The sequence below is a fragment of the Marinobacter sp. genome, assembly GCF_040904845.1.
In the GTDB taxonomy this organism is placed as follows: Bacteria; Pseudomonadota; Gammaproteobacteria; order Pseudomonadales; family Oleiphilaceae; genus Marinobacter.
Genome location: NZ_JBBDSR010000081.1, coordinates 1 through 57,671, shown reverse-complemented (window position 1 = coordinate 57,671; position 57,671 = coordinate 1). Strand labels below are relative to the sequence as shown.

Below are 57,671 nucleotides of genomic sequence, written 5' to 3'. Positions count from 1 at the left end.
CAGAAGAACGGTGGTCTCGTCGGACTCACTGACAGCTTCAGTCATATAAACAGGGCCGGTTGAAAAGTTACCCGTATCATGCCGGCCGAATCATCGGGCGTCGATAAGGTCCTTTACTGACAAGACCATACGGACCAGATGCGCCAGGGAATGAGTCCCCATTTTGTGCATCACCCGCGACCGGTGAATTTCCACCGTGCGTTGACTGATCTCAAGCTCTATGGCGATGACCTTATTGGCCTGACCCGCAATCATGCGATCCATGATTTCATGTTCACGCGGGGTCAGACTCTTGATGCGCTTGATGATCTCCTGCTTTTCATCAAGGGATTTGCGCTGTTCGCGATCCTGTTCGAGTGCGGCCTCGATTTTTTCCAGTAACGCCTCTTCCCGGTAGGGTTTCTGGATGAAGTCGACAGCCCCTTCTTTCATGGCGTCAACCGCCATCGGTACATCGCCATGGCCGGTCACGAAAATAATCGGCAGGATGGAGTGCTTGTCATTCAGCTTTTTTTGCAACTCCATGCCGTCCATTCCTGGCATGCGGATATCCAGCACGATACAACCGGCCATTTTTTCTGAGTAATCCCGCAGAAACGCGGTCGCGTTTTCATAAGGTTTTACCGATTTGCCATCGGATTTCAGCAGCAGTTCCAGCGAATCACGAACCGCTTCATCATCCTCTACTACGTATACCGTTTGCTGGATATCAGTCATGTGATCTTACTCTCCTATCCCTTATTATCGTTGCCCGTCAGTGAATCGACGGGTCTTTATGGTCATCCCGGGCGTGCTCCTGGCGTTCATGCTCTCGCATAGCCTCCAGCCGTCGCTGAATAATGCCGAAAACGCTCTGTTTCGGGTACCGGCCCTTGTCATCGGCCTTGCCAGCGGGCTTGCCCAGCAACAGTGCAATGGCTTCCTCGGCACGGCTGACGGAATACACCGCGAACTTGCCTTTGCGCACCGCTTGCACCACATCGCTGTCGAGCATCAGGTTCTGCACATTGGTCTCGGGCACAACCGCCCCCTGGGTGCCAGTCAGGCCGCCTTTAAGCTGACAGGTATTGAAAAAACCCTCAACTTTCTCATTCGCGCCACCGATCGGCTGCACCTCGCCGAACTGGTTCACCGAGCCGGTAATGGCCAGATCCTGTCTGACCGGCAACTCCGACAGCGCCGACACCAACGCGCACAGCTCGGCCAGCGAGGCACTGTCGCCGTCCACCTCACCGTAATTCTGCTCAAAGGTGAGGCTGGCTGACAGGTGCATGGGGTCATTCACGGCAAAATGGGCCGCCAGCCAGGAGCTGAGAATCATCACGCCCTTGGAGTGAATGTTGCCCCCGAGTTTGACGTCACGCTCGATATCCATGACCGCACCGTCTCCATAATAGCAGGTCGCGGTAATGCGACTGGACAAACCGAACTCGAACCCCCCGGTGGAAAGCACCGACAGCGCATTCACCTGCCCAACGCACGTGCCGCTGGTGGACACCAGTGTGGAGCCATCGCGGATGGAGTCGTAAAACTGGTCGCGGATACGGCTGCTTCGGTATTTGGCGCTTTCCAGCGCACGCTCCACGTGCAGGTCCTGGATGAGTTTTGCGCCGGTCTGGCGAGCCCAGAAATCCGACTCCCGCAGCAGGTTCGCAATATCTGCGGCGTGCAGCGACAGCCTATCCTGGTGTTCTGCAATACGCGCGCTGTACTCGATGATCCTGGCAACGGCCTTGCTGGAGCAGTGCAGTAATTTCTTCTCGCTGACCAGGCTGGCAATAAATTTCGCGTACAGAACCTGGCTCTCATCGGAGCGGTACATTTCGTTTTCGAAATCGGCCGTCACCCGGAACAGCTCGTTGAATTCGGGGTCATAGTCCTGCAGCAGCAACCAGGTCTCCCGGTCACCGAACAGCACGAGTTTGACATCCAGCGGCACCGCTTCCGGCTCAATGGAAATGGTGCCGGACAACGTCAGCTCACGCTCCAGGGAGTTGATCTCAATCGACTTCGAGCGCAACGCCCGCTTGAGGGCGTCCCAGACAAACGGGTGCTCAAGCACCTTGATGGCGTCCATCAACAGGTAGCCGCCATTGGCGCGGTGAATGCTGCCGGGGCGTATCAGCGAGAAATCGGTGAACACCGTGCCCTTGTAGGTCACGCTCTCCACATACCCAAACAGGTTGTGGTACGTCGGATTGTCCTCGACCACAACCGGCACTTCGTTGTTTTTCTGATGCACCAGGAGGTTCACCAGGTAGCGCCGAGGCATTTTCTTGTCCAGGGACGCATAGGCGATGGCGGCTTGCTCGTCGTTGTCTTCAAGGAAGATATCCAGGCTTTCGGCCATGTCCTTGCGCACCGCCTCAATGTGCTCAACCACCTCGGGCAGGTCTTTATATTTTTCCACCAGCTCGTCAAGCTGATGACCGGAAATACCTTCCAGCGTTTCCTGATTGAGCGCCTGCTGCTTATCGGCGTATTCCTGTTCCCAGTCCGCCAGCTTACGCAGGGCCTGACGCAGTTTTTTCTCGAGACGGTTGATATCGTCCTCAAACTTGTCCCGCTGCTGCTCCGTCAGATCCCGGAACGACTCGGCGGTGTGAGGTTCAGTGCCGTTCATGGCGACCAGGCGATAACCACCCGGCGTTGACACGTTCAGGCTTACCTTTTTGCGTTTAGCCTGAGCAGCCACCCGCTCAAGCTCATCTTCCTGCTTTTTGCCGTATTCGTTTTTGAGCTGTTCAGACCGCTCCAGGAAGCTGTCGCTGTCGAACGTCTGGGGGATGATCTTCATCAGCCGCCCCATCAACCGTTCCATATCCTGCTTGAGCTGGGTGCCTTTGCCGGCAGGCAGCCTTAGAATCCGGGGCACCCGGGGCTCCTCGAAATCCGCCACGTAGCACCAGTCATGACTGCTGTGCTCGGTATCCACGTGATGCTCCAGATAGCGCAACATCATCGTGCGTTTACCCAGCCCGTTGCGGCCCACCGCATAAACGTTGTAACCGCTGTGCGGCATGGCCAGCGCAAAGCGAACCGCTTCCTGAGCACGGCTCTGCCCAACAATCTCCGCCAGCGGCTGTAATTGCCGGGTTGTTCTGAACGGCAAATCTTTTAAAACACACGCTTTGTACAACTGGTGCAGGGACAGTGACTTCAAGGTTCGGTCCTGTAACGGTCTGAATGCTATGGCAGTTACGCCCAGGGGCGCGGCACTACCATCTGATTTAGCTTATGGCCGATCATTGTAGAATCTGCCGCCCGCCATGTCGCGTTCCTGCCAAAGATTTATCGGCACACGTCGGACAATCCGTTTTTTGTTATTCAGTTCACAGTTTCAGGCCTGGTCATTTTTCAGACAACTGTTCCAGAACTACACTTCCTCTTCCGGTGGACATCCGGGCTAAAACAATCATAAGTCACGCAGGGGATGCCTACACACGATGAGCGATTCCGCAGACCGCAGAATCAAAGCGCGATATCCCGCTATGTGCCTGAAGGTCAGGCTGCGCGAGCGCGGCTTTTTTGGGCGTGGCAAAAACCCGACCAGGGTCACCTGCCTTGACCTGAACCGTTACGGCATGGGGGTTCTGTGCCCACGACCTGTGGAGGCGGGTGCCAGGTTGTATCTCGCTTTCGATGAAAAATACATCTCGGAATCCCGCGTGGCCGCACAGGTGGTTGACTGCCAGCCGTTTCAAACCGGCTATCGCGTCAGTCTTCGTTTCAGTTATTGCTCTGATCAAAGGGGATATTCCCGAACCGTGGACAATGCACTGTCCCGGATTGAAGGTCTATATAACCGCTTTGCCAGCTGAGCCTGTCGTGTTTACAACAGCCCGGCATCCAGGCTGGCTGCCACGTACATCCCCAGCTCCCGGCACTGGTCTTCAAAGTCATTCCTGTACTCCCCCCGGCAAAGCAGGGGCTCCTGAATCAGTTTCCAGCGCAGGCCGGTGGTAATACTTTCTATCGCGCGATTGGTGCCGGTGCCGTCATGGCCGGCGCGGATGTAGTAGGCAAATGGAAGGCCCTGGGTCAATTCCAGGCAGGGGTAGTAACTGCGGTCAAAGAAATCCTTGAGAGCTCCGCTCATGTAACCGAGGTTTTCGGTGGTGCCGAGGATGATGGCATCGCAGGCAAGAACATCGTCAGGCCCGGCATCGAGCGGGGCCAACACGGTTACTTCAACGTTTTCGATATCTTCATGGCGGGCACCCTGCTCTGCGGCTTCGCGCAGCTTCAGAGTGTTGGGAGACGGCGCATGGGCAACGATCAACAGCTTCTTTTTGTTGCCCATACCCCCTCCCCGGCATTACTTAAAGCAGTTCACCACTGGTTTCGGCCTGTTCAGCAGCAGCCGCCTCGTCTTTCTTGGACACCGGCTTGGGCATCAGCTTGTCGCGAACCTTGGCTTCGATTTCGTGAGCAATTTCCAGGTTTTCTTCCAGGTACTTACAGGCATTCGCTTTGCCCTGGCCGATTTTGTTGCCGTTGTAAGCGTACCAGGCACCGGATTTGTCGACGAAACCTTCCTTCACGCCCATGTCGACCACTTCGGCCATGTGGTAGATGCCCTTACCGTACATGATCTGGAATTCGGCCTGCTTGAACGGCGGCGAAACCTTGTTCTTCACCACTTTGACACGGGTTTCGTTACCGATCACTTCGTCGCCGTCTTTGACGGCACCGATGCGGCGGATGTCGAGGCGCACAGAGGAGTAGAATTTGAGGGCGTTACCACCCGTGGTGGTTTCCGGGGAACCGAACATAACACCGATTTTCATGCGGATCTGGTTGATAAAGATCAGCAGGCAGTTGGCGTGCTTGATATTGCCGGTCAGTTTCCGCAGAGCCTGGGACATCAGGCGGGCCTGCAGGCCAACGTGGCTGTCGCCCATTTCACCTTCAATTTCGGCTTTCGGCGTCAGCGCCGCGACGGAGTCGACAATGATGATGTCTACCGCATTGGAGCGAACCAGCATATCGGCGATTTCCAGCGCCTGCTCACCGGTATCCGGCTGAGACACCAGCAGTTCGTCCACGTTCACGCCCAGCTTTTCGGCGTAAATAGGATCAAGCGCGTGTTCTGCGTCGATAAAGGCACAGGTTTTGCCATCTTTCTGGGCTTCGGCAATCACCTGGAGGGTCAGCGTTGTTTTACCAGAACTCTCCGGACCGTAGATTTCACACACCCGACCGTAAGGCAGGCCACCAATCCCCAGGGCGACGTCCAGGCCAAGAGAACCGGTGGAAACCGCAGGAATGGCCTCCCGGGGCTGGTCGCCCATCTTCATGACAGCGCCCTTGCCGAACTGACGTTCAATCTGGCTCAGTGCTGCGTTCAACGCTTTGTTGCGGTTGTCTTCCATCGGTACAAAACCTCATGCCTGTATATTTGAACAGTATTAAAACACAACCGGTTGGCAAGACCAACCCCCTGTTTTCAGGATTGCTTCACATACTCGCTAACGCCTTGCAATGCATACAGAACTGCTTGTCGGCGTACCGCATCCCGGTCGCCCTCGAAGCGTTCCAGCCGTGCTTCCATAGTCTTGAGGCTACTGCCCCAGGCAAACCAGACGGTGCCCACCGGCTTGTCCTCGCTACCGCCGCCGGGGCCGGCGACACCACTGATCGCCACGGCGACGTCAACGCCGGTCACCGCCAGCGTGCCGCCCACCATCTGCCTTACCACCGGTTCGCTGACCGCGCCACACTCCCCCAGGGCCTCTTCGGATACACCGAGCATTTCGTGCTTGGCCTCGTTGCTGTAGGTCACCAACCCACCATGCACATAGGCAGACGACCCCGCCCGGTCGGTCAATATTTTTGCCACCCAACCACCGGTGCAGCTTTCTGCGGTGGCGATCGTCCAACCTGCGCCGGTCAGCAGATCGCCAAGGTGGTTCCCCGCCAGCTCAAGATCCTGGTCCGTGATCAACATAATGATCTCCTTCGTTTCATCCTTGGCGTTATTTTCTTACAATCCGGGGCTCCGCATAAAGCCAATGGATTCGGACGCCTTCATGTCAGCAGCTCAGACCGACCTATCGCAGCACACGCCCATGATGAGGCAATACCTCAAGATCAAGGGCAAACACCCCAATGAGCTGGTGTTCTACCGCATGGGGGACTTCTACGAGCTGTTTTACGACGACGCCAAAAAAGCCGCCGAGCTGATGGACATCACGCTGACGGCCCGCGGCCAGTCTGGCGGCAACCCCATTCCCATGGCCGGCATTCCCTATCACTCCGCTGAAGGTTACATTGCACGGCTGGTACGGGCAGGTCAATCCATCGCCATTTGCGAGCAGGTCGGCGACCCGGCCACCAGCAAAGGCCCGGTGGACCGGCAGGTGGTGCGGATCGTCACTCCCGGCACCTTGAGCGACGACGCCTTCCTTGAAGACCGCCGCGACAACCTGCTGGTGTCCATTTTCAGCCAGCGGGAACGGTTCGGCTTCGCCTCGCTGGACATCTCCAGTGGCCGCTTTGCGGTGGCCGAGCTCGACGATCTGGAAGCCCTGCAGGGCGAGCTCCAGCGCCTGCAACCAGCGGAAACTCTGATCAGTGAGGACTTTCCCTACCAGGAGGTATTGGAAGGGTTCACCGGCATTCGCCGCCAGGGCCCCTGGCTGTTCGAGTCCGACACCGCCCGCCGGGTGATCACCCAGCAGCTGCAGGTACGGGACCTGACCGGCTTTGGCTGCGAAGAACTGACTTTGGCGATTTGTGCCGCCGGTTGCCTGCTTCAATACGCCAAAGAAACCCAGCGCACCGCCCTGCCCCACATTCGCAAACTCACCCGGGAGCGCCGTGAGGAAGCGGTGATTCTGGACGCCACCAGCCGCCGCAATCTGGAAATCGACATCAACCTGATGGGCGGCCACCAGCACACCCTCGCCTGGGTGATGGATCGTACCGCTACCGCCATGGGCGGACGCGAGCTGCGGCGCTGGCTGAACCGTCCGCTGCGGGACGTGGACACGGTGCAGCTGCGCCAACAGGCCGTGTCGGCATTGCTGGACGGGTTCCACTACGAACCGATCCACGATCTGCTGAAAGCCGTGGGCGATATCGAGCGGGTTCTGGCCCGGGTGGCACTGCGCTCCGCGCGTCCGCGGGATCTGGCGCGGCTGCGGGATGCCTTCGCGGCCTTGCCGGACCTCCAGAAAACCCTGCAGCCGGTGAGCTCCCACCACATAGTGAAACTGGCCACCGTCATCGGTGAATACCCCGAACTGGCGGATCTGCTCGAGCGCGCCATCATGGATAACCCGCCCGTGGTGATTCGCGACGGCGGCGTGATCCGCGAAGGCTTCGACGAAGAACTGGACGAACTGCGAAACATCAGCGAAAACGCCGGACAGTACCTGCTGGATGTGGAGACCCGGGAAAAAGAGCGCACCGGCATCAGCACCCTGAAAGTGGGTTACAACCGGGTTCACGGTTATTACATCGAGATCAGCCGTGCCCAGTCCGATCAGGCACCGGTGGACTACATTCGCCGCCAGACCCTGAAAAACGCCGAGCGCTTCATCACGCCGGAACTCAAGGAGTTCGAGGACAAAGCGCTAAGCGCCAGGAGCCGCGCCCTGGCCCGGGAAAAATCCCTGTATGACGACGTACTGGAAACCGTGGCCGAGCAGCTGGCACCGCTGCAGGACGCCGCCCAGGCACTGGCGGAACTGGACGTATTGAGCAACTTCGCTGAACGCGCCACCAGCCTGCGCTTCACCGCGCCGGAATTCAGCGAAACCCCAGGCTTTGACATTGAAGAAGGCCGCCACCCGGTCGTCGAGCAGCTACTCAGCGAACCTTACGTGCCCAACAATCTGCTGATGGATACCCAGCGCCGCATGCTGGTGATTACCGGCCCGAACATGGGCGGTAAGTCCACCTACATGCGTCAGGCCGCGCTGATTGCCCTGCTCGCTTACACTGGCAGTTTTGTGCCCGCCAATCGCGCCTTACTCGGGCCAGTAGACCGCATTTTCACCCGCATGGGCTCCTCCGATGACATCGCCGGTGGCCGCTCCACCTTCATGGTGGAAATGACCGAAACCGCCAACATTCTTCACAACGCCACCGAATACAGCCTGGTATTGATGGACGAAGTGGGTCGCGGCACCAGCACCTTCGATGGCCTGTCTCTGGCGTGGGCCACGGCAGAGCATCTGGCGAAGGAAATCCGCTGCTACACTCTGTTCGCCACCCACTACTTTGAGCTGACGCAACTGGCGGATGAGCTTCACCACGCCGTCAACGTGCACCTGACCGCCACCGAGCACGACGACAGCATCGTGTTCCTGCACAACGTTCACGATGGCCCCGCCAGTCAAAGTTACGGCCTTCAGGTCGCCAAACTGGCCGGTGTACCACAGGATGTGATTCGCCACGCCAAGGCCCAGCTGGCTCATCTTGAAGGTGCCAGCACGCCGGTCAGCCCCATAACCACTGGCGCTGGCCCTACCCACAACGAGGTTCCGCCGGCGAAAACCCTTCGTGAACCACCACCCAGCGAGTCAGCCTGGCAGGGAGACATGTTTGCGAGCGCGGAGCCAAGTGCCGTGGAAAACGCCCTGAAAACGCTCGAGCTGGACGACCTTACCCCGCGGGAGGCGCTCAATCGCCTGTATCACCTGAAGGAACTGATGCAAAAATAGCGGGCAGAAACGGCCAGATTGACCTATGTAATAAGGTTATATCAGGGTGACGCTTGCGGGAGCCGGGGCCGCTCCCTACAATATCGCGCACCAAAATATAATGATGGGGCCCAAACGGCGCTCCTGATGAGATTGAACGACCACTGGACCAGGGATCTGACTATGGCTTTTATCGTTACTGATAACTGCATCAAGTGTAAATACACCGACTGCGTAGAGGTATGTCCGGTTGACTGCTTTTACGAAGGCCCGAACTTTCTGGTGATCGATCCGGACGAGTGTATCGACTGCGCCCTGTGTGAACCGGAATGCCCGGCCGAGGCTATTTTCTCGGAAGATGAGCTGCCCGAGGATCAGGTTCAGTTTGTCGAACTCAACGCCGATCTGGCTGGAAAATGGCCGAACATCACCGAAAAGAAAGACCCGCTACCGGATGCGGAAGAGTGGGACGGCAAGACCGGCAAGATCCAGTATCTGGAAAAATAACCCGGACAAGTCGCAAAAAAGGGAAGCATCAGCTTCCCTTTTTTTATGGCCCGCAGTCCTGTCAGCTGACTGCCAGTTTGCCCCCCATGATCACAAAGAAGCCACCCGTCAGCGTATTCAGGGCACGCCCCAGGCTCCGGCTCACCCCCAGCTCCCGGAAGCTCACCAGCACCCAAGCCAGTCCACATTGCCAGATCATTGCCAGCAGGAAGTGCACGCCGGCCAGGATCAGCGACTGCTGGAAAGCATTACCAGCCGGATCGATAAACTGCGGCAGCAGCGCCATGTAAAACAGCGCCGTTTTAGGGTTAAGCACATTGGAAAGCAGGCCTTCACGGAACGCCGCCCTGGCTGACCCAGGCACCCGTTTCTCAGCCTTCACCGAGGCCCCCTGAGACTTTCCGGGGGCGATTGCCCGCCGCAGCGACCCAATACCCAACCAGATCAGATAACAGGCACCCGCCCATTTGAGCGCGGAGAAAGCCCAGGCGGTTTCCACCAGCAATATGGAAATGCCCAGCGCGGACAGGCTGGCGTGAACAAACAGGCCGCTGCAAATGCCCACGCTGGTTACGCAGCCATCCCCAAGGCCACCACGCGCGGTGTTGCGCATCACCAGAAGGGTATCCACCCCCGGTGTTACCGTCAGCAGTGTAATCGCGACCAGGTAGCCCCAGAACAACTCGAAAACCACACCATGCCCCCAATCAGATTATGGCTGGAGGCACGTTTTCAGGCCCCCTGCTGGAGAACTTTTTTCGCGGCGGCGGATTTATAGAATGACGACAACCGCCGGCGCAACAGCGCCTCAACATATCCCTCTTCCCGCAACACGTCCACAATGGGCAGCGCGAGTGCGTCAATTTCCGCCATAATGACATCGCGGGTCACGCCGACATCCCCCAACAGATCCGCGATCGGACGATCCCCGTATTTCGCGAACAGGTGAGCCACCACCGCCTCGACACACCCTTTGAAATACTCGGTCTTGCGGAAGCGTAACCAGAACTCATAGCCCAGAACGACGAATTCCTGCAGCTGAACATCTCCCAGGCCCTCGTGCAGATCCGCGACAGTACGGTCTTCCACGGACACCCAGGCCGCCATGACGCTGTCCCGCAGCTCATCATCCGACAGTGCCCGGTGCAGGAACTGTTCACTACGGGCGATAAGGCCTGGCAGGCTGTCAGACAGCCAGGCCTTGAGGCGGCGTTCAAAGGTCTCGTCCAGTCCGGGGACCGCCCTGTTGGCCATCTTCTTGCCGAACTTCATCATCGAACCAACGCCGGGCACCGACTTGGTGATCAGGTTGTCTTCGTACAGGTAGTTGACCAGGCCGTGATACACCACATTGGAGACCAGCTCCTGGTACACCGGGTGCGCCATGATTTCGCTGATGACACGCTCACGCTGATGGCGCAACTCCAGGGCTTCTTCCAGAAAACCGGTGGCCTGCTCCCGGGAAATAATATCACCCAGGGTCGTAGTCTCCTGGACCGGAGCATTCAGCACTTCGGTGGCCATCTCGGCAGCAAGTTCCGGAATGCCGGCATCCAGCTCCATGTCCACCACAATGCGCTGGATCACCCCCATAATCTGCGCTTCGGAGACCAACCGGCTCAGGGTGACCGTCTGCGCATGATTCAGCAGCTCACTGACCTCGGTATCCAGGAACTTGCGCAGCTTTGCGCCTTTCAACGAAGCCATTTCATGCTTGACGTGCTGTTCCAGCAGCGCGTTGGCGAGGTCCGTATTGCCTTGAGTCATGGTGTCAGCTGTCCTGTTTGTTGGGATGAAACCTAGGGCCCAAGGCTAACACGAAGACCGTCGTGACCGGTTTGCCAAAAATACAGCAAAGTGGATGCAGGGGGGCCAGTAAGCCGGTGCTTTAAGCCTGAACCGGAACTACTGGAAGTCGCTGAAGCTGTGAGGCTCCGACGCCAGCGCGAGGCAGAGGCTGCCGGGGCCCACATATATGCTGCTGGTAATGCCCATTTGCGACAGCAGCAGTTCCACGTCGTTGCGTTCACAAGCGTCCCGCAGGCGATTCAGCCCGGGCAAATCTTCGATTTCGGTCCAGGTCAGCCCACAGGACAGGCTCACGTAGGGCGTCAGCAGCCCCGCGTCCACTCTTGCGGCGGCGTAATTCATGACCTTTTCCACCGCCATCTCAAAGCTGCGGGTTTTCGCGGCTGGCCGGCCTTCCGCGCCCTGGCCGAAGATGACCGGGGTAATGTTCAGGGCCTTACCCAGAAACGCCACCAGGGCGGATACACTGTTATCACCGCGGCGGCGCGCGCGCTCACGAATGTAGTGCAGATCCCGGGGAATCACGCAGGTGTAAATCTTGTCGGTGAAGGTTTCCACTTCATGGCGCAGAACGTTTTTCGATACTTTCTGACGGATCAGCCGGAGGGTATGAGCCGCCAGCAGGCCCTGGCCCGCAAAAATCTGCTTGCTGTCGATGACCCTCATGGAGAAACGGCCTTCCCGGCCTGCGGCCTTGCGTGCGTCTTCGTAACGGGACATCACGCCGTTCATGGCTTCGGTGGCATTCTGGTAGATCAGACTGCGGCTTCGGGTCACGGTCTCGCAGATGGCCACATCGAACTGAGTGACGATCTTTTCCATGAACAGATCGTGAATCTGCTCGGCGCTGAAGGCCTGGGTTTCCGCCTGATGTCCTTTCTGCAGCAGGCCACTCTGGTAAAACTCCTGGGTGCGCACGGGGTCGTGTTCATCGATATAGGTCTGACCGTCGATCACGGCGGTGACGGGAAGAATAAACAGGTCGTGCTTGCGGCTGAATTCATAGGGCAGATCGCACGCAGAATCCACGATAAGACCAACTCGCATGGGGGTGCCTCCGGCGGTGGGAGGTTTCTCTTGGAAACTCCCTTTTTTGTCGTTGTTTTTAGTAGCGCTTAGTCTTACACAAAGTGATCAGATTTTCAGCACCGGTCGCTCACGAGTTTGGTGCGGCGGTGTCCAGCTCCCGCAGGTTCGCTTTCAGCAAGGCCCGATTGTCCTGCTGCCAGGGGTGGAAGCCATCACGAAAATAGGCCAGAAACTCCGGCAGACACTTGCGCAGTATGCCCGGCTTGCCCCACAGGAAGTTGAGCCCCCCTACCCAGGTCTTCACACTCCAGAGCTTGCCGTCGGTTTTCAGCAAGCTACAGGTGTTGATGAACGTATATTTGAAGAAATTCCAGGTAACGAACAGGAAAACGATCCGGCGAAGACGTTCATTGCCAACACAATGGCGGTATACGTCGAACGCCACGGACTTGTGCTCGGTTTCTTCAATGGCGTGCCAGCGCCACAGGCTTCTCATCGCCGGCGTCGCGCCCTCCATCCACTCCGGGTGCCGCAGGATGGCGTTTGCCAGTACCGCCGTGTAATGCTCAGCCCCGCAGGTGCCGGCCAACTGGCGGCTCGGTGGCAGGTTGCCGACCCATTCCATGTGCTTGCAGAAACGCGCGTCCAGCTTATCGATCTCATAGCCACGGGCCTTGAGCGCCTCGTTGTAACTCTTGTGTTCGCGGCTGTGCAACGCTTCCTGGCCGATGAAACCGCGAATCTCCTGCTGCAGTTTCGGGTCATCAATCCGGTCACGGTACAGACGCACAGCGTTGATGAACTGTTGTTCGCCATCGGGAAACTGCAGGGAGAGCGCGTTGAAAAACGCCGTTCTGAAGGCGTTATTGCCGTGCCACAGGGTTTTGAGGTCTTCGGCCACATCAAAGCGAAGTTGCCGGGGCGTGACGGACACGTCGTCGGGCGTGGAACTGATGGTCATGGCTGCCTCCTGTTTATTATGGTTCTGGAACGGCGAACGAAAAGTAACCAGCCGATTCAGTGTAAACCCGTTAACAGGACAGACGGTAGTAGCGGAGGGTGTTTTTGGACAGAATGTCACAAAATGACAGATCGTCAAAAAAAAGGGGGTATGATCAAACCGATACCCCCAAGGACACACAGTGGTATGGCCACCCCCAGCACAGAAGGCTGAAGGTGACCGGGTTTAGTGCTCGTCTGGGGTTTTAGTACCCGGAGCTTCCGGATCAGCGGTGAAGCCCAACAATTTGGTGCGCTCGATCAGGAAATAAAGAACGGCGCCGGTGGCCAGTCCCCAACCCGCGCCATAGACCGCCAGCACCACACCCATGGTGCCGGCGATGCCGCGCTCGGTGTTGTTCTCCAGTTGTTCCAGACCCACCATCAGGCAGATGTACCCGGTCAGTAGCAGGGTCAGTGACAACGCGATCGGCAGGACCGGCTGGAAGAAGCTCACCAGCGGCAGCATGAACAGCGCGATAAAGCCGGTAATCCAAAAGGTACCACCACCGCTGTAGATGGAGTCCATGGCGTTACGACCGTATTTGTAGCGCTCCGCCATGGTGGCGGTGACCGCGGTCCAGATCGGGCCGGCCAGGCCCGGATAGGGTGCGAAGAAGGCGTGGCCACCGTTACGGATCGCCGTCACCAAGTGGGCACGGTCAATGCTGTTTTCGATGTCTTCGTCCTTGCGCAGATGGTCCACACGGCTCATCAGCGATTGACCCACCACGATGTCACCAAAGGCGATAACGTAGGCGATCACCGCCGTGGGGACCGCGTACATAAACACGCTGGCATCCGGAAAGCCGACACTGAACGGCAGGTAGTTCCACAGCTCATCAAAAGCCGGTTTGGTGATGCCCCACTCGACGTTTGGCACGGCGTACTCACCGGTGGCAAAGCCCACCAGAATAGCCACAATCATGCCCGGCACCATGCCGTAGTTGGCAATCTTGCGAGCAAAACCATTGGTGTCCACGAAGCCTTTGAACGACACCGAAAACATCAGGTACAGGCACACCAGGCCGCCCACAATCAGCGAGATCGGCGTTTCCGCCAAGCGGCCACCGGATTCAATCTCTCCCATCAGCGCGGCAATACCGGCACCGATGATAATGCCGCCTTTCATGGACCGGGGTATGAGCTCCACCAGCTTGCTACCGAGGCGGGTAACCCCCAACACCAGGAAGATGATAAAGACGAGGAACTGCAATGCGAACAGTGCCTGAATAGCTTCGGGGCCGGGTTCGTAGTCGCCCAGAAACAGCAGCACCACAGGGATGCCCGGGGTAATCCAGCCCGGCACCAGCGGTACGCCGAGCAACGCCGGCAGCATGAAGCCGATGCCACAGATCACCACATACGCCAGCGCCACGTCATACGGCACGCCCAGGTAGGTTTCCAGCAGCGGAATCATCGCCAGACTGACCACGAACATGATCAGGGCCTGAACCATCTCCGCGAATTCCCAGCGGTAATGGACAAAAGGCAGTCGAATTTTAAAAGGGCCGGCCGGCCAGTACGGCTGCTCTTCACCGCTTTTTCGATGGAAAATTTGCATAAAAGGGTCTCCTGGCGCACGCCAAAGCGTGCACCTGATGTTGTTTTTGTCAGGGTATTTTGCGAGGCGCTGCGCGCCAGGTCAGTGGAAAGCCCGGTTATTCGAGCTCTTTGGCCTGGTCACGCAACACAAATTTCTGGATCTTGCCGGTGGATGTTTTCGGCAGCTCCGAGAACACCACGGTCTTAGGGACCTTGAAGCGGGCCAGATGCTCGCGGCAGAAGCTGATAATATCTTCCTCGGAAACCTCGCCGGCCTCCGGCTTGAGAGTGACAAAGGCACAGGGCGTTTCGCCCCATTTCTCGTCCGGACGGGCAACAACGGCCGCCTCGAGCACCGCCGGGTGGCGGTATAGCGTGTCTTCCACTTCGATGGTGGAAATGTTCTCACCGCCGGAAATGATGATGTCTTTCAGGCGATCCTTGATTTCCATATAGCCGTCTTCGTGCCATACCGCCAGGTCGCCGGTGCGGAACCAGCCGCCCCGGAAGGCTTCCTCGGTGGCTTTCGGATTCTTCAGATAGCCCTTCATCACGGTGTTGCCACGCAGGAAGATCTCGCCAATGGTCTGGCCGTCTTTCGGCACCGGTTCCATGGTGTGGGAATCGCCCACCATGGTGCCCGCAAGCGTGTGGTAGCGAACGCCCTGGCGGGCTTTTTTCCGGGCGCGATCATGCAGCGGCAGGTCATTCCACTTGGACTTCCAGGCGCACACGGTCACCGGGCCGTAGACTTCGGTCAGGCCATACACATGGGTCACCGCAATGCCCATTTCCTCAATGGCTCCGATAACCTGAGCCGGGGGCGCTGCGCCGGCGGTCATCGACTTCACTTCATGATCGATACCGGCCTTGGCGGACTCAGGCACGTTCAGCAACGCGTTCAGTACAATGGGTGCGCCGCACATGTGGGTCACCTGATGATCGCGGATCAGCTGCAGAATTTTCTCCGGATCAACTCTGCGCAGGCATACGTGGGTGCCCGCCATGGCAGTGACGGTCCAGGGGAAACACCAGCCGTTGCAGTGGAACATCGGCAGGGTCCAGAGGTAGACCGGGTGCATATCCATCGACCACACGGCCTGGTTGCCCAGGGCGTTGAGGTAAGCACCCCGATGGTGGTACACCACACCTTTGGGGTTGCCGGTGGTGCCGGAGGTGTAGTTCAGGGAAATCGCATCCCACTCGTTCTCCGGGAAGCGCCACGCATACTGCGGGTCGCCTTCCTGCAGGAAGGCTTCGTAGTCAAGCTCACTGACCTGGGTGCCCTCGCCGTACTCCGGGTCATCCACGTCGATCACCAGCGGCTTGGTGTCGAGGCGGCTGACGGCCTCGCGGACCACCTCACCGAATTCGCGATCGGCGATCACCACCTTCGCTTCACCGTGTTCCAGCATGAACGCGATGGCTTCGGCATCCAGGCGAACGTTGAGCGTATTGAGCACCGCACCGATCATCGGCACACCAAAGTGGCATTCCACCATGGCGGGAATGTTGGGCAACATGACCGCTACCGTATCGCCACGGCCAATCCCACGCCCGACCAATGCGGACGCCAGGCGGCGGCTGCGGTCGTAGGTTTGCTGCCAGGTGTAGCGCAACGCGCCGTGAATAACCGCCGGGTAATCCGGGTACACACTGGCGGTGCGCTCGATAAAATCAATGGGAGACTGAACAGCGTAATTGGCATCGACGGGTTCAAGACCCTGGTCAAAAATCGAGGTCATGGTTGTGGTCCTCTGTGAGCTGCATTGTTCTTATGGTGTATTCAGGGAGTACGCTATAACAGCTATACTTCAACTTAACTAAAATAGTATTTGATCGGGTAAATACTAGAAATTACACCAACGTATTATAGTAATAATACTATAAAATCGTCATTGCATAGGATTGTCTACCCTGATTCATCTTAGCCCACTTCAGGATCTTGACCCGGAAGCCACCCTGTTACTGGATCATCAGGGTCGGATTCTGGAGCACAACAAGGCCGCCAGAACACTGTGCGACCATTGTGACGACGTCTCGGCGCTGTTGCCGGTGAACAGCCGGGCACTGGTGGCAGCCTGCCTGGATCAGGGCCGCGCCATTGAAGCGGTGGAAAGCCGCATTGCCAACTGCATCCTGCTGTGGACCTTTGTGCCGTTGGAGGAGGCGGGCCGAGTCATCGCCCGGGGCCGGAACGCCACCAACGATATTCGCGCGCTGGACGAAGCAACCCGCGCCAGCCGCCTTTACCGGCTGATCACCGAAAACACCACCGACCTGATCTCGCGCCATGCACCCGATGGCCGTTTTATCGACGCCACGCCGGCGTCCTGGCGGTTGCTGGGCTACTGGCCAGAAGAGCTTCGCGGTAAGCCACTCGAAGACATCTTCCAGGGTGCCGGAGTGAGCCAGCAACTCCAGGACACCCGCCGCATACTGCGAGACGACGGCTACGCCACCATGACCCTGGAAATCACTCATCGGGACGGTACCCTGCGTTGGTTTGAAATTGCCAGCCGCGCCATCCGGGAAACCTACACCGGCGCCGTCATCGAAGTGGTGAGCGTGTCTCGAGACATTACCGCCCGCGTGGAGTCGGAGGAAAATAATCGGCGGCTGGCGGATGAACTCGCCCACACCGCACGGCTGGCCACCCTCGGCGAACTGGCGTCGAGCATCGCCCACGAGATGAACCAGCCACTGGCGACCATCGTGAATTTTGCCAGCGCCAGCCAGCGCTACCTGAAACAGGCACGAGACAACCCGGAGTGCCTGGATCGGGTGGACGAGGGCCTGCAGCGAATTACCCACCATGCCAACCGGGCGTCGGAAGTGATCAAGCGCTTGCGGGCCTTTCTGCACAAAGGCCAGAAGCGCACCGCGCCCATCGCCATCAATGACGTGATCACCAACGTGGTTCGACTGTGCCAGTGGGACGCGGAGAAAAGCGGCACCGTCATCAAAGACGGTCTGGCCGATCCCAGCCCGGTAGTGACCGCCGACCCCATGTTACTCGAGCAGGTGCTGATGAATCTGGTTCGCAACGGCATTGAGGCAACGCAGGAGTCCGGCCGAACCGACCGCGCTTCGCCCGCCCACATTACCATTACAAGCTGCACCAACCACGACCGGGAAACCCTGATCCAGGTAACCGATGAAGGCCCCGGTCTGGACGACGACGGCCTGAGGGACATGTTTACCCCGTTTTATACCAACAAACCCCAGGGCCTTGGCCTTGGTCTGTCCATGAGCCGGTCCATTATCGAAGGGTTTGGCGGGTTCCTGGATGCAACCCGCGCGAGACCTGGCGGCCTGACACTGACCTGCCGCTTTCCGCCCACTGTGACAACACGGAAACAACCCACACACCCACCGGAGAATTCCCGGAATGACTGACACCCCCAGCACGGTTTATGTGGTCGATGATGATGCCGGCATGCTCGAATCTACCCAGTGGCTGCTGGAATCCGTGGGATTACGGGTCGCCGCCTTCCGCGACGGTCGCCAGTTCCTGGATACCCTGGACATGGTTCAGAGCGGCTGCGTCATCCTGGATGTGCGCATGCCGGGCCTGGGCGGGCTGAACGTACAGGAAGAGCTGCAGAAGCGGGGCTCGCGGCTGCCGATCATCTTTGTGTCCGGGCATGCGGACGTGCCGATTGTGGTCCGGGCGTTCAAATCCGGCGCGTTCGATTTCATCGAAAAGCCGTTTAACGAGCAACTGCTGCTCGACAGCGTGCAACAGGCGCTGCAGGACCACCAGCAAACCAGCCAGCAGCAGCGGGGAGATGACGACACCGACGCACTGATCGGCACCCTTACCCGCCGCGAGCGAGACGTTTTCCTGCCGCTGGCTCAGGGGTATACCAGCCGGGAGATAGCGGACCGGCTGGAGGTTGGCATCAAGACCATCGATCTGTACCGATCACGGGTGATGAAACGGCTGGGGGTGGACCGGGTGCCCGACGTAACCGGCATAGCCGTGGCCGCCGGGCTACTCAACCCACTGAATTTGCGGAATTCAACCGATTAAGGATTGCTCTGCCAGCTCCCCGAGCTGGCGTACGGCACCTTCGATGCGCTCAGACCAGGGGTTGGCACTGTTCAGCCGCAGGCAATTGCTGTACTTGTCAGCCGTTGAGAACATCAGCCCCGGGGCCACGTTGATGTTGTGCTCACGGGCCCGCCGATACACCTCAGTCCCGGTATTCTTCCCGGGCAATTGCACCCAGAGCACAAACCCGCCCTGAGGGCGGCTGACCGCTGTACCCTCCGGAAACCAGCGAGCCACAGCGGTGCGCATGCGCTCAGTGGTTTCCCGGTAGTTCTGCCGGGCCGAGCGCAGGTAGCGGTCATACCCACCCTGCTCCAGGAAATGCGCCACCGCCAGTTGCGGAATGCTCGCCGTTGCCAGGTTAATAAAATACTTGTGTTGCCGGGCCTCGGCCATATAACGACCGGGCACCATCCAGCCCAGGCGCAGTCCGGGAGAAATGGTTTTCGAGAACGAGCTGCAGTAAATCACGTTGCCGGTGCGGTCAAAGGCCTTGGCCGGGCGCGGGCGTTCTCCGCTGTGGAACAGGTCACCGTAGATATCGTCTTCAATCAGCGGCACCCGCGCGTCTTCCAGCAGGGTAACCAATTGGCGCTTACGCTCATCCGGCATCCGCGCGCCCAGCGGGTTGCTGTGATTGGTCACCACCACACAGGCCTTCACCGGCCATTGTTCCAGCGCCACCTGCAACCCTTCCAGGCTGAGGCCGTCGGAAGGGTGCGTGGGCACTTCAATCACCCGCAGGCCGACCAGCTCCAGCGCGTGGAGAATACCCGGGAACGAAGGCGACTCCACCACCACAATATCACCGGGCACCGTCACCGCTCGCAAACCCAGAATAATGGCTTCCTGGGCACCGTTGGTGGCGAGGATATCGTCGGCCGTGACAGGCACGCCCAGCGCCGCCATGCGCTGAGCCAGTTGGCGGCGGTAGGATTCTTTACCGGGAAACGCATAATCCTGATATTCCAGCCCACGCCGGGCCGCCCAGAGGATGGACTGCTGGATCTGGCGAACGGGAAGGAAGTCCGGGTGCGGCACCGCAGCGGCCAGAGGCACCATGCGTTTCTGTTCATCAACGCAGAGCTCCAGCGCCATATCCCGGGCACTGACTGGCATCGGCCGTGCCCGGTATCGCTGCATGACCGGCTCCGGCACTTCTCTGGTCGGTAACCGCACGAAATAACCGCTACGCTCCCGAGCCTGCAAATATCCCCTGCCCTCCAGCGTCTGATGAGCCTGAAGCACCGTGGAAATACTCACCCCGAACTGACGGCTCAGCACGCGCACGCCGGGCAGCCGCTCACCTTCGCGATAGACACCGTCGCGAATCAAGGCCTGAAGCTGATCCGCTACCTGATTATAGAGAATACCCATAACGCTATCCTGCCAGAGCCCCGGTTTTCCCGTGCAGTACAGTTTACCCGGATTTACACCGGTACAGATGCTTTATCAGTCAATCTGTACCGGTGCAAAAACAGATTATCTGAATCTGTTATGGCAACCAACCACAGAACACAATGGAACCCTAGTCAATGGAAGAAGGAGTTTCGCCATGAACGCACTGACCAGGCCCCTGCCCCGAACCGTCGAATCACCGGCACCTCGCGCCAGCAGCAAAGACCTGCTGGGACTGGCCGCCAGCTTGAAGCCGTACGCTCTGCTCAGTGGCAGCGAGACCACGATACAATGGCTGACGGATCTCGGGTTCCGAGTCAGCCAGCGGCACCTGAAGCACTGGGTACTGACCCACACCAACCAGCTACCGGAACTGCATCTTTACAGTCATCTGGAACTTAAACGATTTGCCACCGGCAAAGCCCGGGAATACGCTAAGCGAACTCTGAAGGAGACACGCCAATGAGTTATCCGATCTATCAGGTCGACGCGTTTACCAGCCGGTTGTTCGGCGGCAATCCCGCCGCCGTTATGCCTTTGGACACTTGGCTTGATGACAGCACACTGCAAGCACTGGCATTGGAAAACAACCTGTCGGAAACCGCCTTTTTCGTCCCCGCCGACGATCAGGCTGATGCAGACTTCCAGATTCGCTGGTTCACCCCCGGTGCCGAAGTGCCGCTTTGTGGCCACGCTACACTGGCCAGTGCCTGGGTGATTTTCAACAAACTGGGTTGGCAGGGCGAGAGCGTCCGGTTGCGTTCCAAAAGCGGCATTCTGGGCGTTCGCCAAAGCGCCGATGGCTGGCTGACGCTCGATTTCCCCAGACTGGATTGGCGGGAAGAACCCACCCCTGCGCTGCTGCGACAAGCCCTGGATAACGCGCCCGAAACCGCGCTGTTTGTCCCCAACGACACCAATTACCTTCTTACACTGGACTCAGAACAGGCCGTGCGGAACGCGAAACCGGACATGCGGCTGTTGAAACAACTGGGCAACCAGGGCTTGATCGTCACCGCCCGTGGCGAGGAGTGCGATTTCGTCAGCCGTTACTTCGCCCCCGGCGTCGGCATCGACGAGGACCCGGTCACCGGCTCCATTCACAGTGTGCTGGTGCCTTGGTGGGCCACCAGGCTAGGGGGCACCCGCTTTCTGGCGCGGCAGATATCGGCGCGTGGCGGCGAACTGCGATGCGAACTCAAAGGCAATCGTGTAGACATCGCCGGCCAGGCGGCTTTCTATATGGAAGGACGGGTTTACCTGTGACCGGCGGGGTTACAAAACCGACATGGTTCCCGGTGATATTTTCAGCACGGACCGGAGTATAACTGGAGTGATCCCCTCAACTTTTGGACCACAGGAACCTTTGAACCACAGGAACCTATGCCCCCAGGAAAAGGAGCCTGAAGTATGACACCGACAAAAGCATTTGCAGCCCAGTCCCCGTCGTCAGGCGTGGTGCCGCATAGCATCGAGCGCCGGGCTCCCCGCCCGGACGACGTGTCCATCGAAATCGACTACTGCGGCGTGTGCCACACCGACATTCATTTTACCCAGAATGATTGGGGCGTTACCGAGTACCCGGTAGTGCCGGGCCACGAAATTGTCGGCCGGGTCACCGCGGTCGGCCCTGAGGTAAAAGCCTTCAAGGAAGGCGATGTGGTGGGCGTTGGCTGCATGGTTGACTCTTGCCGCACCTGCTCGGCCTGTGAAGCGGGGCTGGAACAGTACTGCAGCGAAGGCATGACCGGCACCTACAACGGCGAAGACCGCCACGACCATTCCATCACCTACGGCGGCTATTCCGAACGGGTCGTGGTCAGCGAGCGGTTTGTGGTGCGGGTGCCGGAAAAACTGGACATCAGGGCCGCCGCTCCGCTGCTGTGCGCCGGCATCACCACCTACTCGCCTTTGCGCCATTACGGTGTCAAGGCGGGTCACAAGGTGGGCGTAATCGGCATGGGTGGTCTCGGCCACATGGGTGTGAAATTTGCTAAAGCTCTGGGCGCGGAAGTTACCATCTTCACCCGTTCCGAGAGCAAGGTAGCGGAAGCGAAGAAACAGGGTGCCGATCACGTGGTCATCTCCAGCGACGATGCCCAGATGAAAGCGGCGGCAGAAACCTTCGATTTCATGCTCGATACCGTGCCAGTGCAGCATGACCTGAACCCCTATCTGAACTGCCTGAACTACGATGGCACCCACATCATTGTGGGTTTGCTGGAACCGGTGGAGCCACCTCTGGAAGCCGGCGCACTGGTGTTCAAGCGGCGAGTGCTGGCCGGCTCACTGATCGGCGGTATGCCGGAGACCCAGGAAGTGCTGGATTTCTGCGCCGAGCACGATATCAGCTGCGATGTGGAAATGCTGGACATCCACAACATCAACGACGCCTACGAGCGCATGAAGAAAGGCGATGTGAAATACCGCTTCGTCATTGATATGAAGACCCTGAAAAACGGATAATACCGTTTTTTAAGGAGTTTTCATGGTCGCACACTACGATGTTATCGTGATCGGGGCGGGTGCCGCCGGCCTGATGTGTGCGGCAACGGCGGGCTACCGGGGCCGCAAGGTCCTGGTGATTGATCACGCCAACAAACCGGGCAAGAAAATCCTGATGTCCGGCGGTGGGCGCTGTAATTTCACCAACCTCAACAGCACCCCGGCAAATTTCTTGTCCGATAACCCCCATTTCTGCATTTCAGCACTGAAACGTTACACCCCCCAGCATTTTCTTGAACTGGTGGAACGGCACGGCATCGAGCACGAAGAAAAGGCGGCGGGCCAGTTGTTCTGCCAGAACAGCGCCAAAGACATCCTCAACCTGTTGCTGACCGAATGCGAGTGGGCTAGTGCCGAGATTCGCATGAACACCCAGGTTCGGGATATCGTCGCAACCGCCGATGGTTACCGGCTGGGCACAGGTTCAGGCACGGTACACTGCGATTCCCTTGTCATTGCCTGCGGCGGCCTGTCCATTCCCACCATGGGAGCCACAGGCCTGGGCTATGACATTGCCCGGCAGTTTGGCCTGTCGGTGCTCCCTACCCGCGCCGGCCTGGTGCCGTTTACCGTGCACCCGGAACTGAAAGAGCAACTGGCTCCGTTGTCCGGCGTCAGTTGTCCGGTGGATGTCAGCTGCAACAACGAGCATTTTCGGGAGCCAATGCTGGTCACCCATCGCGGCCTCAGCGGGCCAGCCATGCTGCAGATTTCCAGCTTCTGGGAGCCCGGTGACAGCCTGGCCATCAACCTGCTCCCCGGCTGTTCGGTCCTGGAGGATCTGGTGGCCCTGCGCAAGCGTAAACCGCAGTCAACGGTGGCTCACTATCTGGCACAACACCTGCCCAGGCGATTTGCGGCAGCGCTCAACGATCTGCATGGCTGGACGGGGCCACTCCAGGGCTACAAGAACAGTGACATTGAGCAGGTGGCCAACACGCTCAGCCATTGGGACATCAAGCCCGCTGGCACCGAGGGCTACCGCACCGCAGAAGTCACCCTTGGCGGTGTCGACACCCGGCAATTGTCGTCGAAGACCATGGCGGTGCTGGAGCAGCCCAACCTGTACTTCATCGGCGAGGTCGTCGACGTCACCGGGCACCTGGGTGGGCATAATTTCCAATGGGCCTGGGCGTCAGGCGTGGCGGCGGGGAATGATGCCTGACCTGCGAGCTAACGTGCACGCCGGAATGTGAGGTTGTAGCGACACTCGCCGGTCAGGGGATGTTGAGCCTCTTTCAGGCGTAGCACTCCATGGTAATACAGTCGCGCGCTCTTCCCCCACACCACCACATCGCCACTGATCAACGGCAGGTTCTCGGGACGGTCACTGCGTTGCGGGCCCCCAAACTGGAAGGTCGCCGGCACACCAAGCGATACCGACACAATCGGCTGGTCGAAATCCACTTCGTTTTTGTCCTGATGCAGGCCCATTTTCGCGCCAGGCCGGTAGCGGTTGACCAGGCACGAATCCGGCTCAAATCCGGGGTAACCCGCCGTTACCGCGGCTTCCCGGGCCAATTCAAGGAACACCCCCGGCATCCCGGGCCAGGAACGGCCCGTTTCAGGGTCTGTTGTCTGATAGCGGTAGCCAGTACGGTCAGTCACCCAGCCCCAGTCACCACAACAGGTCATCGCCACCGACATGGGATAGCCGCCAGGCGTTTGCATCTGCCGAAAGGGTGCCTGTTCGGTAATGGTATCGATCGCCGCCAGCAGAATCCGCTCGCGGGCCAGGGCGAAATGCCGCAGTACGACGGCGTCGCGGCGGATTGTTTCGGTTTTGGGCAAAGGTGGCTGATCGGCAAACAGATCCTGCGTCATTACAGCTCCTCGTCAGGCACGCATGGGACAGGCTATACTCGACCGTTTATAGCTTGTCTTCAAAGGGAAATCCATGCTGTTTGCAATCATCATTGGCGGTCTGATCGGGTACTCACTCGGTAAATTCCCCGGCTTTCTTATCGGCGCAGCCGTGGGCGCCTTCCTAATCAACCGGCTTAAGAGCCGCGTGCTCGGTAAACTGAAAAACATTCAGTCCGGCTTTGTCGATTCCGTATTTGCGGTGATGGGCGCGCTGTGCAAAGCCGACGGCGTGGTCAGCCAGGATGAGATCAAAGTGGCCGAAGCCCTCTTCGTCCGTTTTCGCCTCTCCGAGCAACAAAGAGCGTCCGCCAGGGCCGCGTTCAATCGCGGCAAAGAGCCGGATTTCGACCTTGAGGCGGAACTGGCGCATTTCCTGAGGGTGACCGGTGGCCAGCCATCGTTGCTGCAGATGTTTTTGCAGGTGCAGGTGTCTGCCGTGGCCGCCGACGGCGTGGTGCATCCCTCCGAGCACGACATGCTGGTGCGCATTGCCCGCGGCCTGGGCTTGCCTGAGAGCCAGGTAGACCAGCTTGAAGCCATGCTTCGCGGAGCCCATGCCGGCCAGGCGGGTGCCGGGCAGCCATCCACCGCGCAACAGGTAGACGACGCCTACAAGGCGCTGGGCGTTTCGCCATCTGCCAGTGATGCGGAAATCAAGAAGGTTTACCGCAAACTGATGAGCGAAAATCACCCGGACAAACTCGCCGGACGCGGCTTGCCAGAAAGCATGCGGGAAATGGCGGAAGAGCGTACCGGGGAAATCAGCCACGCCTACGATGTCATCAAAGAAGCCAGAAAAAACGAGGGCTAGAATAAAAACACCAGGTTGAGGAACCTTTTCATGACCATGCGCGAACAACCGGACACCATCCACGCGTTTCAGGACGACGCGCTGGGCAACCATGATGCCACGGCGCTGGCCAACCTTATCCGTCGTGGTGAGCGATCCGTGCCCGAGGTCACAGCCGCCGCCATTCAGCGTGCCCGGCAGGTTGAGCCGTTTATTCAGGGCATTGTGTTCGAGGCATTCGGGCAGGCCACCGAGCCCCGGTCCGCGGAGGGGTTCTTCCACGGCGTTCCGACGTTCATTAAAGACAATATGGATGTCATCGGCATGCCGACCCGCCACGGTTCTGCCGCAATACCACCCCGGCCTGCCGAAACAACCGGGGCGTTTGCCGCCCAGATGCTCGCTCAAGGGTACACTTGCCTGGGCAAAAGCTCGCTGCCAGAGTTTGGCTTTAACGCCAGCACGGAGCATGCCGGCGCACCGCCCTCACGCAACCCATGGAACCTGGCCTACTCGACCGGGGCATCCTCCGGCGGTTCCGCTGCACTGGTCGCGGCGGGCGTGGTACCTGTAGCACACGCCAACGATGGCGGTGGTTCCATCCGCATACCGGCTGCCTGCTGTGGACTAGTAGGCCTGAAGCCCAGCCGGGGTCGCGTGGTGAACAATGAAGCAGCCAGGTCGCTGCCCATCAACATTGTCAGCGATGGCGTTGTCACCCGCAGCGTCAGGGACACCGCACGATTTTACGCCGAAGCGGAAACGCATTTTCGCAACACCCGGCTACCGGAACTGGGAATGGTGGCCGGTGCGGGCTCGCGGCAACTGCGCATCGGGCTGGTGGTTGATTCGATCACCGGCCACCCCACCGACCAGGCCACCCGCACTACCGTCGAACAGACAGCGCGGTTGCTGGAAAGCATGGGCCACGACATCGTCCCGATGGCCGCACCCATTCCGGCGACCTTTCCGGACGATTTTGCCCGTTACTGGGGAATGCTCGCCTTTGGCGTCAAGGCCAACGGCCGCAAACTGATGCACCCTGAGTTTGACAAATCCCGGGTTGGTGGCCTGACTAACGGCCTGGACAGGATGTTCCGTCAGCAGTTCTACAAGCTGCCGACAACCCTGTGGCGGCTTCGCCGCTGCGCTCAGGAGTATGCCAGTGCGATGGCCGGCTTTGATGCGGTTCTGACCCCGGTGCTGGCTCACACCACTCCGCCCATTGGCTACCTCAACCCGGAACAGGACTTTCGCCAGCTGTTTGACCGGCTCACCCGCTACGTCAGCTTTACACCCCTGGCCAACGTGGCCGGTGCGCCGGCCATCTCCCTGCCGATGGGCCAGACGGACAACCATCTGCCAATTGCCGTGCAATTGATGGGGCCACAGGGTGGCGAGCGAACACTGCTGGAGTTGGCCTACGCACTGGAAGAAGCGCAGCCATGGCCAACCCTGGCAAATGTCAGAGTTCAGGCGTCGGCGGTCGCTGTCGAATAACTGGAAGGCCGCCAGGTCACCACCCGGTTGCGGCCCTGGCCCTTGGCTTCGTAGAGCGCCTCGTCGGCGCGACAGAACAGCGCCTTGGTGGCGTCTGCCTGCTCGGGGCAGGCGCTGCAGACACCGATACTGACGGTAAGGTGCAGCATTTTGTCAGACACCCGGAACGCCGTTTTCTCGATCTCCTGACGTATTTTTTCGGCAACCCTCAACGCGCCCTCTTCCGGGGTATCCGGAAGCAGCACCACAAACTCCTCACCGCCATACCGCGCCGCCAGATCCTGAGGCCGGGTCACATACTGGCGAACGCAGTGCGCGACCATTTGCAGGCAATCATCCCCCACCAGGTGGCCGTAGGTGTCGTTAAACTGTTTGAAGTGGTCAATGTCCAGAATCAGCACCGACAGCGGTTGCTCGAAACGGTAAGCCTTAACCACCGCGGACTGGAACACGCGATCAAAATGCCCCCGGTTTTTCAGGCCCGTGAGCGCATCCCGGGCGCTCAGCTCCAGCAGCTGCTCGTTCAAGGTTTCCAGATCCCGGGTACGCTCCTGCACGCGTTGTTCCAGGAAGGTGTTGGCTTCCTGTTGAACCCGCAAGGATTTTTCCTGAGCCACTCGCGCTTTTCGCTCTTCCCTCAAAAGGCTCTGCTGAGCATCGAACGCCCGCCTCTTTTCCCGGTTCAGCCGGTCAGCCAGGGCAATGGAGAGCAGAATCACCCCCAATGCCGACCCCACCTGGGTGGCGTTCTCGGTAAGCAGGTTGCGGGGCAGCACGGTGAATTTGCTGAGGGCCAGCACAATACCGCCGAACAGCATGAATACCCACGCCAACGTGTAATAACGTGCGGCAGGATCTTTTTTTATCCACCGCACCACACTCAGCACCAGCATGGTGGTACAGCCAATGGCACCCAGCAGAATGGTCGGCAGAACCATGTAACGGTATGGTACGATCAACCCTGCAGCGGCGAGCATGCCAGCGGCGATGACAACACCGACCGTCCAGCTATTGAGCCAGCGATGGTTTTCACGGGTCACATTTACAAAGCGAATGCTGAACGTACCGCCAAACAGCACCGCCAAACTCAGGAAGACGATGATCGCCTGATCATTCCACCAGGTGGCGTTCGGCCACAAGTACTGGAACGCGACTCCGTGCAGGCTGGCTATGAACAATGGCATAGCCGCAATGTAGCCCACATAGTGAAGAAAGCTGCGCTCACCGACGGCCATGAACACGAACAGGTTATACAGAAGCATCACCAGAACAATGCCGTAATAGAGTCCCTCGAACATGCTGCGCGACTGCTCGGCGGCGTAGAAAGCGTCCTGATCCCAGAGCGTCAATGGCACCTGCATGGAACTGGTGGTGTCGACCCTCAAATAAATACCGAGCTCTGAACCGGGTTCCAGCTCCAAAGGAACCAGAAAATTCCGGTGATAAATCAGGCGGTCGTAGAAGGGTTGTTTGTCACCCAGTACATGCTGCTGGACCAGATCATCATCCCTCAGCACATACACCTCGATGTGGTCGAGAACCGGATACCCTATTTCCAGAAACGTGAGCGCCTCACGGGCGGTCGGGTTATCAATGGTTAACCTGAACCAGTAAACCGCATTCCCATACCCCAGGCTGACACTGTCGCGGCCATTGGCCGTCCAGCGATCATCGCTTAGCTCCCTGACCGTCTCGAGCGGCACCGGATCCGACGGTTCCTGCCAGACATCGACAAAACGGGACAGTTCAAGGCGGTTGCCGTGGCTGCCCCACTCGGCCGGTTCGGCCGTAGCCACCACAGGCAGTAAGGCAAGCAGGGTAACCAGAGTACGGAAGGCAATTCTCTTCAAAATGAGCCTCGGTCGGTTTCGGTAAACCGTTATTATTAATTGGTCTAATGAAGTATGTCGTAAAAATTCAGAGTTCGCTGTGTTTGCCAAACATTTGCTGCAAATCGACAAAAAAGGCTACAAAAGCCAACAAAAGTCCGATAGTGGCATGGTGCACCGTTTCTTTCCCCGATCATCGCTTCAGTAGCCCTCTTACCCGCTCCCCCGTCCTATCACCCAGCACCAGCAGCGCCGGAGTCAACAGCAGGGTCAGTACCGTGGCGAAGGTCAGCCCGCCGGCGATGGCACTGGAGAGTTGAGTCCACCATTGGGTAGACGGCGCGCCCATGCCCAGCGAGGGCGTCAGTAAGTCCACGTTGATACCCAGCACCATCGGCATCAGCCCAAGCACGGTGGTGACGGCCGTCAACAGTACCGGGCGCAGGCGCAGGCACCCGGTTTCCAGTGCGGCCTCGTAGGCAGCCAGGCCGGTCTTGCGCATCTGGTTGTAGGTATCGATCAGGATGATGTTGTTGTTCACCACAATGCCTGCCAGGGCAATGATCCCCATGCCCACCATGACGATCCCGAATGACTGGCCGTTAAGCAGCAGGCCCAGCAGCACACCGGCGGTCGACAGCACAATCGCGGACAGAATCAGGAAGGTCTGATACAGGGAGTTGAACTGAGTCACCAGAATCAGCAGCATCAGAGCGATGGCAACCAGAAACGCCGTTGCCAGAAAGTTCGCCGCCTGCTCCTGATCTTCATTCTCGCCAGCCAATTGCAGGGTCACACCCTGTGGTGCTTCCGGCATGGTGTCCTGCAGGTCACTGAGCAGTTCCGCCACCCTGCGTCCCGGCTCCAGATCTGACTTGATGGTAACCGTGCGCTGACCATCCACACGAACGATACTGCCGGTCTTGGCACCTGGCTCCAGTGACACGAACTCAGAGAGCGGTGCCTGACCACGGCGGGTGTTGATGGTCTGGCGCTGGAACTGATCCAGCTCGCGCCAGTCATTGGGCACCCGCACGGCGATGTCCACCTCGTCCCGCACTTCCTCCGGTCGATAGGTGGCCAGAACCAGGCCATTGGTGATAAGCCGGACGGCACTGCCGACACTGAGCACATCGGTGCCAAAACGCGCTGCGGCCTCCCGGTCCACCTTCAACTGCCATTCAATGCCCGGCAGGCTGCGGTCGTCTTCGATATCGACAAACCCGCCCATGGCGGCCATACGGTCCAGAATCTGGTCGACGTAGGCATTCAGCTTCTCGCTTTCCATGCTACTGACCTTGAGCTCCACCGGCTTGCCATCGGCGGGACCGCCCTCCTGTTTGCGGAACTCCAGTTTAATGCCGGGAATATCGGCTGTGCGTTCGCGGAAATCCTCGAGAATCTCGTTCGCCGGCCGCCGGGTGAACCAGTCCGTAAACTGAAATTGCAGCACACCGATAACGTCCGGAGCCATCTGGGTATCCACGGCCACCATGGAACGCGCGTACAGTGCTTTCACTTCCGGCATGCCCTGCAGACGTTGCTCCACATCCCGCACGATGCTGTCGCGCTCCCACACCGACAGGTCGCCCCGCGCCCTGACCTGCACTTGGGCGGAGTCGGGCTCAACACTCGGGAAAAACTCGACGCCGTGATTGAAGCGGGCGTATCCGGCATAGATCACGATAATCACGACCAGAACACCGATCAGGGTCAACCCGGGAGACCCCAGCAAGCGCGCCAGAACTTTGCGATACCCCGCCATCATGGCCCCGCCGGTAGACGCTTGCCGTGCCCGACTGCCACCGCTGATGCCACCGAGAACCGGCAGAAACACCAAAGCCATCAACAGCGATGCCGCAAGGCAGATAATCACGGTGGTCGGCAGGTATTTCATAAACCCGCCCACGACCCCCGGCCAGAACAGCAAAGGCGCAAACACCGCCAGGGTTGTGGCGGTGGAGGCGATAATCGGCCAGGCCATGCGGGTGGCAGCGTTCGCCCAGGCGGTGCGGGCTGTCTGCCCCTCGGACAGGTTCCGGTCCGCCAGTTCCGACACCACGATGGCACCATCCACCAGCATGCCGGCCACCAGAATAAGACTGAACAGCACCACAATATTGAGGGTCAGCCCCATGCCCCAGATCACCAGAATACCGGTCAGAAACGCCCCGGGAATGGTCAGGCCAACCAGCAGGGCCGACCGTGGCCCCATCGCGGCAATCACCACGATGATTACCAGAACAATGGCGGTTAACACATTGTTCAACAGGTCACTGAGGATGTCGCGAACTTCCGTCGACTGGTCCATGATGTACCGGACCTCAAGTTCCTCCGGCAATTCCGAGTCGGCCGCTTCAATCAGGCCACGGACCTTGGCAATGGTCTCGATGATGTTGGCACCCGAACGTTTGGACACTTCCAGCACCAGCGCCGGCTCGCCATTGATACGGGCAAAGCCGGTGGGGTCTTTGAAGGTGCGTTGCAGCATGGCCACGTCGCCAAAGGTCACGACCGTGTCGCCACTGACCTTGATGGGCATGGACATCACATCTTCGATATTTTCAATCACCCCGGGCACTTTCATCGCCATGCGCCCTGCCCCGGTGTCCAGGCTACCGGCGGCCACCAGCTGGTTATTGCGGGTAACCAGCGAAGACAGCTGACCAAAATCGATGCCGTAACTTTCCAGTACCTGGGGGTCTACCACCACTTCCAGCAGGTCTTCCCGGTCACCGCCGATTTCCACTTCCAGTACCTCAGGGATACCTTCAACGGCATCCTGAAGCCGGCGGGCAACGGTAATCAGCTCGCGTTCGGAGAGTGGCCCGGACAGCCCGATCGAGAGTACCGGGAACAGCGATATGTTGATTTCATTCACCCGCGGCTCGTCAGCTTCCTGGGGGATCTTGGCGCGGGCGGTATCCACTTTTTCGCGCACGTCCTGCAGGGCCTTATCCGGATCAAACCCGGCATCGAACTCCAGCATCACCGAGGCATGGCCTTCCGAAGAAGTGCCCTTCATTTCCTTGACGCCCTCCAGTGAGCGCAATTCCTGCTCCATGGGCCGGACCAGCAGCCGTTCACCATCCTCCGGACTGATGCCCTCCAGCGTCATGGAGATGTAGATCATCGGGATGGTGACGTCGGGGTTCGCTTCCTTGGGGATGCTGTAGAACGCGGCGATACCGCCAAGCATCAGGAACGTCAGGGTCAGAAGCGTTGTTCGGCTGCGGTCCAGCGCCGCGTGAATCAATGCGCGCATAGTGGTCAGCCCCGATCGCTATCGCGGTCGACCGGCTCAACATCCTGGCCGATCGCGACAAAACCACCACCGCGGGTAATCAGCTGGATTTCGTCCGGCAAACCGCTCACCCAGGCACCGTCGGTGGTGACGTTGAGCAGAGTCACGGTCTGGAACACCACCTGGTTGCTGTCATCCACATAACGCACGCCGGGGCGGCCGTCGTCACCGAGGGAAAGGTAGGCCGGTGAAATAAACATCGCCCGGGTTTCCGGCAAGGCAATCCGCAAGGTAGCGCTGCCACCGGCCACGCGCTTGAGTTCAGAGTTGTCCACGGTGACCTCCACCGCGAAACTTCGGGTCTCGGTATCCGCGGCACTGGCCACGAAACTGACGTCGCCTTCCAGTGAGCCGCCATCCAGCAAGCGAATGGTCACTGCCTGCCCCTCCCTGACCTGGCTGACCGATTGTTGGGGAATCTGGCCCGTGGCCTTCAGGCGATCCACCTGCACCAGCTCCAGCATATCCGCGCCTGGCTGGACCAGGTTACCCAGGTCCACGTGGCGGCGATTCACCACGCCATCGAAGGGCGCTTCGGGGGTCAGATCACTGACCGAATTTCGCGCCTGAGCCAGCTCAGCCCGCGCGCCGGCAAGCTCACTTTTCAGCCCCAGAATGTCGGATTGGCTCGCCAGATTGCTGGAACCCAGCCGCTCCGCAGCGGACAGATCGGCCTCCAGCTTGCGGATCTGGGATTGCCAGCGGTCAACGGTGGCCTGGCGGCCGTCATCGGACAGCTTCAGCAACGGCTGGCCCTTCTCGACTCGCTCACCCTGCCGCACCATCAATTCCTCAACGGTGCCGCTGACGCCTGCGCTGATGATAACCGTACGCCAGGGTTCCAGTTGCCCCTGCAGCATCAGGCCCGGCTCGTACAGCCTGGCCTCCAGAGTCTCGACCTGCACTCGTGGCCGCTCCGCAGTGGCCGGGTCTTCCACCTCTGGCGCATCCTGCTGTGCCACTTTTACCTCACCGCTGGCCATCCACAGCACCAGCCCGATAACGATCAGTACCGTCAAGCCAAGGGAGCCCCACCTGCTCTTGCTCATGTTCTTCTCTTTGGTTTCGCATGCGTTGTGTATTAAAGGATTGAAACGGTATCACAAAAAAGTGAAACAAGGGGTTGCGCCAGTGACGGCCACTGGGTTAACTTTTCAACACCGTTGACAAAGTTTGAACAGACGCACTTATCTCATGAATCTCAACGCAGTTATCGTCCTTGTGAAGCTAGTCCTGGTGGTCCCAGTGGTAATGGTACCGTCCGGGGGCTTTTGCGTGGACAAGCGGGTGAGATAGCGACAACCTGACAAAACACCAAAAGCCCCCGGCACCGAAAGGTCCCGGGGGCTTTTTTTTGCAGCAAGAAAAAGGGAAACACCACCATGAACGGCGCACAGCACATTCTTCACGCGTTCCACCGCCACCACATCAGCACGGTTTTCGGTTATCCGGGCGGCTGCATCATGCCGCTATACGATGCGCTGGTGGACGATGTAAGCGTGGAACACGTGCTGTGCCGCCATGAACAGGCCTGCGCCCTTGCCGCGGATGGATACGCCCGCGCCAGCGGAAAGCTCGGCGTGTGCATTGCCACGTCAGGCCCCGGAGCCACCAACCTGATTACCGGCGTTGCCAACGCCCATCGGGATTCCATCCCCATGCTGGTGGTCACCGGCCAGGTACCTTCCGGCCTGATCGGCACCGATGCGTTTCAGGAAACCGACGTTTTGGGCATGGCACTGGGCATCGTTAAACACAGCTACCTGATCGACGACGCCAACACCCTGCCCGCCGTCATGGAAGAAGCCATGGAACTGGCCCAGAGCGGCCGCCCGGGCCCCGTCTGGATCGACATTCGCAAAGACCTGTTACTGGCGGAAGTGGCCGATGCCGACGCCCCCGCCCACCGGCCGGAGCCACAAGGTGTCAGCCACCCGGACCTGACCCAAGCAATCGCCATGCTGCGTACCGCTCGCAAGCCCCTGCTTTACAGCGGCGGCGGTATCAGCCTGGCCCATGCTGAGAACAGCTTCCGTGCCTTTGCCGAGGCCTCCGAGTTGCCAGCGGTGGTTACGCTTAAAGGTATCGGCAACCCGGGCAAACATAATCCCTACAACCTCGGCATGCTGGGCATGCATGGCTCACGCGCGGCCAACAAAGCGGTCGATGAATGCGATCTGTTGCTGGTTATCGGGGCCCGCCTGGACGACCGCGCCACCGGCAAACTGGACGGCTTCGCCCCCAACGCAAAGACCATTCACATCGACGCCGACGCCGCCGAGTTCAACAAACTGCGCCCAACCGACCTGACCATCTCCGGAGAGCTGAACGGCATTCTGGCGGCACTGACCGCCGCGCTGGGGGACAACCCACTGACCATTGGCGACTGGCAGACCCAATGCCGCACCTGGCACACCACCGGCGGATTCCACGCGGCAGACAACGAAGAACCCCTGGCCCCGATCACCGGCCCGGCGTTCATCCGCCAGCTTTCACGCATCGCCCCGGACGACACCATCGTTGCGTGCGACGTGGGCCAGCACCAAATGTGGGTAGCGCAACACTACGAATTCGACCACCCACGCCACCACCTCACCAGCGGCGGCCTGGGCACCATGGGCTTTGGCTTGCCGGCGGCCATTGGCGCGCAATTCGCCGACAGACACAGCACGGTGATCAACGTCACCGGCGACGGCTCGTTCATGATGAACGCCCAGGAACTGGCCACCATCCGCCGCTATAACCTGCCCGTGAAGCTGATCATCATGGACAACCAATGCCTGGGCATGGTCCGCCAGCAGCAAGAGCTGTTCTACAACAACCGGGAAAGCCAGATAAACCTGGACGACAACCCCGACTTCGTCGCCATGGCGCGCGCCTTTGACATTCCCGCGTTGCACATTGAACGCACCGACCAGATCCGCCGCGGCATCGAAACCATCCTGGCCTACAACGGCCCGATGCTGCTGCACGTGGCCATCAGCCGCGAGGAAAACGTGTGGCCGATCGTGAAGCCCGGTGCCAGCAACCGCGACATGCTCGACGAAACCCGACGCCCCAACCCTGCCAACAAGGAGCACGCAGCATGACCCCGCAAACGGATATCTCAATGCCCAGTTACACCCTGAACTGCCGCATGTCCCAGGAAGCCGCCGCTCTGGAGCGCCTGTGCCAGGTCGTCCGCATTCGTGGGTTTCGCATTGCCAGAATGGCCGTGGAGTCTGCCGGGGAACATATCGACATTGCGCTCACCCTGGAGGGCACCCGGCCGATTGCCATGCTTCAGTCGCAGCTGGAGAAATTGCATACGGTGGTTGAGGTTGGGCTAAGTCAGGCTTCTGGTGTTCGGGCCCGGCTGGCCTGACTTGGGAGTTGGCTTCGGTAGCCTTTTGGTTGTGGGGCGGGTACGCGGGGATACGTTGGTAAAAACAAATGATAAAAGCAGTTCGTAGGTCGGATTAGCGCAGCGTAATCCGACAAAAAAACCTGTTGGATTACGCTGCGCTAATCCAACCTACGGTGATTCAAAAAGTCATTAACGTCGTGAACCCGCCTTGGTATCTCGGCGCGGGGTGGTGGGTGGATTTTTTGCCGGAAAAAGGTGTCTGAGCGAAGCGAGTTCTTTTTCCAAAAAAAACTCCACCTGCCACCCCGCAAGCCCGCCCGCCAAACCAGCAGGCTACACGGAGGACAGTCTCCCGAATCAGATCAATTCGATAGCTACAGCGGTCCCCTCGCCGCCACCAATACACAGCGAGGCAACCCCACGCTTGAGACCTCGCTGCTTCAGGGCATTGATCAGGGTAATGATGATCCGCGAACCAGACGAACCGATCGGATGACCAAGCGCACAGGCACCGCCATGCACGTTGACCTTTTCCGCCGGAAGTTTGAGTTCATTGATCGCCGCCAGGGTAACCACCGCGAAGGCTTCGTTGATCTCGAACAGATCGACATCGTCCACGGACCAGCCGGCTTTCTTGAGCACCTTGTCGATGGCACCGATGGGGGCCAGGGTGAACTCGGCCGGCAAGCGGGCGTGGGTGGCGTGGGCGATGATACGAGCCTGGGGTGTCAGGCCGCGGGCGTCGGCTTCGGCCGCGGAGGCCAGTACCAGGGCAGAGGCACCGTCGCTGATGGAGCTGGCGTTGGCCGCAGTCACCGAGCCGTCTTTGGCGAAGGCCGGTTTCAGGTGCGGGATTTTTTCCGGTTTGGCGTTACCGGGCTGCTCGTCGGTGTCTACTTCGGTGTCGCCACCACGGCCAGAGACCGCCACTGGCACGATTTCGTCGCGGAACCAGCCGTTTTCGATGGCTGCCAGGGACTTCTGCAGGGAGCCGATGGCGAATTCGTCCATGGCCTGGCGGCTGATGTCGTACTTGTCAGCGGTGCGCTGGGCGAACACGCCCATCAGGCCGCCTTCGTAGGCATCTTCGAGCCCGTCCAGGAACATGCTGTCCATCACTTGGCCGTGGCCCATGCGCATGCCGCCACGGGCTTTGGGCAGCAGATACGGTGCCTGGCTCATGTTTTCCATGCCGCCGGCGATCATGAAATGGTTGGTGCCGGCTTTGATCTGGTCATGGGCCATGATCACGGCCTGCATGCCGGAGCCGCACATCTTGTTGATGGTGGTGCAGCCGGAGCTGTCGGGTATGCCGGATGCGCGGGAGGCCTGGCGCGCCGGGGCCTGGCCGAGGCCTGCGGGCAGTACGCAGCCCATGACCACTTCCTGGATATCCGCTGGCTGCAGGCCGGAGCGTTCAATGGCGGCTTTGATGGAAATCGCGCCCAGTTCCGGGGAACGCACGGAACTCAGGGCCCCCATCATGCCGCCCATCGGGGTTCTTGCTGATCCTGCTATGACTACGTCGGTGTTGCTCATGTTGTTTGTCCTCAGGCTTTGCCCAGTACCGACCGGGCAATGATCTCTTTCATCACTTCCGAAGTGCCGCCGTAAATGCGCTGCACGCGGGCGTCCATAAAGGCCCGGGAAATGGGGTATTCGGTGGTGTAGCCGTAGCCGCCGAACAACTGCAGGCAGCCGTCCGCCACCCGGCACTGCATCTCGGTGGCGCTGTACTTGGCCATGGAGGCGGTTGCGGTATCCAGGGTGCCGGCTTCGTATTCGCGGATGCACTGGTCAACGAACGCTTTGTTGATGCGGTAGTCGGTTTCCATTTTTGCGATTTCGAAGCGGGTGTTCTGCAGCTGCGCCAGTTTCTGGCCAAACAGCTCTCGCTCCTGGGCGTAGGCGATGGTCAGATCCAGCGCGCCTCGTGCCGCCGCCACACCCAACGCACCGATCACCAGGCGCTCGCGGGGTAACTCGCCCATCAGGTACGCAAAGCCCTGCCCTTCACCGCCGACGCGGGCGGACGCGGGAATGCGCATGTCGGAGAAGAACATTTCGGAGGTGTCACCGGAATGCTGGCCGATCTTGTCCAGATTACGGCCTTTGCTGTAACCCGGCAGCGAGGTGTCTACCAGAAACAGGCTCATGCCTCGGGCACCCGCACTGGGGTCGGTTTTCGCGGCGACGATCACCATGTCGGCGTGCTGGCCGTTGGTGATGAAGGTCTTGGAGCCATTCAGCACGTACTCATCGCCGTCCTTCACTGCATGGGTGCGAATCGCCTGCAGATCACTGCCCGCGCCGGGCTCGGTCATGGCGATGGCACCGACGGCTTCGCCGGAGACCAGCTTCGGCAACCACTGCGCTTTCTGCTCGTCACTGGCCAGATGGCTGAGGTAGGGGGCGACAATGTCTGAATGCACCATCACGTTGGTGGACAGCGCGCCAAAGCCCAAACGCGCCATTTCCTCGCCCACCACCACAGAATACTGGAAGGGCGCGCCGTAACCGCCGCAATCCTCCGGCACGTCCACGCACAACATGCCGGCGTTGCCCAGGGTGTTCCAGAGTTCGCGGGGCACAATGCCGGATTTTTCCCAGGCTTCGTAATGGGGAGCCACTTCAGTTTTCAGCGCCTTGATCACGGATTCCCGGAACAGCGCCAGCTCTTCCTGATCGACAAGGTTAGTCATGATTGTCTCCTATTGGCGAAACGGATCACTTGGGTGCCATGCGCAAGGCGCAATCCAGGCGAATCACTTCGCCGTTCAGAATCGGATTGCGCACCATCTGATCCACCATCATGCCGAACTCCTCCGGCTTACCCAGGCGCTTCGGGAATGGCAGCGTCGCCGCCAGGCTGTCCTGCACCTCCTCCGGCATGCCCGCCATCATGGGGGTCATGAACAGGCCCGGTGCAATCGTATTTACACGGATACCCTCGCGTGCCAGCTCCCGAGCCGACTGCAGCGTAAGCGACACTACACCACCCTTGGACGCACTGTAGGCGGCCTGGCCGATCTGGCCTTCATAGGCCGCCACCGAGGCGGTATTGATAATCACGCCACGCTCACCATCGGCATTCGGTTCGCGCTGGGCCATATCCGCCGCCGCCAGGCGCAAAATATTAAAGGTACCAATCAAGTTGACCTGAATAACCTTGCTGAAGTTCTCCAGCGGCATCACACCTTCACGGCCCAGAATCTTAGCCGCCGGGGCAATACCGGCACAGCTGACCGCAATCCCGCAGGGGCCATGGGCTTCCCGCGCGGCTGCCAGAGCCGCTTCGGCGCTTTCCGTGGAACTGACATCACAGTGAACAAACAGCCCGCCGATGTCCCGAGCTACCGCCTCGCCCTGCTCTTTCTGCAGGTCCAGAATAGCCACCTTACAACCCGCCGCCGCCAGTGCCCTGGCCGCGCCTTCGCCCAAACCGGAGGCTCCACCCGTTACAATGGCCGGTACATTTTTAAAATCCATAGCCTGATCCTTTTTTGTCGTGTTGGGTCTTTCGTGTCAAAAAATGGGTTTTGGACCCGAAAATTTACTTTACGTTTACGTAAACTTTATCTAACCTTAGTCTAAAAAGGAAATCGTCATGGCAGAAAAAACAACTTACAGCATCAGTGAGCTCGCCAAGGAGTTTGACGTTACCACACGGAGCGTCCGCTTCTACGAAGACCAAGGCCTGCTCAAGCCTTCCCGCAGAGGGCAGACACGAATCTTCAACTCCAAAGACCGGGTGCGGCTCAAGCTGATCCTGCGGGGCAAACGCATGGGCTTTTCCCTGGCAGAAACCAAAGAACTGTTCGACCTGTGGGACGAAACCCTCACCGGTAACGAAAAACAGTTACTCAAAATGCTGACCATTCTTAACAACAAACGCGAACAACTGGAACAGCAGAAAAACGACATCGCCCAGGCGGAAATGGAAATAGAGACAGCTGAAACCCGCTGCCGCGAAGCCCTGACAGAACTGCAGAACAGAAAAGATAAACAAGAGACCACAGAACGCGCGAGGGCCTGATCCCCAAGCGCCAACTTATTGAGAACACCAAGGTAGCCAACGATGAAATCACAATACCCGGAATTCAACTTCGGCCTCGGCGAAACCCTGGACATGCTGCGCGAGCAGGTCAACGGCTTCGCCACGGCAGAAATTGCGCCCCGTGCGGAAGAAATCGACCGCAACAACGAATTCCCCATGGACCTGTGGCGGAAAATGGGTGACATGGGGCTACTGGGCATTACCGTAAAAGAAGAATACGGCGGCTCCGACATGGGCTACCTGGCGCACGTCATCGCCATGGAAGAGATCAGCCGCGCCTCCGCCTCCGTTGGCCTGTCCTACGGCGCCCACTCCAACCTGTGCGTGAACCAGATCCACCGCAACGGCACCGAAGAACAGAAGCAGACCTACCTGCCAAAACTGCTCAGCGGCGAACACGTCGGCGCGCTGGCCATGTCCGAACCCAACGCCGGTTCCGACGTCATCTCCATGAAACTCAGTGCCCGCGACGAAGGCGACCACTTCGTCCTGAACGGCACCAAAATGTGGATCACCAACGGCCCCGACGCCCACACCTACGTCATCTACGCCAAAACCGACACCCAGGCCGGCTCCCGTGGCGTCACCGCCTTCATCGTAGAACGCGACGCCCCCGGCTTCAGCCGCCACCAAAAACTCGACAAACTCGGCATGCGCGGCTCCAACACCTGCGAACTGGTGTTCGAAGACTGCAAAGTACCCCGTGAAAACATCCTCGGTGGCGAAGGCAACGGTGCCAAAGTGCTGATGAGCGGCCTCGACTACGAACGCCTCGTACTCTCCGGCGGCCCCCTGGGCATCATGCAGGCCGCCCTCGACGTCACCGTGCCCTACATCCGCGAACGCAAACAGTTCGGCCAGGCCATCGGCGAGTTCGAACTGGTCCAGGGCAAAGTCGCCGACATGTACACCTGGATGAACACCGCCAAATCCTACGTCTACATGGTCGCCATGTCCGCCGACCGCGGCGAGACCACCAGAAAAGACGCCGCCGGCGCGATCCTCTACTCCGCCGAAATGGCCACCAAACTGGCCCTGGACGCGATCCAGCTGCTCGGCGGCAACGGCTACATCAACGAATACCCGACAGGCCGCCTGCTGCGAGACGCGAAACTGTACGAAATCGGTGCTGGCACGTCTGAGATCCGCAGAATGCTGATCGGCCGGGAACTGTTCCTGAACAAATAAACCGTCGCTTCAGGCATTCGTCATTTGAAGTCAGAAGACAGCCCGCCAGCCCCGGACGCCCCCAAATCTTGAGGGAACAAAAACATGACCGTGCTCCAAAGCAAAGTAAACCCCAGGTCCGATGAATTCCAGGCCAACCAGGAATCCATGGCACAAGCCGTGGCCGACCTGCGGGACAAAGTAGCCACCATCCAGCAAGGCGGCGGCCCCACCTACCAGGAACGCCACCTGGCAAGAGGCAAACTGCTGCCCCGGGAACGCATCAACCAACTGCTCGATGACGGCTCCCCGTTCCTCGAAATCGGCCAACTCGCCGCCTACAACGTCTACGACGAAGACGTCCCCGCCGCCGGCGTCATCGCCGGCGTGGGCCGCGTCTCCGGCACCGAATGCATGATCATCGCCAACGACGCAACGGTCAAAGGCGGCAGCTACTACCCGCTGACGGTGAAAAAACACCTGCGCGCCCAGGAAATCGCCCTGCAGAACCGCCTGCCCTGCATCTATCTTGTAGATTCCGGCGGTGCCAACCTGCCAAGACAGGACGAAGTCTTCCCGGACCGCGACCACTTCGGCCGCATCTTCTTCAACCAGGCCCGCATGTCCGCCGACGACATCCCCCAGATCGCCGTTGTGATGGGCCTGTGCACCGCCGGCGGTGCCTACGTACCCGCCATGGCGGATGAATCCATCATCGTCAAAGAACAGGGCACCATCTTCCTCGCTGGCCCACCGCTGGTAAAAGCCGCCACCGGGGAAGTCGTCAGTGCCGAAGATCTTGGCGGTGCCGACGTACACTGCAAAATCTCCGGCGTAGCCGACCATTACGCAGAAAACGACGCCCACGCCCTGGAAATCGCCCGACGCTGCATCTCCAACCTCAACCGCCGCAAACCGGCGGACGTGGAGATCCGCAAACCCAAAGCGCCGCTTTACAACGCCGAAGAAGTCTACGGCATCGTCGGCACCGATTTGCGCAAACAGTTCGACGTACGCGACGTCATTGCCCGCACCGTCGACGGCTCCGAATTTGACGAATTCAAACGCTATTACGGCCAGACCCTGGTCACCGGCTTTGCCCACATCCACGGCTACCCGGTCGGCATCATCGCCAACAACGGCATCCTGTTCAGCGAGTCCGCCCAGAAAGGCGCGCACTTTATTGAACTCTGCTGCCAGCGCAACATCCCGCTGCTGTTTCTGCAGAACATCACCGGCTTTATGGTGGGTCAGAAACACGAAGCCGAAGGCATTGCCAAGCACGGGGCCAAAATGGTCATGGCCGTGGCCTGCGCCAACGTACCCAAGATCACCGTACTGATCGGCGGCAGCTTTGGTGCCGGCAACTACGGCATGTGCGGCCGCGCCTACAGCCCCGACTTCCTGTGGATGTGGCCCAACGCGCGCATCTCGGTGATGGGCGGTGAGCAGGCCGCCGGCGTGCTGGCGACCGTCAAGCGCGAAGGCATGGAGCGCAAAGGCCAGGACTGGAGCACCGACGAAGAGGCCGATTTCAAGAAGCCCATCGTCGACTCCTACGAGCATCAGGGCCATCCGTATTACGCCAGCGCCCGCCTGTGGGACGACGGCGTGATCGACCCGGCCCAGACCCGCGAAGTGGTTGCACTCAGCCTGTCCGCCACCCTTAACCGCCCGGCCAAGCCAACACGCTTCGGCGTGTTCCGCATGTGACGGAGGAGAACGCCATGACCGAACAGGAAAATGCAGTTCTGCTCAAACGTCGTCCGGATGGCGTCAGCGAAGTGGTGCTGAACCGCCCGGACAAACGCAATGCCTTCGATGACGTCATCATCCAGCAACTGATCAAGGCGCTGGAAGACGTGGACGCAGACGACAACACCCACGTTGTCATCCTGCGCTCCGAAGGCAAACACTTCTCCGCCGGGGCAGACCTCGGCTGGATGCGCCGCATGGCCGACAACAGCCGCCAGGAAAACCTGGACGACTCGCGGGAACTGGCGCGGCTGATGAACGTGCTCAATCACCTGTCCAAGCCAGTCATCGGCCTGGTACAGGGGGCTGCGTTTGGGGGTGCCGTCGGCCTGGCCGCCTGTTGCGACATCGTATTGGCCACCGAGAAAGCCAGCTTCTGCCTGAGCGAAGTCAAACTGGGTCTGATCCCTGCCGTCATCAGCCCTTATGTTGTGCGCGCCATCGGCGAACGTCAGGCCCGCCGCTACTTCATCACCGCCGAGGTGTTCACCGCACGGCAAGCCGAACACTTTGGCCTGGTGCACGAAGTCTGTGACGACGTGGCCGCCATGGAGCGCCGCTGCGACGAGCTGCTATTGCAGCTTGCCTTGAACGGTCCCGAAGCCATGAAAGCCGCCAAAGACCTGGTGTTCGCCGTTAGCCACAAATTTATCGGCAAAGACGTCATCGACGACACCGCACAACGCATCGCGGACATCCGGGTGGGTGCCGAGGGTCAGGAAGGGCTCAGCGCCTTCCTGAACAAGCGCAAGGCCAACTGGATTCCAGAGGAAGACTAATGTTTAGCAAAATCCTGATTGCCAATCGGGGCGAAATCGCCTGCCGGATCATCCAGACCGCCCACCGCATGGGCATTCGCGTGGTCGCCGTCTACTCCGATGCCGACGCCGAAGCACGGCACGTCGCCATGGCCGACGAAGCGTTCAACATCGGCCCGGCCGCCAGCTCCGAGAGCTACCTGAAGGCCGACAAGATCATCGAGGTTGCCAAAGAGAGTGGTGCCCAGGCGGTTCACCCGGGCTACGGCTTCCTCTCCGAAAACACGCAATTCGCCGAAGCCTGCGAAGCCAACGACATTGTCTTCATCGGCCCGCCCTCTTCCGCCATTGCGGCCATGGGTTCCAAGTCCGCCGCCAAGGCGATCATGGAAAAAGCCGGTGTACCCCTGGTGCCGGGCTACCACGGCGACGACCAGTCCCCGGACACCCTGCGCAAAGAAGCCGAGAAATGCGGCTTCCCGCTGCTGCTCAAAGCCGTCGCCGGTGGTGGCGGTAAAGGCATGCGCGTGGTGGAACGCATGGAAGAGTTCGACGACGCCCTGGCCGCCGCCAAGCGGGAATCCAAGAACGCCTTCGGCAACCCGGACATGCTCATCGAACGCTACCTGACCCAGCCACGCCACGTGGAAATCCAGGTGTTCTGCGACAAGAGCGGCAAGGGCGTGTACCTGGCCGAGCGCGACTGCTCCGTGCAGCGCCGTCACCAGAAAGTGCTGGAAGAAGCTCCCGCCCCGGGCCTGAGCGACGACACCCGCAAAGCCATGGGCGAAGCCGCCGTCAAAGCCGCCCAGGCCATCAATTACGTGGGTGCCGGCACCGTAGAATTCCTCTACGACGTGGACGGCTCCTTCTTCTTCATGGAGATGAACACCCGTCTGCAAGTGGAACACCCGGTCACCGAAATGGTCACCGGCCAGGATCTGGTGGAATGGCAGTTGAAAGTCGCCTGGGGCGACCCGCTGCCACTGGAGCAATCCCAGGTGAAAACCCGGGGCCACGCCCTAGAAGCTCGCATCTACGCCGAAGACCCGGACCAGGACTTCCTGCCCGCCACCGGCAACCTGCGTTACCTGAGCACGCCTGATGAGAGCGCGCATGTGCGAGTGGATACCGGCGTTACCGAAGGCGACGACATCAGCATTCACTACGACCCGATGATCGCCAAACTCATCGTATGGGACGAAACCCGCGACCAGGCCATCAACCGCATGGTTCAGGCGCTGGAGCACTACCGCATCGCTGGCGTGAAAACCAACATCCGCTTCCTCCACGCCCTGGCCGACGCCCAGCCGTTCCGCGAAGCAGACCTGACCACCGGCTTTATCGAAGACCACCGCGCCCTGCTGTTCCCGAAATCCCGCCTGGACACCCACAAAGCCCTGGTACTGGCCGCCGGCTTCGTGCTCGAGCAGCGCAAATCCCGGGAAGTCATCAGCACCGACCCCTGGTCGCCGTTTGGTCGCCAGAACAGCTGGCGCATGAACTCCGAATACGCCCAGCCCCTGCAACTGCAGGTGGGTGAGGAAATTCATGAGTTGAAGGTACTGGAGCGTGATGATCGCTATCAGGTATTCGTCGGCGGCAGTGTGTACTGCCTCACAGCCAAGCTGGACGACGACTACCTGCAAGCCGTCATCAACGGCCACCGCATCAGCATCCACGGCAACCTGCACAACGACCAGCTGGTGCTCTTCTACGAAGGCGACACCTTCAACTGCACCATCTACAAGGAAAGCTACGGCTTTGAAGAAATGGCCGGCGAAGGCAGCCTTGCCGCCCCCATGAACGGTGCCATCGTAGCCGTGCAAACCAAAGTCGGCGACATGGTCAAAGCTGGCCAAAGCCTGGTGATCATGGAGGCCATGAAAATGGAACACGCCATCAAAGCCCCGGCCGACGGCGTAGTGACCGACATCTACTTCGCCGAAGGCGACCAGGTGTCCGAAGGTGCCGAGCTGATTGCCATTGAAGTGACCGCAGACGCGGAAGAGGAGGCAGGCTAATGGCCTTTCCCCAAAAAGTGCGACTGGTTGAAATGAGCCCCCGGGACGGCCTGCAAAACGAGCCCGGCCCGGTCATCAAAACCCGCATCAAAACCGGCCTGATCGACCGGCTGGCCGACTGCGGCCTCACCCACATCGAATCCGCCAGCTTTGTGTCGCCGAAATGGGTGCCACAGATGGGCGACGCCACCGAAGTCATGGCCGGCATCAAACGAAAGCCGGGCGTGCGCTACTCCGTACTCACCCCCAACCTCAAGGGCTTCGAAAACGCCCTGGCAGCCGGGGCAGACGAAGTGGCGGTGTTCGGTGCCGCCTCCGAATCCTTCAGCCAGAAAAACATCAACTGCTCCATCGCCGAAAGCCTCGACCGCTTTGCCCCGGTGATGGAAGCCGCCAATAAAGCCGGCATCCCGGTACGCGGCTACGTCTCCACCGTCCTCGGCTGCCCCTACGAAGGCGACATCGCCCCCGAACAAGTTGCCAAAGTCGCCAAAGCCCTCTACGACATGGGCTGCTACGAAATCTCCCTGGGCGACACCATCGGCGTAGGCACCCCGTTGAAAGCCAAACGCATGCTGGAAGCGGTGACGGCCGAAGTGCCTGTCGAGCTCTTAGCAGCGCACTTCCACGACACCTACGGCCAGGCCCTGGCCAACCTCTATGCGGTGTTGGAAGAAGGCGTGGCCGTGATCGACTCATCCGTCGCCGGCCTCGGAGGCTGCCCCTACGCCAAGGGAGCCTCCGGCAACGTCGCCACCGAAGACGTGCTATACCTCCTGAACGGACTGGGCATCGACACCGGCGTCGATCTGAACAAACTGGTCGCCACCGGCGAGTGGATCAGCTACCAGCTCAAACGGAAAAACGGTTCCAAAGTCGGCCAGGCCCTGGGAGGACAGTGCGCATGAACCAGAACAAAAACGTCGTCGCCCTGGACCTCCCCATTCCCGAGATCCGGGACATGCCGGAAGACACCCAGAAGTACTTCCAGATCTGCCAGGAAAAACTCGGCATGATCCCCAATGTACTGACCGCCTACAGCCAGAACCTAAAACAGCTCGAAGGCTTCACCCGCCTCTACAACGAACTCATGTTAGGCGAAGGCGAACTCAGCAAACTCGAGCGGGAAATGGTCGCCGTGGTCGTCTCCTCCGAGAACAAATGCTACTACTGCCTGGTGGCCCACGGTGCCGCCGTGCGAGTACTGAGCGGCGACCCAACCCTGGGTGAACACATGGTGATGAACTACCGCAGCGCCAAACTCGACCAACGCCAGCGGGCCATGCTCGATTTCGCCTCCCTGCTCACCCGCACACCGGCGCAAGTCACCGAAGAACACACCCAGGCCCTGCGGAACGCCGGCCTCAGCGACCGCGCCATCTGGGACCTGAGCAACCTGATTGGCTTCTACAACATGTCCAACCGCGTGGCCATCGCCAGCGACATGCAACCAAACCCCGAATATCACAGCCAGAGCCGCTAGCAGATTCAAACCTGCTCGCCCTCGACGGCAACAACGTTACTAAATACAAAAACAACGGAGGCAGAGATAATGAGCAACACTCTCCCGAGCTACACCAGTGGCACCTCAGAGACGCCACTCCTGGGCATGACCATCGGCGAAATGCTCGACCGCACCGCCGAGAAATACCCCAACATCGAAGCCCTGGTCGCCCTGCACCAGGACATTCGCTGGACCTACAAGGAATTCGTTGAAAAGGTCAACGAAGCCGCCCGCGCCTTCATAGCCATCGGCGTCAAGCGCGGCGACCGCGTGGGCATCTGGTCCCCCAACCGCTACGAGTGGACCGTCACCCAGTTCGCCACCGCCAAAGTGGGTGCCATCCTGGTCAACATCAACCCGGCCTACGGCGTGCACGAACTCGATTACGCCCTGAACCTGTCGGGCCTCTCCGTGCTGGTGAGCGCAGACAGCTTCAAGGCCTCCGACTACCGCAAGATGATCTATGACCTGGCCCCGGAACTGAAAGCCAGCACCCCGGGCAAACTCAAAGCCCAAAAGGTGCCCGAACTGCGCGCAGTCGTGAACCTGGACAAAGACAAGCACGACGGCATGTGGACCTGGGCCGAATTCATCGGCTTCGCCGGCGACGTCAGCCAAGAAGAGCTGAGCAAAGTACAAAGCCAGCTCCAGTTCGACGACCCCATCAACATCCAGTTCACCTCCGGCACCACCGGCAATCCCAAGGGCGCTACCCTCACCCACCACAACATCCTCAACAACGGATACTTTGTGGCGGAAAGCCAGCTACTCACCGAAAAAGACCGCCTGGTGATCCCCGTGCCCCTGTACCACTGCTTCGGCATGGTCATGGGCAATCTGGGCTGCATCACCCACGGCTCCACCATGATCTACCCGGGTGAAGGCTTCGAGCCCAAAGCCGTACTGCAGGCCGTTCACCAGGAAAAAGCCACCGCCCTGTACGGCGTACCCACCATGTTCATCGCCGAACTGGCTGAGGCGGACTTCGAGAGCTACGACCTCTCCAGCCTGCGCACCGGCATCATGGCCGGCTCCATCTGCCCGGCGGAAGTGATGAAAAAGGTCAACGGCAAGATGAACATGAAAGAAGTTCAGATCGCCTACGGCATGACCGAAACCAGCCCGGTCTCCACCCAGACCAGCTCCCTCGACCCATTCGAGAAACAAGTCACCACCGTGGGCCGCACCCAGCCCCACCTGGAAACCAAAATCGTCGACCCCGGCACCGGCAACGTCGTGCCCCGTGGCGAAATCGGCGAACTCTGCACCCGTGGCTACAGCGTGATGCTGAAGTACTGGAACAACGACGAGAAAACCAGTGAGGCCATCGACGACGCCAGCTGGATGCACACCGGCGACCTGGCCACCATGGACGAAGACGGCTACATCCAGATCGTCGGCCGCATCAAAGACATGGTCATCCGCGGTGGCGAGAACATCTACCCGAAAGAAATCGAAGAATTCCTCTACGCCCACCCCGCGATTGAGGAAGTGCAGGTTACCGGCATCCCCGATGACAAATACGGCGAAGAGCTGATTGCCTGGGTGAAACTGAACCCGGATGCGAACCCGGTCACCGGCGACGAGCTGCGGGAATTCTGCAAGGGAAAGATCGCCCACTTCAAGATCCCCAGGAACTACAAGTTCGTGGATGAGTTCCCGATGACGGTGACCGGGAAGATTCAGAAGTTCAAGATGCGGGAGATTTCTATTGAGGAGATGGGGTTGAAGAAGTAGGCCTCTCCACTGCTCTATTCATACCCTTTAGACCCCGGCCTTGTGTCGGGGTTTGTGCTTTGTGAACGCGGCGTATACTCTCCTGCAGTATGTGGAATCGTAAAGCATATTCCGTTATTACTCGATTGCACTATAGAAATTGCAGCGATTGACTTTGCAGGACTCTGATTCGTCAGCTATTTTTTAATTCGCTTACAAACGAAAGGGTGATAATGAAACGGTCAAATTTATGTGGCCGGTTTGGCCGCCAGCTAACTGTTGTTCGGGGATGAACATGCTTCAAGACTTACTTAATTGCGGACTTGTAGACATCGGATCGGAAGACTCCCGGTTCGCAAAGATGGAGTCGGCAGCGGGGAGACTATCAAAGCAGATTGAGGAATCGCCGTCGCTGTTGATTACGGCGGCCCTGATTGCACTAGACGAGAACGTCGGTGAAGACGATCCATTCTTCGAGAGGGTCGAGAGTCTCGTCATAGAAGAATGGAATACGCTTCGTAACACGCACGTCAACCGCCCGCGTGAGCTGCTTCGATCAATCACCGTCTCGGCGTTAGTCACGGCGACCAACGAAAACCCGGAGCGAAGCGCGATAGTCTGGAACACCGCTGCGTCTAGGCTGAGTCACGACCAGACGAGCCTTGGGAAGGCGGCGGACCTACTCACGCAGTGCTTTAAAAAGGTATTCTCAACCGCCGAAATTGAAGCGCTGCGGAGAGCCGGAATGCTCGAGTTGGCACCGACGAAGAGGAGAAGCAGAAAGAGTACGGGGTCTGCCCCGGAAGCTCCAAAGCTAAGCGGGTCCATTAAGACCGAAGAATTAAAGCAGGACGTCGCTCGAGCTGTTGGTCCACAGAACCAAGAGGGTCAGGGTTTAGATGACCCGAACCCTCAGTGGCCAAACCAAGGGCAGCCATGGTCGTACCAGTTCACACCTCGAATGACGGAGGCGCTCGTCAAAGCGGTCAACTTAGGCACCTCTCGACTTGCTAAGTCAATTGCTGCAGAAATTGCGACGCACATAACGGCAATCGAGCAACACTTACAAAAACAATTAGGGCAGGTTGAATCGCTTCAGTCTAAGCTGGCGGAGGCCGAGATAGCTGGCCGCATGCGCCTTGATGTTCTCTGGTGGTCACAGGCGCGCTACTCCTCATCCCAGAATGCCGCATACTCGGCGCTTCCGGCAGCGACCGCCGCCATTTCTGCTGCTGTAGACCTGACCGCGATGGTTCCCGCCCTAGCGCCTACAAGCGTCGCCCACGTATTGGGAGAGACAATGGCGGCCTGCACTCAAAATGAATCCCTAACTTTACTAAACCATCTCGGGAATCTTAGGGAGTCGCGACCAGTTGGGCTCAAAGAGGCTGTTCCAACAGGTGATACTAACGCGGGTCGCGTTCCTCTACTTCAGATAGTAACCGAGGCTTCAAGCGGGGAAAGTATCTCCGAGGACGACCTCAGGTCCAGAGTTGGCGTGGATCCAGAGTTGATGTTGGATGCTTCCGAACTTGCAATGTGGTTGTTCCGTGAACTTCAGGCTCAACGCATTGCGGCGGGCGCGGCATGACGTTCGAGTGTTCCCACGGCAGCTGTTTCCCCGATACGACATGCGCGCTCGGCCACACGAACCGTGCCGAGTGCGAGCACTGGAGCGGGGAGTCGCCGTCGGCGACACAGGAACAGAGGTCGTCACGAAGCGAACCACCCGAATCGACCAGCGACATCCCGTGGAATGGATACGCCTTGGGAACGGGCGATCTTGCCATCCTCGGCGGAAGGGGCCGCCCTGCTGTTGTCGGATTAATAGGTCCACCTGACTCGGGCAAAACCTCACTGCTGGCATACCTCTACATGTGGCTACTCGAGCATGGAACAATTGCTAATTGGACCTTTGCCGGCTCATGGACGTTGGGTGGTTGGGAATCTGTCGTGCATTACAGCCGATGGACGAGCGAACCATCGCCATCATTCCCGCCACATACTTCCAGCTCAGGTCGCCATCCTGGAATTCTCCATCTCGCGTTGCGAAGTCAGGCGACGGGCCGACTTCGCGACGTGTTGCTGACGGATGCTCCTGGCGAATGGTTCAGCCAGTGGTCGCGCACGCCGGACTCCTCCGCCTCAGAGGGAGCGAGGTGGGTTATTGAAAGAGCCGACGCTCTCTTGCTCTTAGTTGACACCGGAGCGCTCTCGGACGGCAAAAAGTTGCCAGCCTCGCGGCGGGCGACGCGAGATCTAATGGAACAAGTCGGTGCCAAAACGTCCTGCCGAACCGCAGTAGTTTGGACCAAGGATGACGTCTCGACGGCGGGTACAGTAACCAAGGCGATTGAGACGGCATCTGGCGAGTTCATGCCTGCTGCGCAGACTATGCGGACCACCGTCAAGGATCCTGCCACAATTGAAGCGTGTTTCGAGTGGGCGGTTGAAGCTGCCATTGCCAAATCCCCGATGCAGATTGAACCGGAACCACGACTTTCCCAGGAGCCATTTCTAGCATTGCGGAGGTCTTATGAAAAACGCTAACGTACTTGTGCTTGGCGGCTCGGGCACCGGGAAGACCCATTACGCCGGCCAGCTCCTTGGGAGGATGCGACACAACCGTAACGGCCGATTGCGGGTCCGGCCCGGTGGGGTCGACGACCTATCAAAGCTCGAAGAGGTCCTTGCCTGCCTGGAGGAGGGACAAGCCGCCGGACACACTCCTGGTGAAACATGGACAGGAATTCGGTGTGAGCTCGAGAGCGATGATGGCACCGCTGTCGTTCTCGAGTGGCCGGAGTACGCTGGAGAACGACTATTTGCAATCGTTGATCACCGAACAATGCCTGATGAGTGGCGCGGACCTGTTCGTAGTGCCTCCGGATGGCTGCTTTTGATACGTCCTTCGTCACTCAAACTCTACGAAGACCTGTTAGTACGGCCAACCAACATCGAACCGCAGCACTCGGACTCACCGACCGCAATTGTCAACGGAGCAGGTTGGGATGACCGCGCTCGATACGTAGAGCTGCTACAAATGTTCCTCTTCGCAGCGGGTCAGTCCACGTATGAGCCCGCCGAAGTGCCCCGTTTGGCGGTCGTATTTTCATGCTGGGACGAGCTTAACGGGGACGTGAGCACTCCGGAGCAGCTGCTAGCTGACCGACTACCGCTTCTTAACGCATTCATCCGGAGCACTTGGCGGGACCAAGCCTGGTCAGTGTGGGGGCTTTCTTCGCTCGGCAGACCACTGCGCAATCAAAAGCCAGATGAAGACTTTCGCACTCAAGGACCAGAAAACTTCGGGTACGTTCTTCGCGCGAACGAAGTGACCCAAGATCAAGATCTAACGTCCTCGGTTGCTTGGCTTCTCGGAGTGTGAATATTGTTGATCGGCATGCATAAGGCTATCTTTGGAAACAAGGACGGGAGTCACCAGCTCCTCGAATCGACCTTGCCGGCGACCTCAGCGTTGGAAGAGCTCCGCTTCTTAGTGGACCGCCCCGCGGGCCACGTCGATTCATCGGTGTCCTGGTCGCCATACTGGGGGTGCCAACCGGTCGGGGAATGGTGGGCTATCTGGCGAGGGGAGGAAGACCTGGCGGCACCTAGGAAAAACATGGTTCGTGCACATGTGGCATTGATTCCGCTGACGGAATGCGGGAATCTCTCCGATCTCACTTCTGTCCTGGGTGCCATTGGGCATAACGAAGAATCCGCCGGCGGGGAGTTCGCGGGGACGGTTGTTGAGCGGTTAGCGACAACCGAGAGGCCCGTTGCTATCCCGGACCTTTCCATTGCTCCGGGCCTTCTTTCTACCCTTTGGCCGCGGCTTTGGGCAGCCGCGCGCCGCGAGCTTTCCCTCAGAACAGTGTTCGCCGCGGAGTCACTAAACATCGAGACACCGCCGAAGATCGCGCTGTTCCCTTCAACGCTGATAGCACGATGGCGCGGCAATGATGTGACAAGCATACCCGAGTCGTGCTCGAGCCCCGCGGGCAGGTGGTTCGCCGGCGAAGCATCACCGCACCTGCGGCGGTTGCTCGAGGAGAACGCCGAACGCCTTCCTAGCGATTTCTCGGTCCTCCTGCGATTGAACCGCCTTGTAGAGAAACTTGATGGTCTGCACTCGGGAGGCGGATCACTTGCTGATGCGCTGCTTGTCGTTCGAACTCAAGAGGCGTTCCCAGGGGGACTTTCCCTGCCATCTGAGGATGCAAAAGTAGTAGGCACGGGGCTTTTAAAGCTGGCGGACGGCCATGCGAGTGAGATCCGTGCAGCATCGTTGACGCGACTTGAACTGCTTCCAAACCGGAACGCCGTGAAAAAAGCTGTGGCACAGTGGGTCGAGGCCCGAATCGCACATTCAGACGATAAAGACGCCCTCTGGATTCTCCAGCATCATCTCAGCGCATCTCACTCCGAATGGTGGCAAAAAGGGATCAGCGAAGGACTCGCCTCTGCTGTCATCCAAGCCTCAAAAGCATTGGCTTCGGCAGTATGGCGGTGGTTGGAGCTCCGGCCGCAAGCGATCCAGTGGCTACTGCCGTATTTCGATGGCTCGGGTCCGACCGAGCTTTGGCTCGCGTCCGATGCCCCCGACGTACCGGAGGGTCTATTGCTGGAGGAGGTAAAACAAGTTTGCTCCGCAATGAACTGGCCCACTTTGCTAGCAACTATATTCCGTGGCAGGCGCCCCCTATCAGATGTCGTAAGCATCGTCAGAGCCACCACCGCAACCCCCGAGGTCGGTCTCGAGACAATGCTATTGCATCGTGGCGCTTCCGAGGTGGTGACCGCCGCAGTGAGAACGGGTTGGCCACCGCTAATTGATCGAGCCGCTGCAGTTACGCGCATGCAACCACAGCTCTTCGGGAGTTTGGATGATCAGCGAGCCACATTCGAGTTGCTACATAGGCACCTTTCTCTGGGAGGAATCTTTCCCGAGGAGTTGATCACCACAAAATTTCTCTCCCGTGTGTTCGACGGCGTTCTAGCTGGTGATATTACCGCAGCGATGATAGCCAGAAACCTTCCTTCAAGGGCAGGCGGAATCGCCCTTGACCAGGACAATGCTGCAGCGCTGCTAGATCAGACGAACGCAAACGTTCTGGCCGGTGCAGTCGAAACTTGGTGGGCACGTTTCACAGCCGACGAACAAGCCGAACCACCGCCGGAGCCTATTCGTGGCCTCGTCGTTGACTCTGTGCGCCAAAGCACGAAAGGGGCATCGATTGTCTTAGCATTACGCCTTCTGGAGCTGCTCCCCTCGATTGATGAGCCTCTGTTTATTGAGTGGGTAAGGCACACTAGCTTTTTCTGGGAGAACGGTGACCACCAGCGAATGGCACAGGTTTTGGAAGCGAGACAGTGGAAGTCGGCGGCGACTTCGTTTCGGCGATCTTGGAACCAGGAACTCAAGCTTGTAGCCTGGTACGCGAACTCCCTTTTGTCTTGGTCAGACCGCTTCTGGTGGCCGCCGTCAGGTGCCGAGTTAGGCTATTTGGCAAGACTGCCAGCAACTCACAACAAGAGTACTGCTATGCGAATTACATTCTTGGCCGCCAACCCGCTCAGTTCGGATCGACTAGCACTTGACGAGGAAGCACGTTCCATTGAGGAAAAGGTTCGTGATGCCAAACATCGTGACCTCGTCACTTTTCGCACGCGATGGGCCGTTCGTCCGGAAGACCTACAGCAGGCATTGCTGGAGGACGAGCCCGTAGTGGTTCACTTCTCCGGTCACGGAGGCGGCTCAATAGGTATTGTCCTGCATGCTCAGGACCAGGGAGCTGAACGCCTCGTCGCTGAAGACGCGCTCGTTGATCTTTTTCGGGTTCTGAAAGGCGATATACGGGTCGTCGTGCTAAACGCGTGCTACTCGGAAGTCCAGGCGCAAGCGATTGTTCAAGAGATAGATTTCGTTGTGGGAATGTCAGACTCCGTAGCCGATGACGCGGCAAGGATGTTCGCTGCCGCTTTCTACCGAGGACTGGCGTTTGGCCGATCAGTGCAGCAAGCATTCGACCTCGGCATCAACGAGCTCCGTTTGGTGGGACTCAGTGAGGAGGATCATATCCCGAAGCTTCTTGTCCGTCCTAACGTAGACGCCAGCTCGACAACATTGGTCGGCACGGCTTCGCCTTAGAGTCGCCAATTTGCACAGGCAGCTATGGCGAGCTTCGGTCCCTAGACTCATGGGAGATTAACCACAAGGAAAACCGGAGCAGATATTTTTCCCTTTACATTTTATAAGACGACAACAAATTTCGCCCTCTACAATTTCCTTGTCGTATCAGCGATTTCATTATTGGTAGCACTGGCGCGATTGAAACACCTCAAGCCTCTGCTAAAAGCAAAGAATGTAAATGCCCGGGTTAAACGCAACGAGCTTTCACTCAGGCAGCTCAATCAGCTTGACATCAGAATCGAGGGCAAATGGGCGCTTCACTGGATACCCCCGCCCCCCTTCATGGACGATAAACATTTCATAGAAGGGGCTGAAATCGAGGTTTAGGTTACCAATCAGCTTCCCGGCGTGGTTTTAACGGAGAAGCCCAATTACTCAACCTTGCTCAACAGGTCGCTCAAGCTGGCTTTGATAATTGCATTCGGTCTGTCATTACCGATTCTGGGCATCCTACGTTCGTACTGGAATTCGTTATAACAACCGAGACAGCATCACGCATAGCCAAGATCGTGATAAAAAAGCTATTCACTGAAAAGCCGTATGGAGCATACTTTGCTTGGAGCCAAGCCTTTATGACACCCACCCAGAAGATCATCCTCAAGAACTGGATCTACACCGGAATCTTCTTGCTGGTAGCGACATCAACTTTCCTGTTGCCCCAGGAACACCGGTTATCTGCTGGCATTGCAACTGGGGTGCTGCTCGCACTCATGCCTATTCTTAATCCCGGGCTTCGGAATTGGAAAGGCTATGGCCCAAGAGGCGTTCGGCTTGGTGAGTATCTTCAGGCGCATGGCCTTCTGCAGCTGTGGCTCGTGATTGTCTGCACGTTTGTTTTACCCGTGCTCATTTACCAGATATACAGCTCGGGCGGCGATGCCTGGGGACTGTATGCGCTGTGTTTCGCGCTTCTGATCTGCCCGCCGATCATCACTTCCGAGGTTGAGAGATATCGGCACGCTGGCCTTCCAGATTGAGCCATCGGTTAACCAAAGCCAAGTATCCAGTAAAACCGCATTACAAACTAATCCCCACACCCAACCCGAATTCTCTCACAATACTGCCGCCCACCGTTGCGATCCAAATACGCCCGAGCCGAGTGGTAATGAAAACTCATCCTGTCCGCCCCACCGACTCGCGCATCATCAATCAGCCGTTCATCCGCATCCTCGTAGCCAGGCTCGCCGGGAACCTTTAACCAGCTATCAAACCACGCGACGGTATAGTGGGTGATGGAAGGCCTGCCCCATCCCCCCGAGCAGGCGTTCCGGGACACATCCGGGCACCAGGAGGTGGCGGGGAATTGCGGCAACAAGGAGAAATCAAAGTGTGTCGTTCCCTGAAAGCCGAGTGTGTAAACCGGAACGTCGGCGGCTTTCCAGGCCTCGAACGCGACCTTGGTGCCAGTTGGGTCTGGTGGCACCAGGTAGGGAGCCGGCACGAACCCGTAGTCTGCAAAGAACGACATGGCCGGTACCCTGGGCGCGAATTCCGGGAGCACGCCCTGGGTGATAGCCAGTAGCATGACATCGTAAAGCGGTACTCGGCAAAGACAGGCATCAGGCCTTACCACGCCCCAGCCAATATCCAGGCTTTCGAGAGTGATGGGCAACGGCGATTACGATCATTTCTTCCGGCAACTCAATCGCAACTATATCGAAATGGAAGCGTTCCAGGATAAGGCGTTTTGCACCGGTGTCGCCAGCTTCTTCGGGGAGAGGTGATAAGGGGATGAAGTTTTCTTCAATAACGTCGATGGCGGCATCACCGGCAGCGAAAAACTCAGCTCCGAGTCCAGCCTGCTCATATTCGTACCATGCTGCGGCCTCTATCGCTTCCTGCGAGGCTTCTTCCAGTATCCTTACCGTTCGCACTGTTACTGGCCTAACCTCGCTCGCATCTTTGATCGGAATTCTTCACGGCTGAGCAGCGTGGCTTTTCCGCTTTTGACCTTGGAGACACGGTGAACGATTTCATCGTTCCAGGCTTCCTCGACAGAGTCGTCACGGGGGCCGTCCAGGCTCATTATGAGCTCGCGAGCCAGCACTGCACGTTCCGGCTCGGAGAGTGTCGAAATCTGGGAGCGTAGGTGATCAAGCGTTTCCGTAGTCATGGTGCCTCCACGAGTAGCAATGAAATTATGCTATCCCGATTCGAAGGCCCTAACAAGTGGACTTCCGAATCCTCTCACACTGCTGCTCCCGACCATTGCGATCCGGATACGCCCGAGCCGAGTGTGTAAACCAGAACATCGGCGGCTTTCCAGGCGACCACGGCGTACCCGGCCCTGACCAGCGCCTGTGTCGCCCAGCTGTAAGCGGTTTGCGGCTGCCCTTTCGGGCTCGCCCGCTTTACCCCACTGGCTGGCACCCGCGGACTGCCATAGCGAGATCCGTGGTCGCTTTGATCTGATCGTAATACCTGGCCGCTGTTTCAACGCCCATGTTGGCGTAGTTACCAGCGGCAGGGCTGATCAACTGGCTCAAATCAGCCCAGGCCTCAGCAGACTGGCGATCCTGCTGATAGGCCGTAAAAGCCTGACTGATTTCGTTGCAGGTGATGCCACCGCCATTAGTGGCGGCTGACGATACGTGGGACGAGGTCTGGCAGCCGGCCAATGTCGCCGCTGCCAGAAAAAGCATCAGGTTGTTCAGTTTCACTAATCGGGTCTCCCGAGATTTAACAGTTATCGTTGCGCCAGTATGCCCATCGGGAGCCGATTGGCAATGCCAACTGTGTAAGATCTGTGGATGGCTTGCTTTAAGGGGACAGGCTGTTCGTACCTGCCTTTACGGCAGGTACAGCTCCCCATGATGCGCTTCACCCACATAAAACGCCGGCGTGGTCCCAGGAAAGGCCCAGAAAGGCGTCATTTCCGAGGAAGGAAACATGTTCGGGAAGCGTGAATCCCTTTGCGAAGGACCAGCAATGGTCTTTTCCTGCACCATGGAGATGTATTGGTCGATGGAGTTTTCCAGGGTGTTGCCGTTGATGATGACTTCCGCGCCCAGCGCTTTGGCGTACTCAGCCACGCCGCTGGCGCTGGACAGGTGCGGCGCGTAGGCGTCCACGCTCACTCCGTTTTCACTGGTCACCCAGAGCCCCTCGTCGGTATGGACAACGATGGAGTGGTTGCCTTCGGTATGGCCGGGGGTGTGCACCAGCGCTACGCCCTCGCCCAGCATGATGGAACCGTCAAACTGGACCACTTTGCTGTCGGCAATGCCGGCGATGCCGTTGGGGCAATACCAGTCCGCCTGGTAGGGATTCAGATCCTGGGTGGATGCCCATTCCCGCCAGTGCACCAGCAGCTTGGCGTTGGGGAAGATGGCGGGCTCCCTTTCCGTGCCAAACCAACG

General features: G+C 59.0%; 51 protein-coding genes (1 of these 51 running past the window's edge). 26 read left to right on the top strand and 25 right to left on the bottom strand.

Features of this window, described 5'->3' with window-relative positions; all coding sequences use genetic code 11:
- The 3 genes in view from WD429_RS11035 to WD429_RS11025 are tightly spaced (at most 45 nt apart) and all read right to left on the bottom strand, a layout consistent with a single transcriptional unit that may run on beyond the window.
- Window positions 1-45 carry the start of a response regulator gene (locus tag WD429_RS11035; RefSeq protein ID WP_368422228.1) on the bottom strand. Its footprint begins 1,521 nt before the window's first position, so the window shows 45 of its 1,566 coding nt (coding positions 1-45); it begins with the start codon at window positions 43-45; the stop codon falls past the left edge of the window.
- Window positions 46-90: 45 nt separating this feature from the next.
- A complete protein-coding gene (gene fixJ / locus WD429_RS11030; protein ID WP_368422227.1) occupies window positions 91-717 on the bottom strand; it encodes a response regulator FixJ in 627 nt (208 codons plus the stop codon).
- Between the two features lie 37 nt (window positions 718-754).
- Window positions 755-3,163, bottom strand: coding sequence for a Lon protease family protein (locus WD429_RS11025; protein ID WP_368422226.1), 2,409 nt, complete (start codon window positions 3,161-3,163; stop codon window positions 755-757).
- A gap of 283 nt (window positions 3,164-3,446) precedes the next feature.
- Between WD429_RS11025 and WD429_RS11020 the strand changes: the two genes are divergently transcribed.
- Window positions 3,447-3,821, top strand: a complete 375-nt coding sequence (locus WD429_RS11020) for a PilZ domain-containing protein (RefSeq protein WP_368422225.1) — start codon at window positions 3,447-3,449, stop codon at window positions 3,819-3,821.
- A gap of 11 nt (window positions 3,822-3,832) precedes the next feature.
- On the opposite strand, the gene WD429_RS11015 is transcribed toward WD429_RS11020, so the two are convergent.
- The 3 genes from WD429_RS11015 to WD429_RS11005 form a co-directional block, all read right to left on the bottom strand.
- Window positions 3,833-4,303, bottom strand: coding sequence for a flavodoxin family protein (locus tag WD429_RS11015; protein WP_368422224.1), 471 nt, complete (start codon window positions 4,301-4,303; stop codon window positions 3,833-3,835).
- A gap of 19 nt (window positions 4,304-4,322) precedes the next feature.
- On the bottom strand, window positions 4,323-5,375 hold the full coding sequence (recA, locus tag WD429_RS11010) for a recombinase RecA (RefSeq protein ID WP_368422223.1): 1,053 nt from the start codon (window positions 5,373-5,375) through the stop codon (window positions 4,323-4,325).
- Between the two features lie 74 nt (window positions 5,376-5,449).
- The gene (locus tag WD429_RS11005; RefSeq protein WP_368422222.1) at window positions 5,450-5,950 is read right to left on the bottom strand and encodes a CinA family protein; all 501 of its coding nucleotides are present in this window, start codon (window positions 5,948-5,950) and stop codon (window positions 5,450-5,452) included.
- 82 nt (window positions 5,951-6,032) lie between these two features.
- Here WD429_RS11005 and mutS point away from each other — a divergent pair, with 82 nt between their 5' ends.
- Together mutS and fdxA are read left to right on the top strand one after the other, a co-directional pair.
- The gene (gene mutS / locus WD429_RS11000) at window positions 6,033-8,672 is read left to right on the top strand and encodes a DNA mismatch repair protein MutS (RefSeq protein ID WP_368422221.1); all 2,640 of its coding nucleotides are present in this window, start codon (window positions 6,033-6,035) and stop codon (window positions 8,670-8,672) included.
- 162 nt (window positions 8,673-8,834) lie between these two features.
- A complete protein-coding gene (gene fdxA, locus WD429_RS10995; protein ID WP_368422253.1) occupies window positions 8,835-9,158 on the top strand; it encodes a ferredoxin FdxA in 324 nt (107 codons plus the stop codon).
- 61 nt (window positions 9,159-9,219) lie between these two features.
- Here the strand turns inward: fdxA and WD429_RS10990 are convergent, their stop codons facing one another.
- The 6 genes from WD429_RS10990 to WD429_RS10965 all read right to left on the bottom strand — a co-directional run bounded on the left by WD429_RS10990 (window position 9,220) and on the right by WD429_RS10965 (window position 16,285).
- Complete coding sequence (locus WD429_RS10990) at window positions 9,220-9,852, bottom strand: LysE family translocator (protein ID WP_368422220.1); 633 nt, start codon at window positions 9,850-9,852, stop codon at window positions 9,220-9,222.
- A gap of 38 nt (window positions 9,853-9,890) precedes the next feature.
- Window positions 9,891-10,925, bottom strand: a complete 1,035-nt coding sequence (locus tag WD429_RS10985) for a hypothetical protein (protein WP_368422219.1) — start codon at window positions 10,923-10,925, stop codon at window positions 9,891-9,893.
- Between the two features lie 138 nt (window positions 10,926-11,063).
- On the bottom strand, window positions 11,064-12,014 hold the full coding sequence (locus tag WD429_RS10980) for a DegV family protein (protein ID WP_368422218.1): 951 nt from the start codon (window positions 12,012-12,014) through the stop codon (window positions 11,064-11,066).
- A gap of 109 nt (window positions 12,015-12,123) precedes the next feature.
- Window positions 12,124-12,957, bottom strand: coding sequence for a metal-dependent hydrolase (locus tag WD429_RS10975; RefSeq protein WP_368422217.1), 834 nt, complete (start codon window positions 12,955-12,957; stop codon window positions 12,124-12,126).
- Window positions 12,958-13,182: 225 nt separating this feature from the next.
- A complete protein-coding gene (locus WD429_RS10970) occupies window positions 13,183-14,559 on the bottom strand; it encodes a solute carrier family 23 protein (protein ID WP_368422216.1) in 1,377 nt (458 codons plus the stop codon).
- 97 nt (window positions 14,560-14,656) lie between these two features.
- Window positions 14,657-16,285 carry an acyl-CoA synthetase gene (locus WD429_RS10965; RefSeq protein ID WP_368422215.1) on the bottom strand — a complete coding sequence of 543 codons (1,629 nt, stop codon included), beginning with the start codon at window positions 16,283-16,285 and terminating at the stop codon, window positions 14,657-14,659.
- A gap of 163 nt (window positions 16,286-16,448) precedes the next feature.
- On the opposite strand from WD429_RS10965, the gene WD429_RS10960 reads away from it, so the two are divergent.
- Window positions 16,449-17,939, top strand: coding sequence for a sensor histidine kinase (locus WD429_RS10960; protein WP_368422214.1), 1,491 nt, complete (start codon window positions 16,449-16,451; stop codon window positions 17,937-17,939).
- Window positions 17,932-18,576, top strand: coding sequence for a response regulator transcription factor (locus tag WD429_RS10955; protein ID WP_368422213.1), 645 nt, complete (start codon window positions 17,932-17,934; stop codon window positions 18,574-18,576). Before WD429_RS10960 ends, WD429_RS10955 begins: the two co-directional genes overlap by 8 nt.
- Here the strand turns inward: WD429_RS10955 and WD429_RS10950 are convergent.
- A complete protein-coding gene (locus WD429_RS10950; protein ID WP_368422212.1) occupies window positions 18,565-19,974 on the bottom strand; it encodes a PLP-dependent aminotransferase family protein in 1,410 nt (469 codons plus the stop codon). The genes WD429_RS10955 and WD429_RS10950 overlap by 12 nt on opposite strands.
- 178 nt (window positions 19,975-20,152) lie before the next feature.
- Here WD429_RS10950 and WD429_RS10945 point away from each other — a divergent pair, with 178 nt between their 5' ends.
- From WD429_RS10945 to WD429_RS10930, 4 genes are all read left to right on the top strand, one after another.
- Window positions 20,153-20,461 (top strand): hypothetical protein, encoded by a 309-nt coding sequence (locus tag WD429_RS10945; RefSeq protein WP_368422211.1) that lies wholly within the window; start codon window positions 20,153-20,155, stop codon window positions 20,459-20,461.
- Window positions 20,458-21,261, top strand: coding sequence for a PhzF family phenazine biosynthesis protein (locus WD429_RS10940; RefSeq protein ID WP_368422210.1), 804 nt, complete (start codon window positions 20,458-20,460; stop codon window positions 21,259-21,261). Before WD429_RS10945 ends, WD429_RS10940 begins: the two co-directional genes overlap by 4 nt.
- Before the next feature lie 144 nt (window positions 21,262-21,405).
- Window positions 21,406-22,461 carry an NAD(P)-dependent alcohol dehydrogenase gene (locus WD429_RS10935; RefSeq protein WP_368422209.1) on the top strand — a complete coding sequence of 352 codons (1,056 nt, stop codon included), beginning with the start codon at window positions 21,406-21,408 and terminating at the stop codon, window positions 22,459-22,461.
- 22 nt (window positions 22,462-22,483) lie between these two features.
- On the top strand, window positions 22,484-23,665 hold the full coding sequence (locus WD429_RS10930) for an NAD(P)/FAD-dependent oxidoreductase (RefSeq protein WP_368422208.1): 1,182 nt from the start codon (window positions 22,484-22,486) through the stop codon (window positions 23,663-23,665).
- 8 nt (window positions 23,666-23,673) lie between these two features.
- On the opposite strand, the gene alkB is transcribed toward WD429_RS10930, so the two are convergent.
- A complete protein-coding gene (gene alkB / locus WD429_RS10925; protein ID WP_368422207.1) occupies window positions 23,674-24,324 on the bottom strand; it encodes a DNA oxidative demethylase AlkB in 651 nt (216 codons plus the stop codon).
- Between the two features lie 73 nt (window positions 24,325-24,397).
- Between alkB and djlA the strand changes: the two genes are divergently transcribed.
- Window positions 24,398-25,177: a co-chaperone DjlA gene (gene djlA / locus WD429_RS10920; RefSeq protein ID WP_368422206.1), complete on the top strand. Its 780-nt coding sequence runs from the start codon at window positions 24,398-24,400 to the stop codon at window positions 25,175-25,177.
- Window positions 25,178-25,207: 30 nt separating this feature from the next.
- Window positions 25,208-26,656 (top strand): amidase, encoded by a 1,449-nt coding sequence (locus tag WD429_RS10915; protein ID WP_368422205.1) that lies wholly within the window; start codon window positions 25,208-25,210, stop codon window positions 26,654-26,656.
- On the opposite strand, the gene WD429_RS10910 is transcribed toward WD429_RS10915, so the two are convergent.
- From WD429_RS10910 to WD429_RS10900, 3 genes are all read right to left on the bottom strand, one after another.
- Window positions 26,629-28,506 (bottom strand): 7TM diverse intracellular signaling domain-containing protein, encoded by a 1,878-nt coding sequence (locus tag WD429_RS10910; protein ID WP_368422204.1) that lies wholly within the window; start codon window positions 28,504-28,506, stop codon window positions 26,629-26,631. The genes WD429_RS10915 and WD429_RS10910 overlap by 28 nt on opposite strands.
- 172 nt (window positions 28,507-28,678) lie before the next feature.
- Window positions 28,679-31,750 (bottom strand): efflux RND transporter permease subunit, encoded by a 3,072-nt coding sequence (locus WD429_RS10905; RefSeq protein WP_368422203.1) that lies wholly within the window; start codon window positions 31,748-31,750, stop codon window positions 28,679-28,681.
- Between the two features lie 5 nt (window positions 31,751-31,755).
- Window positions 31,756-32,838 carry an efflux RND transporter periplasmic adaptor subunit gene (locus WD429_RS10900; RefSeq protein WP_368422202.1) on the bottom strand — a complete coding sequence of 361 codons (1,083 nt, stop codon included), beginning with the start codon at window positions 32,836-32,838 and terminating at the stop codon, window positions 31,756-31,758.
- Window positions 32,839-33,171: 333 nt separating this feature from the next.
- On the opposite strand from WD429_RS10900, the gene ilvG reads away from it, so the two are divergent.
- Window positions 33,172-34,878, top strand: a complete 1,707-nt coding sequence (ilvG, locus tag WD429_RS10895; protein ID WP_368422201.1) for an acetolactate synthase 2 catalytic subunit — start codon at window positions 33,172-33,174, stop codon at window positions 34,876-34,878.
- Window positions 34,875-35,153: an ACT domain-containing protein gene (locus WD429_RS10890; protein WP_368422200.1), complete on the top strand. Its 279-nt coding sequence runs from the start codon at window positions 34,875-34,877 to the stop codon at window positions 35,151-35,153. The genes ilvG and WD429_RS10890 overlap by 4 nt, the downstream gene beginning before the upstream one ends.
- Window positions 35,154-35,492: 339 nt before the next feature.
- Here the strand turns inward: WD429_RS10890 and WD429_RS10885 are convergent, their stop codons facing one another.
- From WD429_RS10885 to WD429_RS10875, 3 genes are read right to left on the bottom strand one after another with little or no spacing between them, the layout of a single operon-like run.
- Window positions 35,493-36,674: an acetyl-CoA C-acyltransferase gene (locus WD429_RS10885; RefSeq protein ID WP_368422199.1), complete on the bottom strand. Its 1,182-nt coding sequence runs from the start codon at window positions 36,672-36,674 to the stop codon at window positions 35,493-35,495.
- Between the two features lie 11 nt (window positions 36,675-36,685).
- Entirely contained in the window at window positions 36,686-37,837 is a 1,152-nt protein-coding gene (locus tag WD429_RS10880; RefSeq protein WP_368422198.1) for an acyl-CoA dehydrogenase family protein, read from the bottom strand.
- A 25-nt stretch (window positions 37,838-37,862) separates the two neighbouring features.
- Window positions 37,863-38,624 carry an SDR family NAD(P)-dependent oxidoreductase gene (locus WD429_RS10875; RefSeq protein ID WP_368422197.1) on the bottom strand — a complete coding sequence of 254 codons (762 nt, stop codon included), beginning with the start codon at window positions 38,622-38,624 and terminating at the stop codon, window positions 37,863-37,865.
- A 118-nt stretch (window positions 38,625-38,742) separates the two neighbouring features.
- Here WD429_RS10875 and WD429_RS10870 point away from each other — a divergent pair, with 118 nt between their 5' ends.
- The 13 genes from WD429_RS10870 to WD429_RS10810 all read left to right on the top strand — a co-directional run bounded on the left by WD429_RS10870 (window position 38,743) and on the right by WD429_RS10810 (window position 55,289).
- Complete coding sequence (locus tag WD429_RS10870; RefSeq protein ID WP_368422196.1) at window positions 38,743-39,171, top strand: MerR family DNA-binding transcriptional regulator; 429 nt, start codon at window positions 38,743-38,745, stop codon at window positions 39,169-39,171.
- 42 nt (window positions 39,172-39,213) lie between these two features.
- On the top strand, window positions 39,214-40,380 hold the full coding sequence (locus WD429_RS10865; RefSeq protein ID WP_368422195.1) for an isovaleryl-CoA dehydrogenase: 1,167 nt from the start codon (window positions 39,214-39,216) through the stop codon (window positions 40,378-40,380).
- 84 nt (window positions 40,381-40,464) lie between these two features.
- The gene (locus WD429_RS10860) at window positions 40,465-42,072 is read left to right on the top strand and encodes a carboxyl transferase domain-containing protein (protein ID WP_368422194.1); all 1,608 of its coding nucleotides are present in this window, start codon (window positions 40,465-40,467) and stop codon (window positions 42,070-42,072) included.
- 14 nt (window positions 42,073-42,086) lie between these two features.
- Entirely contained in the window at window positions 42,087-42,893 is an 807-nt protein-coding gene (locus tag WD429_RS10855) for an enoyl-CoA hydratase-related protein (protein ID WP_368422193.1), read from the top strand.
- Entirely contained in the window at window positions 42,893-44,896 is a 2,004-nt protein-coding gene (locus tag WD429_RS10850) for an acetyl-CoA carboxylase biotin carboxylase subunit (RefSeq protein ID WP_368422192.1), read from the top strand. The genes WD429_RS10855 and WD429_RS10850 overlap by 1 nt, the downstream gene beginning before the upstream one ends.
- Window positions 44,896-45,804, top strand: coding sequence for a hydroxymethylglutaryl-CoA lyase (locus WD429_RS10845; protein ID WP_368422191.1), 909 nt, complete (start codon window positions 44,896-44,898; stop codon window positions 45,802-45,804). The genes WD429_RS10850 and WD429_RS10845 overlap by 1 nt, the downstream gene beginning before the upstream one ends.
- Window positions 45,801-46,379, top strand: a complete 579-nt coding sequence (locus WD429_RS10840) for a peroxidase-related enzyme (RefSeq protein ID WP_368422190.1) — start codon at window positions 45,801-45,803, stop codon at window positions 46,377-46,379. Before WD429_RS10845 ends, WD429_RS10840 begins: the two co-directional genes overlap by 4 nt.
- 69 nt (window positions 46,380-46,448) lie before the next feature.
- On the top strand, window positions 46,449-48,137 hold the full coding sequence (locus tag WD429_RS10835; RefSeq protein WP_368422189.1) for an AMP-binding protein: 1,689 nt from the start codon (window positions 46,449-46,451) through the stop codon (window positions 48,135-48,137).
- Window positions 48,138-48,411: 274 nt separating this feature from the next.
- Window positions 48,412-49,707 (top strand): GTPase-associated system all-helical protein GASH, encoded by a 1,296-nt coding sequence (locus WD429_RS10830; RefSeq protein ID WP_368422188.1) that lies wholly within the window; start codon window positions 48,412-48,414, stop codon window positions 49,705-49,707.
- A complete protein-coding gene (locus WD429_RS10825) occupies window positions 49,704-50,666 on the top strand; it encodes a hypothetical protein (RefSeq protein ID WP_368422187.1) in 963 nt (320 codons plus the stop codon). The genes WD429_RS10830 and WD429_RS10825 overlap by 4 nt, the downstream gene beginning before the upstream one ends.
- Window positions 50,653-51,504, top strand: a complete 852-nt coding sequence (locus WD429_RS10820; protein WP_368422186.1) for a hypothetical protein — start codon at window positions 50,653-50,655, stop codon at window positions 51,502-51,504. Before WD429_RS10825 ends, WD429_RS10820 begins: the two co-directional genes overlap by 14 nt.
- 15 nt (window positions 51,505-51,519) lie before the next feature.
- Window positions 51,520-54,270 (top strand): CHAT domain-containing protein, encoded by a 2,751-nt coding sequence (locus tag WD429_RS10815; protein ID WP_368422252.1) that lies wholly within the window; start codon window positions 51,520-51,522, stop codon window positions 54,268-54,270.
- A gap of 614 nt (window positions 54,271-54,884) precedes the next feature.
- Window positions 54,885-55,289, top strand: coding sequence for a hypothetical protein (locus WD429_RS10810; protein WP_368422185.1), 405 nt, complete (start codon window positions 54,885-54,887; stop codon window positions 55,287-55,289).
- Window positions 55,290-55,336: 47 nt separating this feature from the next.
- Here the strand turns inward: WD429_RS10810 and WD429_RS10805 are convergent, their stop codons facing one another.
- From WD429_RS10805 to WD429_RS10785, 5 genes are all read right to left on the bottom strand, one after another.
- Window positions 55,337-55,924, bottom strand: a complete 588-nt coding sequence (locus WD429_RS10805) for a hypothetical protein (RefSeq protein ID WP_368422184.1) — start codon at window positions 55,922-55,924, stop codon at window positions 55,337-55,339.
- Window positions 55,872-56,186, bottom strand: a complete 315-nt coding sequence (locus WD429_RS10800; protein ID WP_368422183.1) for a hypothetical protein — start codon at window positions 56,184-56,186, stop codon at window positions 55,872-55,874. Before WD429_RS10800 ends, WD429_RS10805 begins: the two co-directional genes overlap by 53 nt.
- A 2-nt stretch (window positions 56,187-56,188) precedes the next feature.
- Entirely contained in the window at window positions 56,189-56,425 is a 237-nt protein-coding gene (locus tag WD429_RS10795; protein ID WP_368422182.1) for an addiction module protein, read from the bottom strand.
- Window positions 56,426-56,663: 238 nt separating this feature from the next.
- On the bottom strand, window positions 56,664-56,972 hold the full coding sequence (locus WD429_RS10790) for a hypothetical protein (RefSeq protein WP_368422181.1): 309 nt from the start codon (window positions 56,970-56,972) through the stop codon (window positions 56,664-56,666).
- A 129-nt stretch (window positions 56,973-57,101) separates the two neighbouring features.
- Window positions 57,102-57,671, bottom strand: a 570-nt coding sequence (locus WD429_RS10785) for a hypothetical protein (RefSeq protein WP_368422180.1), incomplete at its 5' end; no start/stop codon positions are given.

What these genes read in the sequence shown, in the direction of transcription:
- WD429_RS10865 (WP_368422195.1), top strand. Translation starts at nt 39,214, where the DNA reads ATGAAATCACAATACCCGGAATTCAACTTCGGCCTCGGCGAAACCCTG.
- WD429_RS10890 (WP_368422200.1), top strand. Translation starts at nt 34,875, where the DNA reads ATGACCCCGCAAACGGATATCTCAATGCCCAGTTACACCCTGAACTGC.
- WD429_RS10840 (WP_368422190.1), top strand. Translation starts at nt 45,801, where the DNA reads ATGAACCAGAACAAAAACGTCGTCGCCCTGGACCTCCCCATTCCCGAG.
- WD429_RS10835 (WP_368422189.1), top strand. Translation starts at nt 46,449, where the DNA reads ATGAGCAACACTCTCCCGAGCTACACCAGTGGCACCTCAGAGACGCCA.
- recA (WP_368422223.1), bottom strand. Translation starts at nt 5,375, where the DNA reads ATGGAAGACAACCGCAACAAAGCGTTGAACGCAGCACTGAGCCAGATT.
- WD429_RS10880 (WP_368422198.1), bottom strand. Translation starts at nt 37,837, where the DNA reads ATGACTAACCTTGTCGATCAGGAAGAGCTGGCGCTGTTCCGGGAATCC.
- WD429_RS10970 (WP_368422216.1), bottom strand. Translation starts at nt 14,559, where the DNA reads ATGCAAATTTTCCATCGAAAAAGCGGTGAAGAGCAGCCGTACTGGCCG.
- WD429_RS10845 (WP_368422191.1), top strand. Translation starts at nt 44,896, where the DNA reads ATGGCCTTTCCCCAAAAAGTGCGACTGGTTGAAATGAGCCCCCGGGAC.
- WD429_RS10935 (WP_368422209.1), top strand. Translation starts at nt 21,406, where the DNA reads ATGACACCGACAAAAGCATTTGCAGCCCAGTCCCCGTCGTCAGGCGTG.
- mutS (WP_368422221.1), top strand. Translation starts at nt 6,033, where the DNA reads ATGTCAGCAGCTCAGACCGACCTATCGCAGCACACGCCCATGATGAGG.
- WD429_RS10825 (WP_368422187.1), top strand. Translation starts at nt 49,704, where the DNA reads ATGACGTTCGAGTGTTCCCACGGCAGCTGTTTCCCCGATACGACATGC.
- WD429_RS10980 (WP_368422218.1), bottom strand. Translation starts at nt 12,014, where the DNA reads ATGCGAGTTGGTCTTATCGTGGATTCTGCGTGCGATCTGCCCTATGAA.
- WD429_RS10930 (WP_368422208.1), top strand. Translation starts at nt 22,484, where the DNA reads ATGGTCGCACACTACGATGTTATCGTGATCGGGGCGGGTGCCGCCGGC.
- WD429_RS11020 (WP_368422225.1), top strand. Translation starts at nt 3,447, where the DNA reads ATGAGCGATTCCGCAGACCGCAGAATCAAAGCGCGATATCCCGCTATG.
- WD429_RS10905 (WP_368422203.1), bottom strand. Translation starts at nt 31,750, where the DNA reads ATGCGCGCATTGATTCACGCGGCGCTGGACCGCAGCCGAACAACGCTT.
- WD429_RS10900 (WP_368422202.1), bottom strand. Translation starts at nt 32,838, where the DNA reads ATGAGCAAGAGCAGGTGGGGCTCCCTTGGCTTGACGGTACTGATCGTT.
- fdxA (WP_368422253.1), top strand. Translation starts at nt 8,835, where the DNA reads ATGGCTTTTATCGTTACTGATAACTGCATCAAGTGTAAATACACCGAC.
- WD429_RS10975 (WP_368422217.1), bottom strand. Translation starts at nt 12,957, where the DNA reads ATGACCATCAGTTCCACGCCCGACGACGTGTCCGTCACGCCCCGGCAA.
- WD429_RS10965 (WP_368422215.1), bottom strand. Translation starts at nt 16,285, where the DNA reads ATGACCTCGATTTTTGACCAGGGTCTTGAACCCGTCGATGCCAATTAC.
- WD429_RS10940 (WP_368422210.1), top strand. Translation starts at nt 20,458, where the DNA reads ATGAGTTATCCGATCTATCAGGTCGACGCGTTTACCAGCCGGTTGTTC.
- WD429_RS10860 (WP_368422194.1), top strand. Translation starts at nt 40,465, where the DNA reads ATGACCGTGCTCCAAAGCAAAGTAAACCCCAGGTCCGATGAATTCCAG.
- WD429_RS10950 (WP_368422212.1), bottom strand. Translation starts at nt 19,974, where the DNA reads ATGGGTATTCTCTATAATCAGGTAGCGGATCAGCTTCAGGCCTTGATT.
- WD429_RS10795 (WP_368422182.1), bottom strand. Translation starts at nt 56,425, where the DNA reads ATGACTACGGAAACGCTTGATCACCTACGCTCCCAGATTTCGACACTC.
- fixJ (WP_368422227.1), bottom strand. Translation starts at nt 717, where the DNA reads ATGACTGATATCCAGCAAACGGTATACGTAGTAGAGGATGATGAAGCG.
- WD429_RS10810 (WP_368422185.1), top strand. Translation starts at nt 54,885, where the DNA reads ATGACACCCACCCAGAAGATCATCCTCAAGAACTGGATCTACACCGGA.
- WD429_RS10885 (WP_368422199.1), bottom strand. Translation starts at nt 36,674, where the DNA reads ATGAGCAACACCGACGTAGTCATAGCAGGATCAGCAAGAACCCCGATG.
- WD429_RS10855 (WP_368422193.1), top strand. Translation starts at nt 42,087, where the DNA reads ATGACCGAACAGGAAAATGCAGTTCTGCTCAAACGTCGTCCGGATGGC.
- WD429_RS10850 (WP_368422192.1), top strand. Translation starts at nt 42,893, where the DNA reads ATGTTTAGCAAAATCCTGATTGCCAATCGGGGCGAAATCGCCTGCCGG.
- WD429_RS10820 (WP_368422186.1), top strand. Translation starts at nt 50,653, where the DNA reads ATGAAAAACGCTAACGTACTTGTGCTTGGCGGCTCGGGCACCGGGAAG.
- alkB (WP_368422207.1), bottom strand. Translation starts at nt 24,324, where the DNA reads ATGACGCAGGATCTGTTTGCCGATCAGCCACCTTTGCCCAAAACCGAA.
- WD429_RS11005 (WP_368422222.1), bottom strand. Translation starts at nt 5,950, where the DNA reads ATGTTGATCACGGACCAGGATCTTGAGCTGGCGGGGAACCACCTTGGC.
- WD429_RS10815 (WP_368422252.1), top strand. Translation starts at nt 51,520, where the DNA reads ATGCATAAGGCTATCTTTGGAAACAAGGACGGGAGTCACCAGCTCCTC.
- WD429_RS10945 (WP_368422211.1), top strand. Translation starts at nt 20,153, where the DNA reads ATGAACGCACTGACCAGGCCCCTGCCCCGAACCGTCGAATCACCGGCA.
- WD429_RS10830 (WP_368422188.1), top strand. Translation starts at nt 48,412, where the DNA reads ATGCTTCAAGACTTACTTAATTGCGGACTTGTAGACATCGGATCGGAA.
- WD429_RS10915 (WP_368422205.1), top strand. Translation starts at nt 25,208, where the DNA reads ATGACCATGCGCGAACAACCGGACACCATCCACGCGTTTCAGGACGAC.
- djlA (WP_368422206.1), top strand. Translation starts at nt 24,398, where the DNA reads ATGCTGTTTGCAATCATCATTGGCGGTCTGATCGGGTACTCACTCGGT.
- ilvG (WP_368422201.1), top strand. Translation starts at nt 33,172, where the DNA reads ATGAACGGCGCACAGCACATTCTTCACGCGTTCCACCGCCACCACATC.
- WD429_RS10870 (WP_368422196.1), top strand. Translation starts at nt 38,743, where the DNA reads ATGGCAGAAAAAACAACTTACAGCATCAGTGAGCTCGCCAAGGAGTTT.
- WD429_RS10985 (WP_368422219.1), bottom strand. Translation starts at nt 10,925, where the DNA reads ATGACTCAAGGCAATACGGACCTCGCCAACGCGCTGCTGGAACAGCAC.
- WD429_RS10955 (WP_368422213.1), top strand. Translation starts at nt 17,932, where the DNA reads ATGACTGACACCCCCAGCACGGTTTATGTGGTCGATGATGATGCCGGC.
- WD429_RS11015 (WP_368422224.1), bottom strand. Translation starts at nt 4,303, where the DNA reads ATGGGCAACAAAAAGAAGCTGTTGATCGTTGCCCATGCGCCGTCTCCC.
- WD429_RS10875 (WP_368422197.1), bottom strand. Translation starts at nt 38,624, where the DNA reads ATGGATTTTAAAAATGTACCGGCCATTGTAACGGGTGGAGCCTCCGGT.